Source organism: Streptomyces sp. NBC_01481, from assembly GCF_026339995.1.
In the GTDB taxonomy this organism is placed as follows: Bacteria; Actinomycetota; Actinomycetes; order Streptomycetales; family Streptomycetaceae; genus Streptomyces.
The window spans coordinates 860,547-916,629 of sequence record NZ_JAPEPT010000004.1; the positions used below are offsets into that span (position 1 = coordinate 860,547).

Consider the following 56,083-nt stretch of genomic DNA (forward strand, 5'->3'; position numbering starts at 1 on the left):
GAAGGGAGATCCTCCGTGAGCACGGAACAGCGAGAGAGCCTCGAAGCAATCCTGCGGCAGCCTTCCCCGCCGCCAGCGACGTCGATGAGTAGCGGCGCTCGCGTCACCGCCTAGCGCAAGGCAGAACCCGCTCTGTCCCCACAGCTCATCCTCCCAGCGCATAACCCGGACCGTTAACGACAGGAGTTCGACATGAGCGAAGCACTCGACCGGAACGCGAAGACCATCGCAGAGTTCCGAGCGAACGAGGGCAGGGTCGGCGGGGTCTTCGAGGGCGCTCCGCTGGTCCTCGTCCATCACCGCGGCCGCAAGAGCGGGCAGGAGCACGTCAGCCCGACGATGTACCTCCCGCACGACACCGAGCCGGACATCGTCTACGTTTTCGCAACCAAGGGCGGAGCACCCACCAACCCGGATTGGTACCGCAACCTGACCGCCGCCGGTGAGAGCACCATCGAACGCGGCACTGCGACGTACCAGGTGACCGTCCGCGAACTGATCGGCGCCGAACGCGACCGCATCTACGCCGAGCAAGCGCGGCGTTACCCCGGCTTTGCCGAGTACGCACGCCAGACTGCCGGAATCCGCATCATTCCCGTGCTCGAACTCCGGCGGGCGTAGCCCACATCCCTGTCAGTTTCAGCGAGTCGAAGGAGAGAGATCATGCCCAGGGCGGTCAGGTACGACGAGTTCGGCGGGATCGACGTGTTGCGGGTCGACGAGGTGGAACGCCCGGTGCCCGGGGACGGGCAGGCCCTCGTACGCGTGAAATCGGCCGGCATCAACCCCAGTGAGGCGGCCATCCGCACGGGGGCGGTGGCTGACCTGTTCCCGTCGACGTTCCCGTCCGGGCAGGGCAGCGACCTCGCCGGGGTCATCGAGGAGGTCGGCGCGGGGGTTGCTGGATTCTTGCCCGGCGACGAGGTGATCGGATTCACCCAGAAGCGGGCCTCCCAGGCCGAGTTGGTCCTGGTCGAGGCCGGTGACCTCACGCGCAAGCCGGAGAAGGTCTCATGGGAGGTGGCCGGCAGCTTGTACGTCATCGGCGTAACGGCGTGGGGGGCGGTACACGCCGTCCAGCCCAAGGACGGCGAGACCGTCGTCATCTCCGGAGCCGCCGGGGGAGTCGGCTCGCTCGCCGTCCAGCTCGCGCGCCGTACCGGGGCCACGGTCATCGGCCTGGCGAGCCAGAGCAACCACGAGTGGCTGAAGAGCCACGACGCGATCCCCGTCGCGTATGGCGAGGGCATCGCGGACCGCATCAGGGCCGCCGCGCCCAGCGGCGTGGACGCCTTCATCGACACCTTCGGCCACGGGTACGTCGAACTGGCCCTCGCCCTCGGCGTCGCGACCGATCGGATCGACACCATCGCCGACTTCGCGGCCGCCGAGAAGCACGGGGTGAAGACTGACGGAGGGGTCGCGGCCGGGCCGGGCGCCAAGGTGCTCGCCGAGCTTGCCGGCCTGATCGCCGACGGACACCTCGAGGTGCCGATCGCCAACGTCTACCCGCTGGATCAAGTCCGCGAGGCCTACACCGAGCTCGAACGCCGCCACACCCACGGCAAGATCGTCCTCAGGCCCTAGTACTCCATTGAGACTTCTCCATTTGTCCTGGTCAACGGCCTGGTGGCGGGGAGTGTAGTGAGGCTGTGGCATGGGTGGGATGCCACACGCTGCGCTTCATGCTCGTCCCGCAGCTCCGCGCCGAGCTCGAAGTCCGGCTGCTGGCGCATCCTCGCCGACAAGAAGCCCGGCAAGGACGACCTGCGGCCCGAGCTGAAGGCGTGCCACGCCTTCCTCCAGCCCGGCGACACCCTGGTGGGCGGTCGGCTCATCATCCACGTCTTCGCCGCCCTCGCCGAGTTCATCCGGGAGCTGATCGTCTCCGGCACCCGCGAGGGCTTGGCCGCAGCGTGGGTGCGCGGCAGGGTCGGCGGCCGGCCCACCGTCGTTGACCTAGACGTCATCCGGGCCGCCCGCGACATGCTGCCCAACCCGGAGCACTCGATCACCTCGATCGCCAAGCTCCTCGGGGTCAGCCCCGGCACCCTCTACAACCACATCCCCGACCTGCGCGAACTGCGCGCCAGCCGCATCCCCGCCCAGATCGGAGGCGTCACCCGACGATCCCAGGTGAGTTCCGGCTCAAGGGCGGCGCGCTCCAGCTCGGCGCCGAGGAGCCCGGCCAGCCCGGACCGTTCGGCACCTGGGCCGAGGAGGACAACCAGGAGCAGGTGGAGCCCGAGGCCGAGCTCTGGTGCTGAGCACCAGGCGGCCCGGGGCGGCCCCAAGCACCCCGGACGGTGCGCGACCCTGGAGACGTGGCCCGCATCCGCTACGCCCGGATCAGGCCCATGCCGTCGGCACACGCGGATGAGGTCCTAACGATCCATCAGCTGGATATTGGCGAGGCACGTATGCGAAGGCTGTGGTAATCCGTCCGTGACGAGAGATCGGAATGGGGGACTCCGAACAAATCAGCCAGCATCCCGGCGGTGCTCTCGGGCGCGATCACGCTCAGCTGAGGGCATCGGGGGCCAGGTACGGGGTGAGGTCGAAGGAACGCGCAGCAGCCCTGTTCGGCCGTGGCGAGCACCACGAGCTGCCTGGCGAGCTCGGCGTCCGGTGGGAGGACAGCCGCAGCCCGTCGTCGGTCTGCTCGCGCTACTCGGCCAGGGCGCCGAGCGTGCAGGCGACCGGGGCGTCCCGCCACGCGTCCACGTGTCGTCAGACCGCTGACGTTAAGTCGACTCGAAGGTCAAGCTTCGACCACCGCCGAACCGCCCGAACCTGTACAGGGACGGTTGGCCAGGTCGCATCCGCGTGCGAGTTCGCCTACCTGGGCCGCCACGATTCCGCGAACCCACGCACTTCCGCGTTCGACCTGCTCCAGCACGCCAGTACCGAGTTGCTGACCTGGTCCTACGCGGAGCGCCGCGCCGCACTGGAGTCAGTGTTCCAGGGCCACGGGCTTCAGGCTCCGTGGGCGCTCACGCCGTCGACGTCCGATCGCGCCCTGGCCGAGGAGTGGCTGACCGAGTGGACCGCGGTCGGGGTGGAGGGCCTGGTCATCAAAGGCCTCGACCAGACGTATCAGCCCGGCCGGCGAGGCTGGCTGAAGTACCGCACCCGCAACACCGCTGAGGCGGTCATCGGCGCGGTCACAGGCAGCGTCATACGGCCGGAGACCGTCCTGCTGGGCCGCTACACCACCGATGGGCGCTTCCTGCTGGTCGCCCGCAGCACACCCCTGGCGCCGCGGCTTCGTGCGGAGCTCGGCGGCGGGCTGCTCACCCCCGCAGGCGCCGACCACCCCTGGCACGACGTGCACTTCACGTCGCACTGGGGCAGCCGCGAACCGCTCGCCTTCACCCCGACGACGTCCCGCTGTATGGCGCGGAACCTCCTTCCGCCGACCCGGACCGGCCGGCGGCGGAATGACGCCCGGCTGAGGTCAACACCGCTGGCCCGGGCTTCGCCCGTCCGTGGGGTCTCACGTGCGCCACGGTCGCCGAACCCAGCATCACAGGTGGGGGTCAGTGTTCTCTGAGACGTCGCGCTCTGTCGTCCGCCTGCCTATTTCGAGGACAGAGGAATCCCCCAAGGGCGGTTGTTCCTCGCCCGGGGGCGGTGCGCCCTCTGCCCCGCAGGGCGCGGGGTGCTGCGCGAGTGTCAGGCGTGGCGGCGGCGCAGCACAACGAACGCCGCGGCGGTCAGTACCACGGTGAGGGTGAGGACGATACCGGTCTCGACGAGCTGGATCGGCCAGAAGTGCGAGGAGGGGTGGAAGACGGCGTACCACTCCGTGACCTCGCCCCCCGCCCGGCACTCGGCCCGTGCCCGGCCGGCAGGGTCCCAGCACATCAGAGCCTGGATGCGTTGGTCCGTGGAGGTCACCACGCCGTTCTCAAGCTGCCAGATGCTGCTCGCGACTTCGGGGCGGGGGCCGCTCGACGCGAGGTCCACGGACGGCCACAGCTGGTCCCGCCAGCGGTCGCAGAGCCACATCACGAGACCTGTGACGGCGAGGGCGATGCCTCCGGCGGGCAGGGCGCGTCGCAGCAGCACGCCTGCCAGCGCGCCGACGGCCAGGGCGAGCAGACAGTAGGCGAGGCCCGCCTGGCCGAGTGCCAGGAAGACGTCGTTCATGTACCACTCGTCGCCGAGTGCCGTCGCGCCGGCGTGCCGGGCCCAGCGGTAGAGCAGGGACAGCAGTGCCGTGCCGGCGGTGATGAGCAGGGCGGGGAGCAGGAGTTTCGCGGCGAGCCAGCGCGCCGGGGTGACGGACTGGGTCCAGGACAGGGCTGCGGTGCCGCGCTCCAGCTCGCGGCCGATGAGAACACCCTGCGTACACGGCGACGGCGAGCGGCAGCCAGGCGATCATCGTGGCGGCCAAGCTCATGTTGCCGACGTACTCAAAGACGGCGGTGCCGGCGAAGTCCTGGCAGGGCGGCATGTCCGTGTCGGATGATCCGCAGGGTCCGGTTGCCTGTGCAGCCTCCAGGCCGACCGCCCGCAGCAACAGGAGGCCGGCGGCACCGGCGGTGAGGAGGCCGGCGGCGACCAGCAGCGCGCTGCGGTGCAGGCGCAGGACCGCCCAGGTCAGGCCGCGGGGGGCAAGGGCAGTGAGAGCGTTCATGCTGCTGCCACCCCCGCGCTCGGGGTGAGCAGTGCCGGGGCTCCGGGGCTGCGGAGATGGGCCATGAGCAGTTCCTCCAGGGATGGCTCTGCCGTCTCCCACCTCTCGTGCAGGGTGCCCTCCGGCCGTACCAGCGCGGTGAGCTGACGTCCTGTCGTGCGGGATTCGACGACTATGTGGGGGCGAGGTCGGCTACCGGGCCGGTGAGCAGGGTGTGGGCGCAGAGCAGGTCATCCGTCTCACCGGCGAGTCGGATGCGGCCGCCGTCGACGAGGAGGACGTAGTCGCATGTCGTCTCCAGCTCGGTGAGGATGTGCGAGGAGATCACGACGGTGGTTCCGTGCTCGGCGGCCTCGGCCAGCAGTATGCCCATCAGCTGGTGGCGGGCGAGTGGGTCGAGATCCGCCATCGGCTCGTCCAGCAGCATCAGTTCGGGGCGCTTGCCAAGAGCGAGCGCGAGTTCTTCGGCATTGACCTGGCGGTCGCCCCGCTGGCCGAAGTCCGTGCGCAGCGCCGCCGCACCCCGGTGCGCGGCGGCGCCCACGTGCTGGAGCCGCCACTTCGTTTCGTGTTGCTCGCCGAGAGCAAACCTGGCTGGGCGCGGCTGTGCCGCCTGACTTCCGCAGCCCACCGGCAGCTGCACGGCGTGCCGCCCGTACTGTCCTGGGAGGCGCTGCGCGAGCACGCGGGCGAAGGGCTGATCGCCCTGCTCGGCCCGGCCTCCGAACCGGTCCGCGCTCTGTCCGCGGGCCGTCCGGACATTGCCGAACAACTGCTTGCCCCCTGGCGCGAGATCTTCGGGACCGGGCTTCGGCTGGAGGTCGTGTGGCACGGCCTGCCCGGCACAGGTCCCGGCTCGCTGCGCCTGGCCGCCCGCACCCTCAAGCTCGCCGACCACGCCCACGTCCCCGCCGTGCTGACCAATGCCACCCGCTACGCCGATCCCGCGGCCCCCTCACCCGCCGCGACCTGCTGCTCAACATCGCCGAACTCCACCGCCAGTACCGCGGCCGCCCCCTCGACGACGGGCAACTCCCCCTCCACACCGACAGCGAAGCGACCGGGCAGGCCGCCGGGCTGCCGGAAATGACCAGCCGCGAAACCCTCAGCTCGGAACTGCAGGTCCTCGGCATCGACGTGTCCCAGCACCTGATGGACCACCACCATCAACTGCTGCGCGAACTCGGCGCCACCGACGCCGCCCACCTCCGCGCCCTGCACCCGGGCCAGCACGTCCTGGTCGCCGGTGTCCGCGCCTCCACCCAGACCCCGCCCATCCGCTCGGGTAAGCGGATCATCTTCGTCACCCTCGAAGACGGCTCCGGCATGGTCGACCTCGCCTTCTTCGAAGACAGCCACGACGCCTGCGCCCACACCATCTTCCACAGCGGACTGCTCCTCGTGCGCGGCACCATCCAGCGCCGCGGCGGCCGCAACACCATCACCGGCACCATGGTCTGGGACCTCGACGCCCTCGCTGCCGCCCCCCGCGACCACGGCCCCGAAGCCGTCCACCGCCTCCTCGGACCCGACGCCACCCCCGCAACACCCACAGCCAGGGACCAAGCGCCACAGCGCACGATCCCGCAGGAGACCGGAGCCGAACTGCACCCGTGGGCAGACCTGCAGCCGGCCGGGCAGCGCTCCGCCGACCTCAAAGCCCTCGGCTACACCAGCCCGGGAAGCGCCGGGTGAGCGCTCCGACCGAACGCCGCATCCTCCACAACGCGCCAGTGGAGCTCTGCCACTGTCCCGTCTCGCAACGTTCTCGCTGTCTCACGTGACCTTGTTGGCATCGCGGCTGGTCTCAGAACCTGTTTCCGGACCCCAAAAGATGCAGGTCAGCGTCACGGATCGGAATCGGTGAAGAGATGGCGCCGTTCGCGGAATCATCACGGTGACGCGTGCGCGAACGGATCGGCCGGGCCCTCTGGTTCACGTGAGGCGGAAGTCAAAACCTCCACTGTCCCGTCTCGCGAGAATTTGCCTGCGTCTCACCCGGTCTTGTTCGGTTTGTGGACAGGAGACAAAGTCGTCTGAGACAGCTGTCCTGTCTCAGCAGGGGTAGCGACCCTGAATAATGCTGATCATGCCTTCCTTGGTCGCTCCAGCGATACCCGTCGGCGCCCTTGCCGCCTCCGGTCAGCCGACTCTGCCTATCGAGGGTGGCGCGCTGCTGCGTCCCTGGCGGATCGCCGATGCCGAAGCCGTGGCGGAGGCGTTTCAGGATCCGGAGATCCAGCGCTGGCACGTGCGTAGGGCCGACTCCGTGGAGGAGGCACGGGAGTGGATCGAGGGCTGGCGAAGCAGTTGGCACAGCGAGTCGGGCGGCCACTGGGCTGTGGCTGGAGTCGATGGCGACAGGCTTCTGGGGCGGGTGTCGCTGAAGTCGTTGGATCTGGCGGATGGCAAGGCCGAGGTGGCGTACTGGATGGTGCCGGCTGCCCGCGGTCGCGGCGTCTGCACCTGTGCGGTGATGACGCTGACGCGCTGGGCCCTGGAGCACGGCCGTTTCCATCGCCTCGAACTTGAGCACTCGACGGGCAATCAGGCTTCATGCCGCGTGGCGGTCAAGGCCGGCTTCGAGGAGGAAGGCGTCCGCCGCGGGGCGGCGCTGCATGCCGACGGCTGGCATGACATGCATCTTCATGCCTGCGTCTGGCAGGGGTGACCGTCAGCGGGTGTGTCTCAGCTCGTATTGTCGCTGACCTTTGCTTTTCTCACGTGGCTTTCCCTCTCTGGGGCGGTTTGAGGACGAATCGGTGGTGGGCGGCGGCCGCTCGTGGCCAAGCACAACGCGACCACCACCGTCTCGTCCGCCGACACGGCTGGCAGACCGTGATGATCGCCATGCGCGAGGCAACTGACTGGTGTTCACGCTGGTGGAACAGCCGCAGGTTCCACCGCGCCCGCGACCGGCGAATGGAAACCCTCACCACTCCCGGATGGGCGACCCACCGCGACGACCCGCGGCCTGTTGCCAGCAGCTACCCCGACATCGTCGCCCTCACCGGGCTCCTGGCCTCACCGACACTCCGGAGCCTGCCCTTCACAGGCACCGTCGGGAACTTTCGCCGGTTCATCAAGGAAGTACGTGAGCGCGCTGCCCCCGGCTATCGCTACGAAGGCGCCGGAGCAGCCGATCCGCTCGTCCGCTGGATCGAGGAAGAGCGGTACTACCGCACCCTGTTGAACCATCCGTGGCCAATGCCGAACGAGCCTCGGACGCATGAACCGAAGACGCTGGATGATCTCGCTCGTCGGGTCGACTCCCTCCTTGCCCGAGGCGACCGGCGACGTTTCGTCAACTGCGGCGACCGGTTCGAGGCCACCTACCCGACCGCGCGATTCTGCTCAATCTCATGCAGGTCGCGTAATTGGCGGCTCCAACAGATTGATCGGGCCAGCGGGCCTGCGGAGTCGATGAAGTGCCCAGTCTGCGGGGTTACTTGGACCGCCGGCAACGACCGGCGCCAAGGGGCTCGCTACTGCTCACACCGATGACGGCAAGTTGCATGGCGTCAAAGACAGCTCACCGGCAACACCAAGTGAGACGATCTCGCGGAAATGCAGCTGGGGGGCAACATCAACTGAGACTCCGGCTCGAACCCGTCTCGCATGTCCTTGCATCCGCCCAGCTCACAGAGCCAGCCACTGGCAAGATCGAATGAGAGGGGACATCCACGGAGGTCTTGGTCCAGGGCCGTCTGCTCCCAGTTCAGGGGAGTGCTGCCGGGTCCAGCGAGCGCCCGGGGTTCCGAAACAGGTTGTCACGGCGGAGTCACCCCGCGGGGGAACCCATGGCGCAGACGACTACGGGCCTGTTCCCAATGCCCAGGAGGCCGCCTTCTGTGCGGCCGCGATGGCGTTGTTTACGGTTCGTGACAGCGGTTGTTCACGGGTTTGGGAGTCACCCGGAATCCCTGTTGGGTGATGTTCACGAGTTTTGACAGCACCGCGGTAGTTGCCACGGCAGCATCAGGATGCTGGCTGATCGTCACGTCAGCTCGTCGGAGCGGCCGGCTTCGATGCGGGACCATTGGGCGATGGGGCGTCCGTTCGTACGCCAGACCTCGGGGTTCTTAGCGTCACCCCAGGGCTGGGGCCAGCCGTCGGGGGAGTCCTCCCACGTCTCCTGGCGTCCGTAGACGGTCATGTCCAGCAGCCCGTGGGTGGGGGCCATGATCTCGACGCCGCGGCCGCCGGTGTAGTACGTCTCGAACACCCGATCGCCATCGCGGACGTAGCACACGAGGTGGTGACGCTGCCAGTCACGACCCTCCAGCAGCTGCGCCGCCGTCTTCTCGACCGAGTACCACGGCATGTCCAAGCCCAGGAAGTTCCGGTAGCGGACGCTGGCCTCATACGGGCCCTTGCAGAGCGTGGCGTACGTGACGTCGCGGGAATGGATGTAGGACAGCTCGCGGACCTGGCAGTTGAAGAACGTGCAGCCCTCGCACTGCTCCGCGGCTGGCCGACTGGGCCACCAGGCGTGGAAGTACGCGATCAGCTGCCTGCGGCTCTCGAAGACGTCGAGGATCGTGACCGGCCCCTCAGGACCGATCACCTCGATGGTGGCGTCGACCTCCACCATCGGCAGCCGCCGCCGCGCCGCCGCGATCGCGTCCCCTTCGCGGGTGTGCGCCTTCTCCCGTGCCAACAGTGCGTCCCGCGCCTGGTGCCAGGTCTTTCTGTCCACCACAGGCGGGAGGGCCGGGCTAGATCCGTGGTCGTTCATGATCGCCTCCATGCGTTCATTGCAGTTTTGCCCACCGCGCTGACCACCGTGCGCGGTGGGATGAGCAGGGCTACCTGCGGTTCTACAACCAAGAACTGCCCCGCAAGATCACCGAGCTCACCTGGCGGCGGCTGATGGATCCCGTGGACCAGTCTCATGGGCTCGTGGCGGTAGTTGGCGAACGCGTGATTGGGTTTCGTGCACTACCACTTTCATCTGACCACGTTGTCAGCGAACGAGAAGTGCTGTCATGCGGCATCGTCCGGCAGCTCACTGGCCAACTTAACGGCGGCGCCGTCATTTCTCGTGAATATTCCCGAGTGAGTTGATCACCACCTGTCTCCGGAACCCATCAACAAACGCTGTTCCTAGAGGTGAACGAAGCCAGCCGCGAGCCCTCCCGCGGGCATTGATACAGGATTCTCTGAATTCAGGTCCGCAGATGCGTAGCTATGGCGACCGCTTGCGAGGCCGTCCTCATCGCGCGTGCGCGGCTCTCACAGCTCGTGTCGCATACGAACAGGACGTGACATAGATGGTGAAGATGTGGCATTGGCCGTGAAATGTGCAGGGGTACGGGTGGTCGGACGGCCCCATAGGAAGGTGTGGTGGCTGAGGTGGCGGAACCTACGACGGACAGTCAGGCCAGCGAGAGTGGCGACAGTTCCGTCGAGCTCGGCGGCTACCAGCAAGAGCTGAAACGGACGCTCGGCTCCTTTCAGGTGTTCGCGATCTCGTTCGCGTTCATCTCGGTGGCGGTCGGCATCTTCGCGACATACGACGAAGTGCTGCTGACCTCGGGGCCGGTCGGGATCTGGCTCTGGATTGTCGCGGCGCTGGGACAGACCCTGGTGGCGTTGGTGGTCGCGCAGTTCGCCGCCCGCATCCCGCTCAGCGGCTCCTCCTATCAATGGGCCTCGCGGCTGGCCAACCCGAAGGTCGGCTGGGGGTTTGGGTGGCTGACCTTCTGTTACCTGGCGATCGGCGTGGTTGCCGTCGACAATGCGCTTGCGAGCCAGGCGTTCATGCCGCTCGTCGGCATCGAGCCGGACGAGGGCACCGCGCGCGTGATCACCATCGTGGTGCTGCTCATCCAGGCCCTGCTCGCCATCGCCTCCACGCGCATCGTCAGCTTGATCAACTCGGTCGCGGTCGGGCTCGAACTGGCACTCGTCGTGGTGGTGGCGGTCGCGCTCGTCATTGCTGTGGCGGTCACGGGCGACGGCGCAGCCGGCAACCTCACCTCGCGCGGCGTCACAGCGAACGCTTCCGACTACTTCACGGTCGGCGGCGGGGTGATGCTCGCGATGATCATGGGCCTCGCCACTCTCGTCGGCTTCGACTCCGCGGCGAACCTGTCCGAGGAGGCCAAGGATCCCCAACGCAGCGTCCCACGCGCGATCGTGGGATCGGTTGTGGCGGCCGGACTGCTGGGCATGCTGTTCCTGATCACGCTCACCATCGCGATCGACGACATCCCCCGGATCACCGCCAGTGGATCACCGGTCGCGGCGATCATGCGCGATCAGCTCGGTCCGGTGGGGGAGAGGACGCTGCTGGTCGCGATCACGATCGCGTTCTTCGGCGCCGGGATCGTGGTGATGGTCGCGTGCTCGCGGATCATCTTCGCGATGTCGCGTGACTCACGTTTCCCTGCCCACCAGCTGATGCGGCGGGTCGATCCGCGCACGAAGACGCCGATCCCGGCGACGATCTTGATCTTCGCCCTGGGGGTCATCCTGATGGTCGTGCTGCCGGGTGCCGCGCTGCTGGAGCTGGTCACGGCGTCAACGATCCTCCCGGCGATCACCTATGGCTCGACGATCGTCCTCTACTTGGCGGTGCGCAAACGATTGGCTCGCAAGAAGGGCGCGTTCGACCTCGGGCGTTTCGAGCTGCCGGTCGCGATCTGCTCGCTGGTGTGGACGCTCGTCGCGCTGTTCGTGCTGGCGGCACCCCGGGAGGCGCTCGTTTCCGTCGTGATCGTGGTCTGCCTGCTCGGCGCGGGCGGGCTGTTCTTCCTTCTTATGCTGAAGTCCAACCGTGCGGCGCTGGAGACCGAGCCCGGAGAGGTGAGCGCCTTCAAGGATTGATCTGCAGGCGGCCGCCGAAGTTCGAGCGGACCGAACCGCGTCCCGTGTGCACCGTAGGCGCCACGGTTGCGTGATCAGGTGACGTTGGCCCAGTTGGCCGGGGCGGAGACTGATTCTCACGCGATGTTTCGGTCAGCGACGGCATCGCGCGTGGACGGAGGACCATGAGCGAGCCTTCCAGGGCCGCCACCATGGCAAAGGGGAACCGGTCGACCTCAAGACAGAGCGCAACGTCATCAGGATGGACTCCTTGGCGCACCCCCTCCGCCAGTTCGGCGGCGGCGCGCGACTCGGCAGCGCGGCGGAGGAACTCAGCTGCATCCGTCCCAGCTTCGGTGGCCCTCCGAGCGATGTATTGAGCGCACGCCAGATCTTCATCGGCCTGCCCGTCTTCGCCAGTGACCACGAACGTGACACTGTCACTCTCGTGCGTCCGCAAGAGCTGAGCCGTTGCCTCCGCCACCACGAAGCTGGCGCACAGCACCAGCGGCGCCTCCTTGACCGCGAGGGCGCCGACCGTCCCTGCCGTGGTTTTCTGCACAACGGTCCGTCCGCCAAGGTCAATGCACCGCAGCAGGCCCGGCGAGTTGACGGTGTCGAACCCGGGCGCGGGCGGACCGTCTTTGAGCGCCACCCAATCCGGGTGGCGGGCCTTGAGCGCCAGGGCTTCGTCCAGCGACTCAGCAAGAACGATCTTTTCCGCCCCCTGGGCAAAGGCCCAAGCAGCCACGGTGAAAGCACGCATGACGTCGACGACGACCGCCACGGACGGGGCTTCGACCAAATCAGCGATGCCAAGGAATCGAGTGTCCATTCCGGTCATGATCGCGCATGCGCGACCCGAGGCACCCGGAGAGTGATACGCCTCACCGGTGGTGGAGGCGGCCAGTGAGCTCCTGGTCGTTGTAGAGGCGGATACGGATCGGCGGCCCGCGGCGAGAAACGCGCGCCGTGCCTCTTCAAGGCGCGTGTACTCACCCGCCATGTGGTCGAGCATCGCCGTGCGCCTGGCATCCATGGAATCCCGCAGCAGCACCTCCGCGTCCTCAGCGGACATCCCCAAGCGCTCCCGCAGGCAACTGACCGCCGCGGCGTGTGATCGCGCCAGCCCCTCGAACGCGACCTGCGGATCGGCCAGTAGATCATCCGATCGCGGCAGGTAGCTGGCGAGTGCCTCAACCAGCCCTGGGCGGGCAGCACGACGGCGGTCTGAGCCCTGCGCACGCTGTTGAGCGTGTACTGCAAGTTCCCCAGTGCCACGAGGGCGTCGTGCACGGGAGTGGTCACGTCCGCGCCGTGGCGGCTACGTTCCTCCGCCGGTTATGCGGCCAGGGTGTGGACTGTCGTGATCAGGTTCCAACTTGCGTGTCATGGCTCAGGTGCCTGGCCCCCTGTGCAGGATGGCCGCGAGGCAGGCGATCTTGGTGCCAACTAGGCACTGTCCGATGGGTCCGCTGCGCGATGACCCCAGCTGCTCGTTCTTGACAAGTGGCCCGGGCCAGGAGCTGGCAACGCCGTTAGGCTCCGATCAAACAGAACGGGGGATGATGGTGGAGCAATGGCCCGAGGGCCCCGTCGCCGATCCGGAAGCGGCGCGGGAGCGGTACAACTCTGACGCGCGGGCGACGCACAAGGCGTTGCGGGAGGTGGTCCGCGCCGATTTGGCCGCCGCGCATTTCGGTCTGGGAATCGTGGTCGTCGCCAGTGTGGTCGTGGGCTGTTTCGCAGCTCCCGTCGCCGGTGCGTTCGTGGTTGGAGCCTTCGCCGCACTGTTTCTTGTGGCGCTGGCGATCATGTTCCTTCGAGGCATTCGGGGTGTGGACGCGCTGCGCCGGGCCTACCTATTCACCTTTGGGTGGGCGACCTGGATCTAGGGCACTCGTTCGCGTGATGGACGGAGCCACAGCCTGATCGCGGCAACGGTGACGGTGCCATGGAAGATGTATGCACGCTTGTCATAACGCGTCGCCACAGCCCGGAAGTTCTTGAGCCGGTTGATAGTGCGCTCAACTTCGTTGCGACGCTTATAGATCTCCTTGTTGAAGCCGGTTGGCCTGCCGCCCTGGCTGCCGCGGCGTTTTCGGTGGGCCCGCTGGTCCCTCGGCTCCGGGATCGTGTGCTTGATCTGGCGTCTGCGCAGGTACCGGCGGTTTCGGCGGGATGAGTACGCCTTGTCGCCGCCGAGGTGGTCTGGCCGAGTGCGGGGGTGTCCGCCTTCCGGACGCGGTACCCGGATGCGTTCAAGGACCGCGATCAGCTGTGGAGCGTCGCCCCACTGGCCGGGTGTGATCACAAACGCGAGCGGACGACATCCGCCCTCACCGGTCAGGTGGATCTTGCAGGTCAGTCCGCCCCGGGAGCGTCCCAGGGCTTCGTCGGAGCGGTGTTGCCTCGGCCGGCTCCGCCTGCCGGGGATCCGAGGCGTGTCTGTGCGGGGACCTGTCGCCGATTCACCGCCAGAAACGTCACCCCCTGAGTGACGTCCCCGGAAGACGATCCCGCCGACTGCACCGACGGCACACGCCACTCCCGGCCCGGATAGAGCGACTTGGGCGTCAACCATCCACGATCGTGCGGGGGTTCACGAGGCGAGCGGATCCTCCGTCGCGGTAATGCGGGCCAGCAGCGTGCGGGCTTCCTGGATGCGGGGGTGGGCCGGATGCAGGAACTGCTCACAGGCGGTCAGCGCCTGACGGGCTGCAGCTTCTGCCTCACTGCGGCGGCCTACGCCATGCAGGGCTGCGGCGGTAGCCATGCTCAGAGTTCCGCATTGCGCACGGACCCACAGCGGCGTGAGCCGACCGGCCTCGGCCAAAGCCTCCTCGTGTCGGCCCTGCCCGCTCAGGCTGCGCACCAGGACCCGGTGCAGGGTGGCAGCCGTATTCCCCTCCGCGCGGGGCAGATTCCCGCGGGCGATGGCCTCGGCCTCTTCGTAGCGATCCTGCCCGCACAAAGCGGCTGCCAGACTGGCCAATGCGGAGACCTCGACCCTCCACACCTCGGTGAGGAGCGCGAGACGGGCTGCGCCGCGCAGTATGTCCTGCGCCTCGGCCTCCGCCTCCGTATGCCTTCCCTGGTCCACGAGGACCGACACACGGTTCCCCCGGACCGCCAGCAGCAGTGTCCGCTCGGCGCCAACGGCCCGCTCCAACTCCGCGATCAGAGTCTCCATCTCGGCCAGCACCTCGGTCCCGCGCCCATGAGCGGCCGCCGCCGCCGTGGCCAAGGCCCTGGCCAGCCACACCACCATGGGGCTCCGGCCCCAGACGCGCCGTGGCGCGGCCGCAAGAGCTCTCGCCCGGGCCTCGGCCTCCTCGTACTCGCCTGCCTCAACCAGGTCCCGGAGGCAGTCGAGCTCCCTCCCCTGCCAACGGGACACCCCGCACACCCCGCCCTCGGCCCAGCTGAGCCCCGAGCCGCCCCGCACCATTCGTATGAAACTCACAAGCCGTGAGATTACGGGAACCCAGGCAGTCTCGTCCCCGCGGTTCCACGGTCCCGAAAGCTTCACCGCCACCACCGGTCTCCGGCAACCAAACGTCGATCTGTGGGCTGCACCTGGGCGATGTCACACAGTCGCCGCCTGGAGGCACTAGGCCGTGTCTCCCCGATCAAGCGCGGTCTCCGGAACCTGTTCAAACACGGTTGGTGTGGCCAGCATTAGGATGAGGGGCGGCCGATCGAATCGAGTAGCTGGAGTTCTTCTGCCGTGAGTCGGAGTGCGCCCGCTGCCACATTGTCGACAAGGTGGTCCGGGTTGCCTGTCCCTGGGATGGCCAGCACATGGGCGCCTTGCTGCAGGATCCATGCCAAGCGGACCTGCGCGGGTGAGACGCCGTGCGCGCGGGCCACGGCGTGGACCTGGTCGTGCTCGGCCCGGACGGCTCCGGCCTCACGTCCCCCGCCGGCGATGGAGAAGAAGGGCACGAACGCGATGCCGCGCGCCCCGCACGCCCGGAGCATCTCGTCCCCGCGGCGCGCGTCGATGCCGTAGCGGTTCTGGACGCCGACCACCGGTGCAATCTCCTGAGCCTGGGCCAGGTGTTCCGGACGGGCGCCGGAGATGCCCAGGTGACGGACGAGTCCGGCGTCGCGCAGCTCGGCGAGAGCCCCGAAGTGCTCGCTGACGGAGTCCTGGCCCATGAGGCGCAGGTTGACCAGGTCGAGGTGGTCGCGACCGAGTTGGCGCAGATTTTCCTCGACCTGGCCGCGCAGTTGGTCGGGCCGCATCGGGTGCCCCACTCGCCGTTGGCATCCCTGGCCGGGCCGACCTTGGTGGCGATGACAAGGTCGTCCGCATACGGTGCCAGGGCCGAGTTGATCAGTTCGTTGGCGGAGCGTAGCCGGGAGAAGTAGAAGGCGGCGGTGTCGATGTGGTTGACGCCGAGTTCGACTGCGCGGCGGAGGGTGCCGATCGCCTGGCTGCGGTCGCTGGGGGTGCCCTGGTGGAAGGCGGCGCTGCCGGTCAAGCGCATGGCGCCGAAACGATCCGGTTGACAAGTGAGGTTACCCAGCAGCCACGTGCCAGCAGCTGCTGCAGAAACCGTGTGCGACGTCATCTATTCCATCAGCTCCATCCGATCGACCATCGCCCGTCAACGGTTCAAGGCGCGGCGGTCCTGGAGTATGCGCAGGTGACTGGGGTGGCGGGAAGGCGCAGAGCGTTGGGGGAATGTCACAGCACGACCGGGAATCCTGAATACACACGCCGAGTTGTTACCGGTAGTGCTTCCGTTCCGTGAGCTGCACTTTCAGGAGCGGAGCCAGATGAGAAGCGCGGCAGCTGTGACGGTGCCCAAGAACACGTAGGCGCGCTTGTCATACCGGGTGGCGACAGCTCTGAACTGCTTCAACTTGTTGATCGCCCGCTCCACCGAGTTCCGTGCCCGGTAGCGAGTCTTGTTCGCCCGCAGGCCGGCCACCGCGTGAACCCCGTTTGCGGCGGGCAGCTTTGTGGTCGCTCTTCTCCGGGGATCACGTGCTGGATACCGCGATGCCGCAGATACATGCGGATCTTGCCGTTGCTGTACGCCTTGTCAGCCGCGACGCTGTCCGGCAGCCGCCTGGGCCGCCCCGACCCCAGCCGTGGGACACGGATCTTGTCCATCACCGGCTCGAACTGAGCGCAGTCCGCCCGTTGACCCGGCGTGATGAGGAACGACAGCGGGCGGCACTTTCTGTCCGCGCTCAAGTGCTGCTTGGTGGTCAGCCCGCCACGGGAGCGACCGAGTGCTTCACCTGCCGCACCACCTCCTCCAGAACAGGTTCAGGCGCATGTGCGCGCACACATGAACTGATCTTTGCGCGGCCCCCTTTGAGGCCGTGGACGGTGTCAGCGGCGGGGCCTTCGGGGCGCCGGCGTCGTGCTGATGAGCACGGATGGAGGTGGAGTCGATGTTGATGTTCCAATCGACGTCGCCCTCAGTGTCGGCGACGGCCTGGGCATGCTGGAGCAGCCTCTCCCATGTGCCGTCCGCCGACCACAACTGATGCCGTCTATGGACGGTCTGCCACGGACCGAAGCGTTCGGGTAGCTTGCGCCACTGGCAGCCGGTACTGCGTCGATGAACGATCCCGTTGACCACCTGGCGGTGATCCCGCCACCGGCCGCACCGGTTGCTCTTGGGCAGCATCGGCTCCAGCACCGCCCACTCGCTGTCCGTGAGTTCCCCCCTGCTGAGCATGCTCAGATCAAGGAGTTGCCTGATCGGGGAGACATGGCCCTCGCCCCTCCGCTGGCTCCCTGGCAGCGACCGGAGCCGCCGGATCCCAGGGGCAAATCGCTGGCTTCGGTCCGCTGCTACCACGTCGGTTGAATGTCTTTGCAAGTAAGGACACGGACTTCGCTCGCCAGCTGCGCCCGTGCTAACGGGTGACCGGCCAGTCGGCACCACAGCAGAACCAGGCGGCGCTGCGGTGCCGTCGTGCCGCTTCGCGATCTCAGATCCAAGATCTGAGGGCGAGAAATGACTCCGCCCTGAGTGCCCGGGTGTTGCAGTTGTCCGGTACTCGTTCATCTACGGGGTTAAGCAGATGCGATGAGCGTCCGACCCTGCCAGGCCGCGCGCCATGGACCGCGAAATGATCTCTCGGCTGTCACACGCTGGTCACCCATCAACAGCCCTCTTGACGATGCGTCGGTGCGCCGACTGCTTCATCGAACCGTGGTCCGGGGCGATGAACGACGCCTGCTACTCGTGCCGGTTCAACCGGCACGAGTAGCAGGGGCGGCGAGGTCGCGTCACGCGACGGCGGTCCCCTCAAGCTCGACCATCTGGCCGGGGATCGCCAGGCGCGTCACCCCGAGCATCGTGGAGGTCGGCGCCACCCCGGCGGCACCCAACCGCGCCGCCAGCACGCCGTAGTGCTGGAAAAGCTGATCGACGTCGGTCGTGTAGACGTTGAGCCGGACCAGGTTCGCGAGAGACATGCCGGCCTCGCCGAGCACGGCCTCCAGGTTGTCGATGCTCAGCGTCAACTGCGCCGCCATGTCACCGTCATGCTGGGGCTTGCCGTCGCCGCTCATCGCGGTCTGCCCCGAGATGTACAGGGTCCGGGTATGCCCGGAGACAACCTCACCCTGGTTGAATCCCATCTCCACCGACCACGTCACCGGGTTGACCGCCGTTCGTTCCACTGCCACATCAGCTCCATTCGATTCATCGGGAGTACGTACATCCATCGGCTCGGTAGCCGCCAGCTTTTGACGTCGCGTCAACGAACCTCCCAACAAATCACGACACCCTCAGTCATGTATTTCGTTAAAGTTCTCGTATGCGTGCCGACCGGTTGGTCTCACTGGTGCTACTGCTGCGCCAGCGCGGTCGGCTGACAGCGGACACGCTCGCCCGCGAGCTGGAGGTATCCACCCGCACCGTGCTGCGCGACATCGAGGCGCTGTCCGCGGCCGGCGTCCCGGTCTACGCCGAACGCGGCAGGCACGGCGGGTTCGCGCTGTTGCCCGGTTTCCGGACCGAGCTCACCGGACTGAACCACGACGAGGCCCTCGCCTTGCTGACCGCCGGATCGGGGCGCGGCGAGCAGGTATTCGGCCTCGGCTCGGCGCTCGCTTCGGCCACGCGGAAGGTGGTCGACGCGCTGCCCGAAAGCCACCGGGACACCGCGAGCGACGCGGCCCAGCGATTTCTCGTCGACCCGGAGACCGACCTGCTCTCACGCCGGCTGGTCACTGAGCAGGTACCCGACACCACAATGATCGAGGTCCGGCGCGCGGTGCTCGCCGGACACAAGCTGCGCATCCACTACGCGGCTGTGGACCAGACCCCGAAGTGGCGCACGGTGGACCCGATCGGCCTGGTCACCGTACGCGACCAGGGCTACTTGCTGGCCACGAGATCGGGCGCGGACCGCACCTACCGGCTGTCCCGGGTCTTGGCCGCCGAGGAACTCCCCGAAACGGCACAGCGACCAAACCAGGTCGATCTGGACCGGATCTGGCGGGAACGCTCCGCGCAGTTTCTCTCCGGCGGCGACCACATCACCGTGCTGGCACGGGTGAACCCGGCGCGGCGGGAGGACCTGCTGGACACCGCGCTGGCTGTCCGCGCAGAAGAACCCGAACCAGACGGCTGGCTGCGGCTCGAGGTGACTTTCCAAGATTCCCGCCACGCCGAATGGGCGCTGTGGCAGCTCAGCACGGATGCGGAAGCCCTGGGCCCGCAGTCGTTGCGCACCTCCCTACGCAACCGCGCCGCCGCGATTGCCACCCGCTACGGAGACTCATCCTGAAACGGACTTAACGACCTCTTAGAGGACAGGCTTGGGCGACCATGCTCCACCGTCGAGTACGCATCCGATGCTCCAGATCAGTCTGGCTCTGGCAGGATTTCCCGATTCTACTAACCGCAGTCCTTCCTCCATGAGGTTCACTGTCTCTTCTCCGATCGGCGGGATGTGCCCCGTTTCGGTTGTGGACGGGGGAGGGGTGTACTCAGCAGTGGTGTTTCCCGGGAGGAGAACTCCGTATTGGTCTCGGGGGAGGTGCTGCAAGGCTGATTGGGCATCAGCGTGACCGGCTTCGAGGGCCTGCATAAAGCACAGTTCGGCCCGGTGGTGGTATCCCTGCTGGGCGTATGAGCTGCCGACCATCATGAGGAGATTGGGAGACTCCCGGGAGTCTCGGACCCACTTCTCGAAAGAGTGCTCGGGAAGGGGCTCTGTCTTCGGCTCCTTCTTCTTCAGTCTCCGCATGATCTCTGAGACGTCGTGCCGGTCCAGTTCCATGTATCCCAGTTCATCGATCGCGAGGAGATCGACTCGGCCGTAGCGGGCGATGGTCTTGGTCAGCACCTTCTCGTCCGCGGCCTCGACCAGTTCGTTGACCAGCTTGGTGGCGAGTGTGTAGCGGACTCGGTAGCCGGCCATGGCGGCTTCGGCGGGGGTGGGTGCGGTGGTGGGTGGCGGGCACCCGGTCGGGATGCCACTGGTCGGCCCTGTCGGGTCGGCGGTGAGGCGGTCTCGTAGCGGTACAGCAGCGCGGCGCTCCGCCAGGAACTGGGTGTGCTGCCCGTCGCGGGCGACTCTTCAAAGCGTGGGTGAGGGGCGGATCAGCCCCTGGGCCGCAATCTGCCCCGGGCACTGAGAACGTGGCCACGCGCTGCGACTCGCTCGAACCGTCCGGTTCGAGGGTGAGCAGCGTGCGAACGCCCCCGGCGTGGCCGACCTTGACGCTGTCACGGAAGAGGTCGTCGGTGAAACACAGCAGGCCCAGGTCAAAGACCTTGGCCTGCTGCCGGTGCGCGATGCGCTGCTTCTAGAGGTGTGGCGTCTTCTCCCGATGTCTCCTGATGGTCTTCAGGAGACACCAGACCAGCACGAGCTGCACGATCCCGCTGATGGCGTACACGGACGGGGCGTACGAGTCCGGCCCGGGGCTGTAGTCGTCGAAGCCGAACACGACCGCGAGCAGCAGGAACACGATGGTCGTCAGCGTGCCCGCCGGGAAGGTGATGACCGTGACGGCGACGGTTGCGCCGTCGACCCCGCGCTCCACGCTCAGGTAGTCGAGGCCGAACACCACCATCAGGTACACCACGGCCAGGATGAGACCGGTCCTGCGGGACAGGAGGAGTTTCATGGTTGCTTCTTCCGGGCCGGGCATTAGCCCATGGTGTTGATGTAGTGGGTCAGATCCTTGAGGTTACTGATGAGCTTCGCCCATGTGCTCTTGGCCTTCTTCACGTAGTTGCTCTTGCCGATGAACCAGGCGTCGGCACCCGGCGGCACGTTGCCGTGGATGGTGATCCGCATCTGTCCGCTCTTCAGGTGGGTGAAGTAGAAGGAGATGAAGCCTGGGTAGTCGGGGTGGCCCCAACGGGTATTGAAGCGCCAGCCGTTGGACGTGATGCTCTTCACCACGATCGGGAAAGGGATCTTGATGCCGGCGATCTTCACCCAGAGATCCATCTTCTGGCCGACGTGGCTGAGCTTGCTTGCGTGCCCGCCGATCGGGAAGACCCAGGGGAAGTTGGCGCGGAACTTTTTGAAGTACGACTTCGCCGACATGTGCGGGTTACCGACGTTGTACTTCAGCCAGTAGTCGAATGTACCGGCCGTGTCGGAGCAGTTCACCGGGTCGCCGGAGCAGTAGCCGTAGGCGTTGTCACCGCCGCCGGCCACCGGGTCGTTCTGCAGGAAGGTGCCTGTCGCCGGGTCGTAGACGCGGGCGCCCATCAGCAGATGGCCTCCCGGGGTGTCCCCGGCGCGTGCTGCCGTGCCAAGCCAGCCGTAGTGGGCCGTGGTGGTGGAGGCGTCGAGGTTGCCGTACTCGTCGAAGCGCTGCACCACCGGCTGGGCACCTGCGGCGAGCGGCAGCTGAACGCTGATGTCGCCGTGCAGGTTGGATAGTTGCAGCACGACGTCACCGCTCGCCCCGGTGACCGCGCTCAGGCCGGAGGTCAGGTCGCCGACGTTGCGGCTGACCGTGGTGGTCGTACCGGCGGGGACGCTGCTCCAGGCGGGGGTGTCGGCGCCTGACCGGTAGTGCTGGGTCGTGGTGGACGTCGTGCTCCAGGTGCCGTCTGCGGCCTTGATCTCGGCCGTCACCGTCGCCTGGCGGTTCGCCACGTCGAGGCCGTACGTCTGACGGTTGTCGCCCTCGGCGATCTGCCGGACGAGGTCGCCGGTGTAGTAGCCGACGCTTCTGCCGTCGAGGCCGTTGGTGCGGCGCCCGAAGGCGTCGTAGCCGGCCGTGGCCGTGGTGGTGCCGTGGGTGGTGGTGACCAGCCGGTCGGCACTGTCGTAGGCGTACGACGTCGAGTCGGTCGTGGGCGTGCTGCCGCTGTCGCAGGCGGCCGCGGCGGCGGTTGTCGTCAGGGCAGTGCGGTTGCTGTGGGCGTCACCGAAGGGGTAGACCCGCGTCACGCAGGCCGAGCCGGTGTTGTCCTGGACGGATGTCAGGTGGCCCTCGCCGTCGTAGCCGTACTGGCTGACGATGGTGCCGCCGTCGGTCTGCGCGTGCCCGGCCATCCGGCCGGTGACGGTTTAGTCGCCGTGGTCGGCCAGGATTTGCCTGGCTACGCTGCCTCCCGTGACCAGCACGAAGAGGGCAGGAGCGTGCGCGGCCGAGAGTCTGTGGTGATCGCAGTGGCTGGCGCTGCCGTTGCACCTGTCGGCTACCCAGGCGTGGTACTCGGCCTGGGCAGGGACGTTCAGGTCTGACGGGCTTGCTCGGCGAGCTCCTCCGGGGCAGCGATCTCGAACCGATGGACCTGCTCGTCGCCTACCGAGACGCGATCGTGGCCGGAGCGATCCGGCACGACGGAGCGTGTGTCTCCGCAATGAGTGTCGTCCCGGCCTCGGGCGAGCCGTCGACGGGCCAGGGTGACGTGCGGCAACGCGATCGGGAAACGCTAAAGGACGCATCCGCCCACCTCTTGCAGGCTCTCGGCCTGACCAGGGACGAACTCTCGCGCGTCAGTGCCGAGATGGGCAGCACGACCGCCGATAGGGCATCGGCCGCCCACCGGGCCTTCAGGGAAAACCAGTTGTACGGGCGGCTGTACCAGCGGCGCCACCGGGTGCGGTCGGCGATCAAAGTCGTTCCGACGCCGATCACGGCAGCGATGGCAGCGCCCACGGGTGCGGCCCATTCCACAGCGGAATTGTATGAATAGGCACGTCCGAGGAATACTGGGCGATGGGCTGCCGGCCGAGCGCCATGGCGTCGGTTTCCTCAGACATACGGATGAGCGCCCAGCGCAGCGACAGGGTGTCCGCCGGATGAAGGTCGGTCCGAGTCAGCCGACCTTGGCCTCGTAGATGAGGATCTCGGTGCCGGACACCTCTTCGCCGTCGTCCGGAGCGGCCCATATCCGCAGCTTGCTTCCGTCGGCCTCCAGGTGGACCGGGTTGCGGGTGGCGACATGGCCTGCGGCTGACAACAGCTGAACCGGCACCTCGTGCCTGATGGTCTGCGACTTGAGGTCGAGCAGGGCGATGCCCCCCAGCTCGAAGTTGGTTGCGGTCGCGGTCTTGTAGTTGGTGATGCCGGTGCACAGCATCAGCTCGCGCTCGGTGTACGCGCAGTCCTGGTAGTCCACGAAGTGGCTGGAGTTGGACGTGTGAGCCAGTTGCCTGCCCTTGCTGTTCCAGGTGTAGAACTCCCGGGATCCCCAGGTCACTCCGTGCAGCTTGCCGGTCCTGGGATCGGGGACGATGCCGCCGACGTGGTCGGCGACCCGGAACTCTTCATGCACCTGGAGGGTGGCCAGGTCGATCCGGTAGACGATCGAGTGGCTGTACGGCCGGTACTCCGCGACCGGAACCCACAGCGACGTCCTATCGGCGTCGATGCCGCCGGGGTGGTAGGCGTTTCCTTCGCCGAGGACGATGTCCTTCAGCAGGTTGCCCTTCAGATCGAGCACGAAGACATGCCCGCGGCCCTTGCCCGGCGTCCGGTCATACCCGGCGACCGGCTGCGGGTACTTCACCGGCGCCTCAATGATCTCCACGCTGGACAGGAAGAGCCGGTCCCCCACACGTGCGAAGCCCTGCGGGTGATAGGTCGGGAAATTCAGCTTGATCCGTTCGGCCAGATTCCACTGCGTCGATCGGTTCAGTTGGGAGACCGCTTCGACCAGCGGCGCGTTCCGGGGATGCTGGGCCGTACCCACGGCTGGGGTGGTGGCCACTGCCACCGCTGCGGCAGCCAGCACGGCTCCGGCCAGGACTGCGCCGCGGACCTTGTTGGTGGATCTCATCGGAGGGCCTCCAGGTGCATCTGGGAACTTCGTCCTCCGCATGTCTACGGCCGGTCGGCAGACTAGCCGTGACGTGATCCCACCAGGTCGGTGACCTGAAATGGAATATCCGGTCGAAGGTGCCGGCCGAGCGGCGAGATCCAGCATGCGGATGCCGAACACTCGCGGCCTTCCGCGAACCCCGCCCGGACCGTGTCGGTTGGAAGCGGCGCTGGAATAAGCCGTCGCGGGTCTGGCAGCGTCATCGGTCATGGCGCCGGTGAAGGCGTGGACGGTCTCGGCCGGGATGTGGTCGGTGAACTGGGCAGTCCACCAGGTGCTGGAGTGTTGTGCGACGTGAGGTGCGCCCCCCCAACGGACCAGGTCACCTGAGACGGTGAGCGAATCGGACCCGATCAATCGAGACAAGAGCCAAGTCGACCGAGACGGGACAGGGCAGGTGTCGGCCCTCCGGTGGGGAGGCAGGTGTCCTGTGGCAGTGAATTTTGGGCGCTTCGCATCGGACCTTGAGCGGCTGACGGGGGCGCGGGGCGGCGCTGCGGGCCCCGCGTGAGCCGCAGGGCCCGCCGCGCGGGTCCTGCGGTGAGTGCCGGTGCCGGATCTTCCTGACCGGTCCGGCGCTTGAGGACGGCTTGTGCAAGCTGGCCCGTGCAGAGGTCACCGAGCTGGGTGGCCGCACCGGTGCGGCCACCCCCGCCGCGACGCAGCCGGTGCGGTCGGTGGTCATGCCGGACTGGTAGGAGCGCCCCGTGTACTAACAGGCGTCTGAGTACGGGACGGTCATGCGGGTTGGCGCTGTGTCAGCGAGACGATCGGCCAGCTGCCGGCGGTGATCAGGGACGCGCGCTCCCGTACCGGACCGTGCCCGATGGTGGCGGACAGGGGACTGTCAGTTGGCGCCGCTACGGTCGTCGTATGACCACGCCCACCTCTGACAGTTCGGACTCCGCCTGGCTTCTGCAGGTCACGATCGCCTCAGCGCCAGCTGGTCCGGCTCATTGGGAACAGCAGTTGCAGCTGCTGTGCGATGTCGCGGGTTAGGTCCTGTCCGGCGATCTTCCCGGGTCCGAGGCGGGTCTGGGCCGCCAGGACGGCTTCGGCGTAGCGTCCCGCCCACGCGCCCATCGCACGGATCGGGCCCAGCAGCGCGATGCCCGCCTGGGTGAGGGCGTAGTCGACGCGCGGTGGGGCCTCGGCGTACGCCTGGCGTACGACCAGGCCGTTGTACTCAAGGCGGCGCAGGGCTTCGTTGAGTACCTTGGGGCTGATCCCGCCGATGCGCGTGATCAGCGCGCGCGGCCTCATGGGTCCGCTCTCGCCGAGGATGTACACGATCACGCTGTCCCAGCGGTTCGCCAGTACCTCGAAGGCCACCCTCGCCTGGCAGTCCGCGGCGTACTTGCCGCCGCCCAAGTCCTCGCCCAGGTCGTGTTCCTCTACCGCTCCGTTGGCCATGCACTCATCCTGCCCGACCGATGGACACCATGTGGTGTGCATCGGCGCGCCTAGCGTCCTTTCCGTCGCATCCCGCGACACGGATGACAGGAGCGAGCACATGCGCATCGGTATTCTCGGAACAGGGGCGATGGCCACGGCCCTCGGCACAGCCTGGGTACGGGCCGGCCATGACGTTTGGGTGGGCGGTCGGGACACTGAGGCGGCCTCCCGCACCGCTCGGCGGACTGGCGCCTCCGGGCACGGCAGCCTCGCCGAGGCTGCGGCCCATGGGGAGGTGGTGCTGACCGCCGTCCCGGCGGATGCCGCGCCGCAGTTGGCCAAGGAGCTGGCCCACCTGCTGGCCGGGCGGACGTTGATCGACTGCACCGTTCCGATGGCGCCGGGCGCGGACGGCCCGGCCCTGACCACGGGCGGCGGCGCCACCTCCGTCGCCTGGCTCGTCGCGGACGCCGCCCCCGGCGCCCATGTGGTGAAGGCATTCGGGGTGTGCCACGACAGCATCTGGACCCTGGACCGGCCGGTCTTCGAAGGGGCGCCACTGGCGGTGCCTTTCTGCACCGACCAGCCGGGCGCCGCCACGCGGGTGGCGGAGCTCATCGCCTCCATGGGGGCACGCCGCTGCCCTGCGGCGGGCTCGGCCGTGCCGCCCTGCTGGAGGCCACTGCCGTCTTCGCCGTCGGTGTCTGGTGGTCGGGCGCCGAGGCCCGCTTCGCGTTTCCGGCCCCGGCTCTGGCCCCGGGGGCAGTGGACGAATAGGACCTGTCCGGTCGATCACGTGCGGAGCCAGATGACGAGGACTGTCGCGGCGGCGGTGCCGAGATGGACTCAGCCGCGTTTGCCGTAGCGGATGGTCACCGCTCGATGATCTTCACACCGTCACTGGGCGATGATTCGACCCTGTGATCGCTGTCCAGCAGAGCCTGCAGAAGATCATGTCGTTGTCCTCGTCAAAGGCGAGATCCGCAGGATGACCCTGTACAGACTTGGCCACCGCGAAGTCGATCGGCGTCTCCATGTAGCAATGCGGGTCGCCCTTGGTCAGCCAAAACGGATCCTCGCCGAGGCCAGGCGGACGTGGGCGGAAGCTGTTGCCGACCCGGACGAGCGCGTCGACCACCTCGTACATCTGTTGCTGCGAATGCTCCATGGCCCAAGTCTGCACCGGCTGTCCCTGGCGCCCAGGACTTCATGGCCCTCTGCCCTCGAGATTCACGGAACTCGCGCCTGCGACGCCGAGGTCGCCCTTACCGGTGTCGAGCTGCCCATGTGACTGCACTGTTCCCGAGTCGTTGACGTGAACATGGGGCGGGGTGACCTGACGGAAGCAGAGTGGGAACGGCTGCGTCCTTTCCTGCCGGTCAGCAACGGTCGTTGCGGCCGGTGGCGGGATCACCGGCAGGTGATCGACGGGATTCTGCACCGGGTGCGGACCGGGGTGCAGTGGCGTGACCTGCCCGAGAGGTTCGGACCGTGGAAGACCGTCTATGAACGCCACCGCCTGTGCTCGGCCGATGGCACCTGGGAGCGTCTGCTCCAGCAGGTCCAGGCCGCGGCCGACGCGGCGGGCGACATCGACTGGGACATCTCGGTGGACTCCACCAGTGTGCGGGCGCATCAGCATGCGGATGGCGGGACCGCCTGTCGACCGTGGCGGCCGCCCCTGCCGACCGCGGCGATCTCTCGGCCGCGCTCATCCGCCCCGACGGCATCGTCGCCTGGGCCGCCGCCCCGGGCCTGCCCGCAGACACCGCAGCTCTGGCGGCCGCGCTGCGCACCTGTCTCGGCGAACCGCACACACGTATGACGAACGGCCAACAAGGTGAACCTGGTCAACCTGCAGGCAGGAAAAGCACCGGACAACGCAGAGGGGAGGTCTGATTGTGTGCGATCCACTCTGACGGCCGGTTCCGCACAGGTCTGCCCTGATGGCACCGAAAGGCCGTGCCGCCTCCGCAGCGGCAAAACATCCGAGGAGCAGGAACGACGATGGCACCCGATCCGACAATCGCCCAGGTGACCATGACCCTGGCTGCCCTTGCAGCGACCGGGGCTACCCCGCGTCCGTCCGGGGAAACCCCGGAGCATCAGACCGAACGAATCATCACCGGCATCGACGCGCAACTGAGCGATCCCAGCCTTGCGACGCAGGGCGCGTGGAAGCTGGTGTGGCTCGCCCTGAGCGAGGCCAACGCCAATATGGCCTACATCGCACGGAGCACCAACGGCTCGAACGAGTTCGCCGTGGTCGCTCGCGGAACGGACGCCGATCTGACCGACATCCTCGAGGACCTCGACGTCGGCACAGTCGTCCCGTTCCCCGAAAGCGGATCGCCGAAGCCCATCGCCGTTTCCAAGGGGGCCATGGATGCGTTCAAACGGGTTGTCAACGCCCGCTCGATCGCCTCACCCTCCCCGAACGTCACGCTCGCTCAGGCGCTCACCGCCGCGCTCAATTCGGCGCCCTCCTCGCCGCAGCCGACCGTCTATCTGACCGGTCACAGCCTGGGCGGTTGCATCGCCACCATGCTCGCGCCGTACCTGCAGGCACAGACCTGGCCGAAACAGCCGCAGTTCGCGGTGATCACCTATGCCGCTCCCACCGCCGGCGTGCAGAGCTTCGTCGACTACTTCGACTCCGTGCCGTGGGTCATCGACGAGCGCCATAACAACGCCTACGACCTGGTACCGCACGCTTGGGCCGATCTCGACACCGCCGCCGGCTGGTACCCGAGCCCGGGACCGCAGGCGACCGAAGAAGTGAAGCTGCTCATCGGGGCGATCTCCAAGCGCACCAAGGGCAACGTCTACGTCCAGCCCGGCACGCTCTGCTCGATGAACACCGGATACACGAGCCTTGCCAAGAACCTGGTCAACAAGACCACCCAGGACTTCCTCGGCCAGGTCGCCTTCCAGCACGCCAACTCCACCTACCTGGACCTGGTGGGGGCGCCTGCCGTTCCTTCCGGGCCGGTGGTGACCGACGTGACCCCCACCTTCGGCGCACCAGGCGCCACGGTGACCATCAACGGCACCGGTTTCAGTCCGGACAGCATGGTCGACTTCGGCCACTTCGCCTGCACCACGCGCAACATCGACCCCTCCGGCATCAGGATCACCGCTAAGGTCCCCAGCGGAACCGGCGTCGTCCACGTCCGCGTCACCAACACCCTCGGCACCTCCCCGGCCGTCGCGATGGGGCAGTTCGCCTATGGCGGACCCGCACCTGTGGTGGTCAGTGCGGTCAGCCCGACCAGCGGAAAGGTCGGCACCCCGGTTACCATCAGCGGCTCGGGCTTCGCCGATGGCGCCACCGTGCACTTCAAGGACAAGGCATCCGATTCGGTCAAGTTCGTCTCCACCGGCCAGATCACCGCAACCGCGCCCGGTCAGCTCGACGACCACCAGACGGTGAACATCACCGTGACGGTCGGCAAGGCCACCTCTCCCACCAGCCCCGCCGACGAGTTCACCTACACCGGACAGTAGCGTCCGCACGCCCCGATTCCGGGGGGCCCTTCGAGCAGCCCCGGGCCCTTGCCGCCGACCGGTCGAACCGTGCCCGGGCGAGGGATCGCCGCAGGACCGTTCGCCCTGCGGCGAGCAGGCCACGGAGCTGTGCGGCACGGCGAGCAGCTGCCGGGCGACCAGGTGTCCGCAACCCCCGACAGACCGGGGCCGGGATGAGTCGAGGCACCGATGTGCCAGAGTCCGGGTACCGCGGTGCGGTGGCGGCTCGACGACAGCCCCGGCCGCCAGATCAGGTTGTGGTCGAGCTCGGCGGAGCCGCCGTAGGGGTCGCCGCGGACGGCGTTGCGGTTGGCCGCGGCGATCCCGCCGGACTGACCGCACTCCACCGGGTCACCAGGGCGCGCAGGCCCGGGGCATGCGCCTCGATCCGGCCGAGCACCCGCTCCACATAGCCCGCGACCAGCCGCTCGTCGTCCCACCCCGCCGAGACGTCCAGCTCGCCCGCGGCATCGGACGACGGCGCGAACGGAACCTCCTGGAGCTGCACCCAGAGCGCGGCGCGGCCCGGCGGGACCGTGAGGGTCCAGTACGTACTGCTGGCCCACCACGACCCGCCGTCGTCGGCAACAAGCTCCTGAACGGCGGTGGCATAGCCCAGCTATACGAGGCGTACGGCAGCTTGGTCTCCGGCCCATTCTGTTTTAAGCCACTCAAGTCACTAGTGCTCCGCCTCATAGATGAACGTTTCCCTGTCCGAACCGACCTCAGCGAACGGCCACAGGGCGCGCATCGCCTCGACCCTGTCCGTACGCGGAGGCATTGGTTCACCGCGAAGATAGGCGCCCAGGCAGGCGATGGCGTCAGCGCAGAGGCACATCCTGTCGACCCGCCGCTCTTCCCAGGTTCTTGAGTCGCCAGAAGGCAAGAGAGGCATGAAGAACGTGTCTTCCCGCACCCGGGTACGAAGGTCAGCGTCGGGAACGCGCTGCATCAAGACTTGCACGTTCAGCACGCGCTCATGAAGCAGATGTCTACGCGCCTCATCGTCAGGGCCAGCTCGACGAGCGTCGCGTTGAACTTCGAATAGCTCAGTCAGCACCTCCTCAATCGCCGTGGACGCACCCGCCTCCCGTTGCTCCTGACGCGCCTGAGCTGCCTGCTGCCGCTGAGCCATGATTGTGGACCAGATCGAAAGTGCCCCTCCGACCCCAGTACCTACAAGGCCGAACACCGCCCCTACCCATACCGATGCGTCCATGCAGGGATCCTGACCCAGTAACGACGTTGCGAGAAGAGCTGGACGTACGAACAACCAGCGGCCGGTTCACGCAGATCCTCACCGTTTACCACCCGGAAGCGGCCCGGAAAGTTCCGAATCCGGACCACAGAAGTTGAGTCAGAACCCCAGTTTCGGGTTCTGGCTCACTTTCCGTGGAGAGCTGACTGACCGTAATGTCATGTGCTCGCGACGCTGGCCGGTATAACCAGCAGGGAAGGGCTGCATTGAGCCAGTACTACGACATGGGTGACCAGACCCTGTGGAACCCGTCCAACGGGGCCTCCCGGCTGTTCATGAGCCAGGTGAGCGTCTACCAAGCCGAACTGGGTCTGCCGTCGGGCATCGGCCCCATGCAGGCTGACGAGTGCCAGATCGACCCCCTCATGTTCAAAGGTTTCGTCGACGCCCTGCTCGCGTGGCACCGGAGAACGAGTCACGCCGTCATGGCTGCCCTGTCCGAGGGGTTCGTCGCCACGGTGCTGGTCCTGGCGGAGCGAGCAGGCATCGAGGTGAAAGGGCAGCAAGCAGGCTTCACCGAGGTCGGGGGCCTCAAGGATGTTCAGATCCCGACGGCCCAGGATTCCTCTGAGGGGGCCTGGGTAGCCGCCCTTCAGCAGAAGGCACGCGAGCTGGGCCGCTTCATGGCGGCGTGAGGGTCTGCCAACACCCGCGCAGGCTCGGAAGCCATCAGAAGGCGATGGCCTATGAGTAGAGCAGGACACGCTTGCGGAGGAGATCGAAGCCGGCTCGGCCGAACATCTGGCGCTTGAGCATCTTGATCCGGTTGACGTGTTCTTCGACGACGCCGGAGTTCCAGGGCAGGGTGAGGCCGGCCGTGACAGCATCACGGTCGCGGTCGATGCCTGCGGCCAGGGTGTGGAGGGGTGGCAGATCGTCTTGCCGAACGGCGTCGAGCCATTCCGGTAGACGTTCGCCCTCGCGTTCGGTGAGCATCCGGGCGAAGGACCGGACGTGCCCGGTGAGGGCGTCCAGTTCCGGGCACTGGGCCAGCACAGCCTGGAGCCGGAGTTGTTTGCTCGCTGCGAGGCTATCGGGGTGCCGCAAAATCCACCCCGAGACCGTCCGCGGGGTCGGCGGCCGGGCGGAAACCCGTTCAGGTGAGAGGCGTTTCTCCCGCAGGTAGGCGCGAACTCGCTGGTAGCTGCCCTTGTAGCCGAACGGCACGATCTCTTCCCACAATGCCCAGGCATTGGTGCAGCCCTGGTTCCAGCGGTCGTCCAGGGAGGGCTTGTACTCGTCGAGGACCGTGGGGCGGTTTTGCCACTGCCCCTGGAAGAGGTCTTCGGGAGCAGCGGCGTCGGCCAAGCGCTTGACGGTGCGATGGGTCATGTGGAGCTGGCGGCCGATGGAGCGTCGGCTGTGGCCGGCCTCCAGCAGCGTGTGGACGACTGCGTGCCTGTCCCGAATGCGGTCGGCGAACCGGTGCCCTGTTGGCCATGGCTAGGCCGTGTCCGGCGGATCTTGTGACTGCCGCAGCCTTGGTTCGTTGGCATGCTCATGGGGCGCGGAGATCTCACAAATGAAGAATGGGCCCGGCTGAAGCCCATCTACCGAAGTCCGGTCAGCGCGGGGGCCGTTGGGAGAGCCACCGGGTGATCAACGGGATTCTGTTCCGGCAGCGCACCGGGGTACCGTGGCGGGATCTGCCTGCGCGTTTCGGTCGGTGGAAGACCGTGTACGAGCGGCATCGGCGCTGGTCAGCGGATGGCACATGGGACAAGCTCTTCGCGGCTGTCCTCGCCGATGCTGACGCGGAAGGCCGCATCGGCTGGTCCATGGTGAGCGTGGACTCCACCTCCTGCCGGGCCCACCAACACGCTGCGGGAGCACGTAAGAAACCCCCGCGGCTTCCGGGAAAAGACACACGCCCCTGCAGCACCGCCCCGATGAGGGCCTGGGACGCTCACGGGGCGGCCTGACCTGCAAGATCCACCTTGCCGGTGAGGGCAGACGCCGCCCACTCGCCTTGCTGATCACCCCGGGGCAGTGGGGCGACGCTCCGCAGCTCATCCCGATCATGGAGCGTGTCCGTGTCGCCCGCCGGGATGGCGGGCGACCGCGGACTCGGCCTGGCCACCTCGGCGGAGACAAGGCTTACTCATCCCGCCGCAACCGCCGCTACCTGCGGCGACGCCAGATCAAGCATACGATCCCCGAACCGAAGAACCAGCGGGCCAACCGACAGCGCAAAGGCAGCAAGGGCGGTCGGCCCGCTGGCTTCGACAGGACGATCTACAAACGCAGGAACGAGGTGGAGCGGACGATCAATGCCCTCAAGAGCTTCCGGGCTGTGGCGACGAGGTTCGACAAACGCGCCTACGTCTTCTACGGCACCGTCACCGTTGCCTCGATCCGACTTTGGCTCCGGTCGTGACCCACCGGAGAGAGCTAGTAGTACCCCTTCGCCCCGTCAAGCAGCTCCCTCACGATGTCCGCGTGCCCCGCGTGCCGTCCGGTCTCCTCGACGAGATGGATGAGCATCCAGCGGAGGCCGGCGTTTGCCGGAGCGGCAGTCGGGGTGGCGGCCGACGTCATCCCAAGAGGCCGCGGCCACGATCTCGTTGCTTCGGGCGCACTGGGCCTCGTACGACGCACGCGCGCGGCCGGGAGTGCGCCCCATCGCTTCGAGGGAACCGGATGCGCACCACCGGCCGTCGTTCAGGCCCGGGTGTAGCCGCCGTCGGCGAAGAGTTCGGCGCCGGTGACGAACGACGAGGCGTCCGAAGCCAGGAAGAGGGCGGCCTCGGCGATTTCCTCGGCGTCGGCCAGCCGCCCCAGTGGCACGACGGCCTCGGCGAACCGGTCGACGTTCGGCCCCGCGGCGCGCAGCAGGGCAGGGGTCCGCGTGGGTCCCGGGCTGAGGACGTTGACCCGGAATCGACGCTCTCGCGATTGCCGGGCCCAGTTGTGCACGAGGTTGCTCAACGCTGCCTTCGAGGCGCTGTAGACCTCGAGGTGCTCATTGGGGCGCACGCTGTTGCTTGAGCCGATGACCAGGATGGAGGCGTTCTCCGCCAGCAGCGGAAGCGCCTTCTGGACGGTGAATAGTGGGCCCTTGACGTTGACGGCGAGTGTCAGGTCGACGTTCGCCTCGGTGTGGGCGCCGAGCGCGGCGTCCGCGACGATTCCCGCGTTGGCCACCAGCACGTCGATGCGTCCGGCCTCCTCGCGGACTCGCGCGTAGAGCGCGTCCAGGTCGGCCAGGACCGAGACGTCGGATCGTACGCCGGTGGCCGCAGGACCAATCTCCTTGACCGCCGCTTCGAGGCGGTCGATGTCCCGGCCGGTCACGAAGACCCGTGCGCCCTCCCGCACGAAGCGGTGGGCGATGGCCAGCCCGATCCCGCTGGTCCCTCCGGTGATCACGGCCACCTTCTCCTGCAGCACGCCTGGCATGTCGAACCCCTTCAGTTGTGGAATGGATCGTCCATAACGTAGGCAGTAATGGACGATCGAGTCAAGAATGGATAGGCTGAGACCATGCCGAGACCACGCGCATTCGACGAACGCCAAGTCCTGGAGCGGGCCCGGGAACAGTTCTGGGCGACCGGCTATGCAGGAACCCGGATGGACGACATCGCCCAGGCGACCGGCCTGGGCAAGGGCAGCCTGTACGGCGCATTCGGCGACAAGGGCAAGCTCTTCCACCGTGTGTTTGGTGACTGGTGCACCGCAGTCGTTGAGGTGGCCGAAGGGCGGCTGGCAGGTGGTCCGGACGCAGAGGCCTTGGTCCGGCTGTCGGGATACGTGCACCTAATGGCGGAGAACACCGCCTCCGACACCGAGCGCCGCGGGTGCCTGTTGGCCAAGGGCGCGGCGGAACTGGCCCAGCACGATCCGACGGTCGCCGGACGGTCGGCCGAGACCATGACGGCACTGCTGACCCTGCTGCGGACGGAGATCAGCGCAGCCCAGCGCCACGGCGACATCGATAGCGCTGCGGATCCGGAGCGGTTGGCGGCACTGCTGCTGACGGTGGTCCGCGGTATCGAGGCGGTAGGCAAGGCCGGCCTGGCCCCGGAGACGCTGCGGAACATTGCAGATACCGCACTGGCAGTCCTCCCCATGCCCGAGGGGCAGAAACGCCTCGCAACCGGGCGCAGTCCGGCCCGCAAAAACTAACCTGGTGCCATCACGGCCACATGATCCGCCGGACAGGGCCTAGCCGGTCATCTGCTCGGGCAGTGGAGCCGCAACCGCGGACTCGGCTGGCTCACGCGCCAAAACCCCAAGGCAGCCGCGGTGCTGGGCGACGTATCGCTCGGCAGCCTCGCTCAGGTTGTGCCACAAGTGCCACGTGTCTGCGACTTGAATCGCCTGGGGTGCCCCGACGGTGGCTCCCTCCGCGACGAACGGCGCGCGATCGCGGCAGACGACGTCAATGCCGGGGCGTTCAGCCAGCCACGCGGCCAGGCTGGATGCCTCCCGGTCAGGAAGCATGTCCACTGGTCGCCGGGTCTCGACGTCGACCAGCACGGTCCCGTAGAAGCGGCCTTTGCGCGTGGCGTACTCGTCGACTCCGACCACCCGCGGCGCTTCCCCGCACTGGGCACGTCAGCGGGATACCGCACATAGGAGCTGTGAACCCGCCCCGACCAGACCCTTTTCCCAACGCAGTCGGCCCCGGCCATCGTGCACCGGGCCTCTATCAGTATCGCCTCATCGTTCAGATCGACCGACAGCACCGCGATATCCGCGATCGACGGGAGCAGCAGCTCCTCCAGCCGGAGCGCCATCTCTGCCACGGACCCGAACTGTCAGCCCATCCCGGATCGCCACAGATGGTTTGAGGCAACTATCTGACAGCAGAAGCGGCCTCCTACCGTCGCTCACGGTGCACGCTTCACGGAAAGTGAGTCAGAACCGCTTCTCGTGAACATCGAACACGGCGCAGCTGAACTGTCTCCAGCAGCGGTGAACGACTGCTGTCGAAACTGGGCTCTGGCACAGATCTTGGGGAGCTGCTGCGGAGGGTTACCGGGGCAAACGGCACGAGTTCCGGGCCATCCCACAGGGTCACAGGGCAATCTGCCGGGGTCCATATCACTCTCGCGAGCAGTGCTGGCATCGTATGAACCATGGCAGCGATAGAAGACATGCCCGAACCTGACAGCCCTGAACACGGCGTTCGTCTGCCCCTAGAAGAGGCAGCGTGGCTCTATCAGGCGGATCAGGTGTGTCCGGAAGACCTGCCGATGACCGCTGCCCAGGCACTCGCAGTGGGGGTGGACACTCCCACCCTTTGCGAGCTCGCCGGTCTGCCGCGCCATGCGGACCCCCGGGACATCCGCGACACATTCGAGCAGGCTCTCGCAGAATTGGGGATCGCGTTGCCCGATTACCGCCTGGCCCAACGGTACGCGCTGCGCTGGCTGGCCACGAGATTCACCGCCGGGGAGGCAACTCTCGCCGAGTTGGCCTCGGACGAGTGGTTGGAAATAGAGGTCGAGACCGTTGAAGAGCAAGCATTCGTGGCGCTACTTCCGCCATGCGCGTGCTGCATCGAGTACACGCTGGGGTTCGACGAGGCGGCGTGGGAAGCGCAGCTGCGGATAGCGGCCCGTGCCTTGGTCTCGCACCCCACCGTCGGGCCGGGCATCTGACGAGTGACATCAGAAAGCGGTTCTGGCACAACACCTCGGGGCGTGGTCGCGGAGGGTCACTGAAGCAGGATCATCTTGCGGAGGAGTTCGAATCCGGCGCGTCCGTAGAGCTGTCTTTTGATCTTCTTGATGCGGTTCACGGCGCCTTCTGTGCCACCGGAGCTCCAGTGCAGAGTGAGGCCGGCGGTCACCGCGTCGAGGTCTCGAAGCAGGTGGAGTGCGAAGTTGGTGAGGCCGGGCAGTTGGCTGGTATCGACGGCGTCGATCCATTCGGGAAGCGTCGAGCCGAGTCGGTGGGTGAGGATTTCGCCGAAGCCCCGGACGTGTCCGGCGGCTGCATCGAGTTCGGGACGGCGTGCCAGGACGTCCTTGAGCGCGGCGCGCTCGTCCTCGCTCAGGGTCGCGGGGTGCCGGGTGAGCCAGCCGGTGACCCGCCGCACCGTCGGCGGAGGAGGCGGCGCCTGCGGCGGCGCGGCACGCAGAGTGGCGATGTAGGCGCGGACCATCTGGTAGGTGACGGGGGCATTCTCGGCGATCAGTTCGCCATGCAGGCGAGTGACGTTCGTGCATCCCGCGGCGAACCGCCGCTCCAGATAGGGCTTGTAGGGATTCAGACGACTGGGCCGGGGACGGTTCTCCCGGAGGGTGTCCTGCCAGGCGGCCGCATGTGCGTATCGCAGCACGGTGTTGAGTCCCCAGCCCAGATGCCGGGCGATCGCCCGGCGCGAGTGCCCCTGAGCGAGCAGTTCGTGGATCAGGGCGTGCGCGGCCTTCTTGCGCTTGTCCCGCCGGCCATCAAGGTCCGGTCCGCCGCGCATCGAGTCGCTGGTTGACGCTCCAGCGTCCTCTCGTGTTGATGGTGTTGGCCCATTCAGGCATTCGCGGTGGGCGGCGACGCAGGTCTCCACCGCTCGGCCGATGCCCTGCCACAGGTGGAACCGGTCGGCGACCTGGATTGCGGTGGGAGCGCCGAGCCGTGCGCCCTCGGCATAGGCGCCCGCCCGGTCCCGGCAGATGATCTCCACGCTCGGGTGAGTGGCCAGCCACGCGGCCAACGGTCCCGAGTCGCGCGTCGGGAGCACGTCCACCACGCGATGGGTCTCTCCGCAGGTCAGGACAGTGGAGTAGGTCTGCCCACGGCGGGTGGCGAAGTCGTCCACACCCAGCACGCGCGGCGTGCTGGGCTACGGGTCGGGCAGCGCCATGACCCTGCGCAGCAGGGTCATACGTCCCACCCGGAAGCCCAGTTGGGCGGTCAGCCGAGCGCCTGCTCGTCCGGCGAGTGCGAGCCTGACACGCTCCAGGACGTGGCCGAGCCGCGTAGTGAAGCGCGCATACGGGGCAGTCAACTGCGCGAACGGCTCGGCGAACGTGTGGCGAGGGCAGTTGTCCGTGCTGCAGATGAAGCGCCGGACTGTCAGGTGTATCACGACACTCTGTTCAGCGAGCGGTAGATCCTTCAGTCTGCGCTGGTAGGAGTCATGCACTCGATTCCAGGAGCAGCCGCAGTCCGGACAGGCCGCACTGGACGCCTGGCCTCTGGCTGTGACATCGACCGTGCCGAAGGTGACAGTCACCGCTTCGACGTCCACGTCGTCGATTCCGTTGAACACGAGCGAGTCCCAGAACGATGCATAGGTCTGCATGACCAGCACCGTCACCGCTCGCCGCGGTCACTGGCGAGGCCCAGCACAGAGCTGACGGAGCGTCATGTCCTGTTACAAGGTCTGGATGGCGTACGCGGTCTCACGGGTCTGAGCCCTTGCAATCGAAAGCCGTGGTGATGCTCTGCGACCGCTCCCCAAGATCTGTGCCAGAGCCGACTCTTGATGTCACTCCCGCCCGGATAGAGCCGAGGCTGGCAAGGAGCCTTGAGCGTTGCGAGGCAAAGCGCCTGCAGCACTGCCCCGCTGCCCGAGGCTCGGCTGTCAGTGCTGGGTGGAAGACTGCCCGGCATGATCGAACCAAACCCGAAGGCGGACCTTCTTCGCTATCTGCAAGACGCTCGTGAGGCCCTGTTGTGGAAGCTGGATGGGCTCTCGGAATACGACGTCCGCCGTCCTCTGACGCCCACCGGCACCAACCTGTTGGGGCTGGTCAAGCACATCGCTGGCGTGGAACTGGGGTACTTCGGCGACACGTTCGGGCGGCCGTTCTTCGACGAGGAGCCACCGCCCTGGTGGTATACGAGCGACGCCGAACCCAACGCTGACATGTGGGCCACTGCGGACGAGTCACGCGAAGAGATCGTCGGGCTGTACCACCAGGCGTGGGAAAATTCGAACAACACATTCGCGATGCTGTCGCTTGACGCGATCGGTCACGTCCCCTGGTGGCCGGAGGACCGACGAGAGACGACACTGCACCACGTCCTGGTGCGCGTGATCGCCGATACCAATCGGCATGCTGGCCACGCCGATATCGTGCGAGAACTCATCGACGGGACGGTCGGAATGTTGAAGGGCAACGACAACGTGCCACCGGGTGATGGGGCATGGTGGGAGACCCACCGGCGCAGGCTGGAGCGCGTGGCGCGAGAAGCGGGTAACGACTGATCCCGCCCTGCTGCGGCCGGCCACTCCAGCTTTGGGGTGGGCTGGTTGCCGGGCGGCCCCATCCCGTGTGGCGCCTTCACCTGGCTTCGGTCCGTTCGGCTTGGGCTTTGGTGTGGGCGAGGCGATAGGACTCGGTGCCGGTCGGATGATGTACATGCTGCCGGAACGGTCCTTGCGGTCACCCGGACGAGTCACACGACGGGCAAGAGCCCCGCAGTTTGCGGCTGATGACACTGTCCTTACCGGCACCCCATGTCGGCGCCGTTGTCGATCCAGGCCAGGAGGAGCTCGGTGAACGGCACGGAGACCGGGGGGCAGGCTCGCAGAGCCGTAGCAGGACGTGGTCGTTGCCATGGAGGTCGTTGTCGATGGTCAGGCGGATGTTTGTTTCTGCTGCCCTTCGGCAGCCTTCTTCTGGGCGGATAGCTTGCCGAGTTGAAAGGTGAGCAGGGCTGCCAGGAGCGGTGCCACTGTTTGCAGCCAGCTGCGGGTGGTCTCGTACTTTTCTCAGCTGCGTCACGGCCACCTGAAGCGTTAACCGTCCTCCTGGAATGGCCATGGGAACACTAGTGGTTGGCTCAGGAGTGGGACTGGAGGTCGGCTCTTCGGTACTGGGCTCCGGGGGCTCGTTGGTGTGAGGGCTGGCCGCGGGGAAGGTTCTTGGGACCCTTCGTGGACGACAATAGGAACAACACTGGCGAGGCTCGCCACAAGAGTCGCTACAACGGCGGACCAGTTCATCTCGCCGTGGTGGTCGCGTGGACGTATGGGTGAAGCGGCCGGACGGCGCCGACTACGACGCTCCGCACATGGCTAGCGCGGTTCGCGCCAGCCCGCGCAGCCAGGCGTGGGCGTGGTCGGTGTCGTAGCGCTGATGCCACGACAGGTATATCGGTGCCGACGGCAGTTCGAGCGGGAGGGGGAGCACGACCAGGCCGAGGTCGGCGACCGCGGACCGCGTGGTGGTTTCGGGGACGCTGATCAGGAGATCGGAGCCGCGCGCGAACTCCAGCGCGGCCGCTTCCGTGGGCGCGGTCGCCACCACGCGGCGGGTGAGGCCGAGCCGCGCGAGGGCGTCGTCGAGGGCATTGCTGAGGTTTCCACGTCGCGAGACGGTCACGTGCTCAGCGGCGGCGTACCGCTTTGCGGTGACGGTCCTGACGCGGGTGAGGGGGTGCCCGTGCCTCACGACGATGACGAGGCGGGTCTCGCCCACGTTCTCGGCACGGATGTCCGGTGCGCTCGGGCGGTTGGCGTTCGCCTCCAGGTCGACCTCGCCGCGCCGCAACTCGGGGGTGTCGATGCTCGATTCCGCGACGAAGCGCAATCGCACGCCCGGCGCCTGTCCGCGCACGGCCGCGAGCAGTGCGGGGCCGCTCAAGGCGACCAGGGAATCGTGCCAGCGGAGTGTGAAAGTGCGCTCCAACGTTGCCAGATCGAGTTCACGGCTCGGTGCCAGCACCCCCTGGACCTGGTGCAGCAGCTCGTGCACCTGTTCCCGGACGGCGATCGCATACGGCGTCGGGGTCATCGTGCGGCCGGTGCGCACCAGGATCTGATCTCCGGTCGTGCGCCGGATTCGGCCCAGACTCCGGCTCATCGCGGGGGCGGTGACGTGCAGGCGCGCGGCCGCCCCGGCCACGCTTCCCTCCTCCAGCAGCGCGTCGAGCGCGGTGAGCAGGTTCAAATCCAATTGCATGTGAGTAATCCTATCCGTGCTTGACATGCATTTGAAGTTAATGAAGGGGCTCTATACCTTCGAGACGAGAGCGCAAGACGGAACGCACAGCTTCGCCCGACCGGCCTCATCACCCCTCCTCACACGGGAGTACCACCATGTCCGAAACGCTTCAGACCACTGACGTCGCCGCCTCCGACGCCGACCTGCTCGACCAGACCGCGATCGCCGTGCGCGCGGCCGGTTCGGCGCTGCGCGAACGCTTCGGCGAGGTGGTCCGCTACCAGACCCGCGAAGAGCTGATGCGCGCGCTCGCCGCCAACGACGACACGGCCCTCGACATCCTGCGCCCCCGCCTCACGCGCCTGCGCCCGGACGCCGGCTGGGTGGAGGACGAACTGGACGGCGGGGCGCTGCCGCCCGGCGAATGGTGGGTCGTGGATCCGGCCGAAGGCAACGTCAACCACCTGCACGCCCTGCCGGAGTGGGCGGTGACCGCCACCCTCGTGCGTGAGAACCAGCCGGTGCTCACCGCGGTCCACCTGCCGTTGACCGGCGAGACCTACACCGCGCTCACCGGCGCGGGCGCCCACCTCGACGGCCGGCCGCTGCACGTCTCCCAGACCGCGGACCTCGGCCTGAGCATCGTGGCCACCAGCCAGGCCCGGCCGGACGAGGACGAGAAAGTCGTGAGGCGCGTCGGCTCCTCGATCACCGCGATGCTTTTCGACGCGCTCGTCGTCCGCACCGCCGTGCCCGCGACCCTGCACCTGCTGAACGTGGCCGCCGGCCGGATCGACGCCTTCTGGCAGTTCGCCGGCGCCCGCGCAGACCTGCTGCCCGGGGCGCTGCTCGTCACCGAGGCCGGCGGACAGATCTCCGACGCCGAGGGCCGCCCCTGGACCCCGCAGAGCGAGAGCTTTCTGGCCGCCGCGCCCGGCGTCCACGCCGAGGCCGTCGCCACGCTCTCACGCTGACCGCGCACCACAACCTGCACGCACGGAAGGACCAGATCATCATGACCACGATCGCAGTTCTCGGAAACGGCCGCGTCGGCGGCAACCTGGCCACAGCCCTCATCCGGGCAGGGCATGAGGTGACCGTGGCGGACCGCGCGCCGGGCGCCGCCGCCGACGCTGCCCGGACAGCCCAGATCGTCATCAACGCCACCCCGGGCGCCGGCTCGCTGGACCGGCTCGTCGCCCTGCGCGAGGAACTGCGCGACAAGATCCTCGTCGACGTCTCCAACGCCACCGTCGACGGACCGGACGGACTGCCCGCCGACCTGATCTACCCCGGCTCAAGCCTCGCCGAGCAACTCCAGGAAGCGCTCCCCGAAACGCGCGTCGTCAAGACACTCAACACCATGCTCTTCCCGGTGATGACCGCGCCGGCCACGCTCACCCAGGCGCCCGATGCCTTCCTCTCCGGCGAGGACCCGCAGGCCAAGCAGACCGTCCGTGAACTGCTCATCAACCTCGGCTGGCGCAAGGAGTGGATCACTGATCTCGGCGGGATCCAGACCGCCCGCGCCACGGAGGCCGCGATCCTGTTCGTACCGCACGTGATTCGGTCCAGCGGATTCGCACCCTTCGCGATCTCGATCGCCCGCTGATCCGCACACAGTGCACCGCCCCCGGCGGGCCCAACATCCACAACGGATACGACAGCGCAGCCAGGGCCGGCAGCTGCCACGGGCGTGTCAGCGCTCGTGTTGATCTTCCCGTTGGCTTGGTGGGTGGCGGGGTCGTAGCAGGCTCCGTCACGCCAGCAGGCCCAGATCACGCGGAGCCAGGCGCGGGCCAGGATGCGGATGGCGTGGGGGTGTCGCTTCTTGCGGGCACGGGCGTCGGTGTAGATCGTCGCGGCCCAGTCGCTGCCGTGTCTGCTGTTGTCGGCGAACGTGGTGACGGCCAGGCGTGCGCGGCGGTTGGTCGCGTAACGGAAGGCGACGGTACGGGACTTGCCGGAGGCTTTCGTGACCGGGACGACGCCGGCTTCGGCGATGAACTGCTCGCAGGTCTGGGAGCGTTCGAGGATGGGGCCGAGTTCGCCGATGATCTGGGCGGAGGTTGACCTTGCCGATTCGCGGCATCGTCGCGAACAGAGGCGCGTAGGGGTGGGCCTTGACGGCCTCGGTGATGGCCTTGTCCAGCGCGCGGACGGTGGCACGGATGCCCTGGACGAGTTGGACGTGTACGCGGCCGAGGGCGCCGACCGCAGACGCTCGGCGAGGAAGCTGCCGGGCTTCTTGCCCGAGTAGCCGTGGCGTTTGCACCAGGCTTCCAGACGTCCGGCGGTGAGCTTGGAGGCGGCGGCCGGGGTGGGGTAACGCTCCAGGAAGGCCAGGGCGATGTCGCTGTCGAGTTCGTAGAAGACGGCCTTGCCGCCGGGCCAGTGGGCGTCCAGCAATGCGGCGAGCTGGTTGACGGCGGCGACTTTGGCCTCGATGTGGTCGGCGCGCTGCCGGGTGAGCGCCTGCAGGTTGAGGGTGGCCTGGTCGGTGGGCTCCAGGCGGGGCAGGAAGTGGCCGTCGGTGCGGAGGTAGTCGGCGAGTTTCATGCTGTCGCCCGAGTCCGTTTTGGCCTTGGCGGCACCCCAGCGCGGGCGCATCGCGTGGAAGAAGGGACGGTCCTCTAATGTGCCCCGCACCCGACGAACGCGACCGTATCCGCGCGGCCGTGGACCGCATCCTGCAGGGAACCGCACAGCACTCCAACGGCGCGCTGACGATCGTCGCCCTGGCCCAGGGAGCCGGCGTCCCGCGCAACGCGCTCACCCAGCGCCACCTCGACCTCAGGAACGACTTCTACGCGCAGGTCAGGGCGCGAGGACAGACACCGCATTCCGAGATCCGCATGCGCCAGCAGATCGTCAAACTGAAGGAACTCCGCGCCAAGGACTCCACCGAACTGACCCAGCTGCGGACCGACGTCGAGCACCTCGTCCGCGCTGTCAACCAACTGACCGCGCACAACGACAGCTGCTCCACGCCCTGTCCCAGCCCAGCTCCCCGGTCCAGGCGCTGCCGACCCAACCGCACCCGGACTCGAGCCACTGAGTCGCTGCGCGAGCGGTGATGGGGATCTGCTTCCACCGAGCCGCCGACTCGTAGCAGCACCCCTACACGGCCGAGATGGCAGCCTGCACTTCGCTGAGGATCTGCCGGGCGAGGTCGCTGTACTCATCGGTGTTGTCGGCATCGCTCCACCGCTCGTAGGCGCCGTTCAGTGCGAGGGTGCCCAGCTCTGCGGCCGCTGGGGCGGTGAGGGCTGGGGTCCCGCGATGAGATAGGGCCTGGGCTATGGAAGCGGTGAGGCTGATGCCCTTCAGTGCTTCGCGCTCCTGCAGGTCGGGGATGGGCCTCGATGACTGCTCGCCTTCGGGCGCTGAATGCACGGTGTGCGGGTGTAAAGACGCTCTGTCCGAGAGCGTCGATGCCGCGCGCCAGGGCGGTGACGGCAACGCGAGGCGATGGCTGTTCCGGTCGGCTCAGGTGTGGAGATGGCTGCGTTCGCCGTTGTGGTCGAGGATGCACAGGATCTCGGCGGGGCCGCGGTCGCTGCGGATGGCGTGGGGAGTCATGGTGGAGAACGAGGCAGCCTGACCGGCCTCGATGCGGATGACGCGTTCGCCGAGATACAGCACGACGGTGCCGGACAGCACGGTGAACCAGTCTCTGCCGGGATGGACACCCAAGTCGTCGGGGGTGACGCTGCCCGCCTGGTCGGTGATGCGCATCTTGGCGACGGTCAGCCCCTGGGGGCCGTTGTCCTTGGTGAGGAGCCAGGTGGTCAGGCCGCGGGTCTCGTCGCGGTCGGGCCGGATGACGACGTCGGAGTCATCGGGGGACGCGACGAGCTCGTCGAGAGACTTTCCCAGCGCCCCGGAGATAGAGGTGAGCTGGTCGAGGCTGATGCGGCGATGCCCGGTCTCGATGCGGCTGAGTTGCGACGGGCTGATGCCCGCACGTTCTGCCAAATTGTCCAGTGACCAGCCGCGCGCCTTGCGCAGGGACCGGATCCGCATCCTGACGGCGGTGTCCAATGTCGATTCTTGCTCCACCGGCAAGAGTCTATGACGAGGCGACAATGATCGCTTTACCGTTCGACGCATGAACACACACCACAACACTCGCGGCCATATCGGACACGAGCGGGCGAGCGGCTCCGACATCCCGATGGCGCAGCTGCTGGAACTGGACGCCGAAGTCCTGGCGCCCTATCTCGCAGAGCTGACCGGCTGGCTCGCCGATCTCACGCACCCCGCCCCGGCCCGGATCCTGGATCTTGGCAGCGGCCCCGGCACCGGCAGCCTCGCCCTCGCCCACCGGTTCGGCTCGGCACAGGTGACGGCGGTGGACATCTCTCCGCAGATGCTGCACCGCCTGCACAAGCAGGCAGCCGCACATGGCGTTACCGACCGGATCAGCACGCTGGAGGCGAACCTCGACGAGCCCTGGGCCGAGATCGGTGAGGGCGGGCCGTACGACCTGATCTGGGCCGCCGCGTTCCTGCACCACGTGGCTGACCCCGCCCGCACGCTGGCCCAGGCGTTCGAGCATGTGCGGCCGGGCGGGCTCCTCACGGTCACTGAGATGGACTTCTTCCCCCGTTTCCTGCCCGAGGACATTGGTATCGGCCGGCCCGGCCTGGAGGCCCGCATGCACGCCGCCACGAACACCCAGCCGCCCCACGAATGGACCGGCGAGCTGACGGACGCCGGATTCACCCTCGAAGAGCGGCGCCCCTTTGACATCCGTCTCGACCGCGCACAGGCGGGACCGGCCCTGAACGACTACGCCCAGACGTGTCTGGCCAAGCTGCGTTCGCACGCCACCGACGCCCTGGACGCGGACGACCTTGACGCCTTGGATGCCCTGCTGGACGAAACGCAGCCGCACAGCATCGCGCGCCGTGACGACTTGACCGTGCGCACCACCCGCACCACCTGGATCGCCCGCAGCCCCGGTGCGATCCGCGGCGTCCGCCTCACCGGCGAAGTCTGTGATCTTCCCTGAGGCGACGCTGGCCAGCCACACCCCGGTCTCGCCGAGCTCGTCCACCCACCCGAGGTGTTCGGCTTGGGCGCGGAAGTGCGACCACGTCGGGGCCTTCGCCGACTGCTTCAGCCTGTTACGTTTCCGCCACACGAGAATGATACGCCTGTTCGAGTTAGGGGAACGACGCCACGTCGCGCGGAGATGTCGATGGTGTTCCGGCGCCCATCTTCGGTTGTGGTGTCGTGGTCCAGGCGACCGATGGCGGCTTGCCCGCCTACTGGCGGTCGGTGGCGAGGTGGGTGCCCTGCTCGGTACGCCGGTACAGCACGTAGCGCCCGTCACGGATGGGGCTGACGAGACCGGACCGGCGTAGAACGCCGAGGTGGTACGAGACGGTTGCGGGGCTGAGGAAGTGGCGGGCGGCCAGCTCGGACGTGCTGGCAGGACGGGCCAGGGCCGTGAGCAGGTCGGCTCGTGTCGGGCCGACGAGGCGGGCGAGTTCGGCGGATGCGGTGTGCGCACGAGACGACGGAGCCGTCAGGGGATAGACGACCAGTGGCGGCCATTGGCCGGGGGGTTCCAGCGGGTCGATGGCCACCGCGGGAAACCGCGCGACCAGTGAGGGGGCCAGCACCACGAGTGGCACGTGCAGGATTCCTGTGAAGCGGCTTTCGATACGGAGCGTGCCGTTGTCCCAGGTGATACCGGGATGCATGGAATTGAACAGGTCACCGGCCCCGTACCGGGCGACGATGCCCGCGCGTCGGTCCACTTCCGCGTCAAGGAGGGACTTCGCTGCTTCCCAGTGAGGCGCGAAGGCCAGCTGCCAGTAGTGTCGCAGCTCGGTGGCGGCTTGCCGCGCGACGTGACGCCCGCCGCGGGCCATCGCCCGACGCAGGGTCTGCGACGGCTCGAGCCCCTGCAGACCAGCGCGTGGACGGCCGCTGCGGATGAAGTCCAGCTCGCTTATGACCCGCTCCGGCGCGGTGCCGGCGACAAGCTCCAGCTCCTCCTCGATGGCCGGGGCGGGAGTGGACGGATACGGGCTGAGGAAGTCCGGCAAGTAGCCAGCCCCCTCAAGTGCCAACGCGGACAACAGGGGCAACCCCGCCCGGCGCAACGACCGGCGAGCCCGGGCCAGCCAGGGACCGACGTCGTCCCGTGGGCTGAGCCCCCATGGCATCAGAGTTCCCGTGACTTGCTGCAGAGGTGAGACGACGAACCTGCATCGCGCCAAGCCAGCGACATCCAGGGTGAGTTGAATCATCTCCGCCCCCTGCGTCCACGGATTCGAACGTCCTCGAATCGTCGCACGGAACCTCGGCCTCCGGGCCCGGACCGATCCAGGATCTGTCTGCTCGCCCTTCGTGCGGCGGTGGCCGACTCCTGGTCCGCACCCTCCCAGGTGGTGACGAGCGGCTTCAGCTCGTCCTCCAGGTTGTTGAGGGTCGTGATGATCCCCTGGGTCTGTTCCATCAACTCCTCGATGGCCTGCTGAACCTTGGGGTATTGCACGTCGATGATGCCGTCGGCCATGACGTCTCCTCTCGAAGGCCGGGCGCCGGGCCCGGGAAGCTCACGAAGTCCGGCCCTGTCGAAGAGGGCCGGTACCGCGGGTGGTTCAGCGCAGTGCTTCGAAGACGCCCTGGCTGGTCTTGCTGTTGAGGACCTCGGTCAGGTCCTGGTTCTCCTTCGCCAGGCGGTTGGCGGAGGTCACGTTCTCCTGAAGCGCGTCGATCATCGTGCTGATCTGGACGACGACCTTCTGTGCCTCGGTGTTCCAGCTACGGAAGAGCTTCAGCAGGGCCTGGCCCTCGTCGCCACCGACGCCCGAACGCGCGGCTATCTGGGCAACGTTGTCCTGGATCTTCTCGACCTGGTTCCGGGCCGACTCCAGAGAGGAGACGCCCCCCAAGCCCTTGGCATAATCCGCTTTCCTCGCGGCACTGTCCGCCATGTCACGCTCCCTTCGTTCAGGCGCGTCTCGTCGCACCGTTGCCCGCTGAGGCTAAAGAGAAACCAGGGTTCCGCGCAACGCGTTCAGGGAAGATGTGAGCAACGGCCGGTTCGGAAGAATTCGCCTGTGTGGCAACGGAGTTGTGCGAACGTTGCAGCAGGATGAACAGGTACGCCCGAACGACGGGCACGCAGGACGTGACCGTCCGCAGGTCGACCCCCGGACGGGCGAGAAACGGGCACACAAAGAGACTGAACGGTCATCGGGAAGGACCGCACCGGGCAATGCGCGCGTACCCGCGGAGTTCCCCGGGTACCGCCGGGCCGAATTACTTGAGCTTCCCCTGAGGTTTCGCCTTCGTATGCGGCACCGCGACAACTCCTCCGACTCGGCGACTTCGCGCCATCTGCGCCGAGTTCGGCCTGATGTTTCCCTCCGCGCGTCCTTTTCTTTTCTTTTCCCTCGGCGCCGTATGTGTTCCCTTGCCGGAATCGGTGCGTGGTGTCAGCTCCGTGAAGCGGCGCCCGCTGCGTCCACCTCGTCCGCCTTGTCCGCTTCTTCGGTCTTCCCGGACTCCTCCGACCGATCGGCGGCGCCGCACTCCGGAGCCGTCACCTTGGGTTCGGTGGCGCCGGCAGCGGCGGTCGCGTCGAGGTCCGCGCCGGTGGGGAAGGCCGCCAGCAGCGGTGCCGGGACCGAGCCGATGTCCGCGGCCTCGTACCCGAGTGCTGCCAGCGATTCCTTCGCGGAGACGCGGTACTTCACACCGTTCTCCGCCACCAGATAGGTGGTTCCGGCGTGCGCGGCACCGCTCGCGTGCAGGGCCCGGACCAGAGCGCCGTGCCCCGGCCGTACCACCGTGGCGTCCGTCGGGACACAGGCCGGCTTCAGCGGCTGGGCCGTGCCCTCCGACACCGCGACCGGGGCGAGCTGGGTCAGCGGGACCAGCACCGACCTGATCCGCACGCCGCCGTTGTCGCCGTCCACCTGCGCGCAGAGCGCGGTGCCGCGCTCCGCGGACTGCGGGAGCGGCGGCGCTTCCGGCAGCTCCGCGGATCCGGCGGAGCCCGCATCCTTCGCCCGGTGCTCGCGCAGCGCGTCCGCGCCGACCGTGCGCACCTCGGGCGACTGCCCCTGGTAGGCGTCCTTCTGGGTGGCCGGGTCGCCCAGCACCAGGGCGGCGCCGAGCCGGGTCAGCGGCACCAGGCCGTCCTTGCGCAGCAGGTGGTAGGTACTGCCGCCGCCGGGCACGCTGACCTTGAACAGCTGGCCGATCCGGCTGGCCTCACCACCGAGTTCGGGGCCCTCCTCGCCGCGCCCCGCCACCGCGGGCGGCTTCAGGGCGGGGCCGGGTGCCAGCGCGTCGAGAAAGGCCGCCGAGACCCGCATCGGCTGCTGGGAGCCGTAACCGAGGGCGTTGCGGGCGTCGGAGGCACGGTCCAGCGGCAGCCTACTGCCCCGCCACACCAGGTACTCGGTGTCGTCCGGGCCGCGTACCAGCACACCGCGGTCGCGGCCGATGCCGCGGGAGTCCAGGGGCATCCCGGCCGCCACGGTGGTGGCGCCCGGCTTGTCCACCCCGCTGGTCGTCACGACGCCGGAGGTGTTGGGCAGCGCCCCGTCAGGACCAGTGACGCACATGTGCCAGGCGCCGTCGTCGAGTTGGCCGGCCCGGGGCACGACGTCCGGGGCGCCGGGGATACCGACCGGGGCGCCCACCGGGACGCCCTGCAGCGAGGGCGTACGGACGTCCGCGGTCGCCAGGTCGGAGCCGCCGATCAGCTTCGCCGAGGCGTAGTTGCGCACGGGGTGCAGTACGCCGTCGGTGCCGGTCCACAGATATCGGGCGCCGGTGTCACGGTTGACCACCAGGTGCTTGCCGTCGCGCCAGCCGTCGTTCCCGCCGGGGCGCAGCAGGCCGTAGACGGTGGCGCCCGCGCCGATCAGGACGGTGACCAGTACGCCGAAGACCACGCCCCGGGTGGTGCGCCCGAGCGGGCTCTCCGGGGCGTCCGGGTCGGCCATCAGCAGGCTCGAGCTGAGCCTGCCCATCATGAACGTGTGGGCGTGTACCTGGTCGCGTTTGGACTGCACGGCCTCTCCTCAACTCCTTCTCCATGCCGCGGCGTAGGGGTGTGCTCAGCCGAACAGGCCGCGCAGCCAGCCGAAGAGCCCCGCCGCCCAGAGGGCGAGCGGCAGCAGCGCCACCGCGAAGCCGGTGTGCGCCAGTTCCGCCGCGCGGCCCCAGTACGGCAGCACCCGGCGGCCGGGCACCGTCCAGGCGGCGATCACGAGTGCGGCCGCGGCGGCGAGCAGCACCGCGAAGACCAGTACGCGTCCGTCGCCGTGGTCGTCCACCGCCCAGGAGCGGGCGAGCAGCAGCAGCCCCCAGACGCCGGGTACGGCCAGGGTCAGCCGCTGCCCGATGTGCACCAGGCCGCGGCAGTGCAGGACCAGCAGCAGGCTCAGCCCGACGGAGGTCAGCACCTCGGGCAGGTTCGGGTGGTCGGTGAGGACGACCAGGGCGGCCGCGGCGATGATGCCGGTGGCGGCGAAGAGCGCGGTGACCCAGCGCCCGGCCAGTTCGGTGCGCTCGGCGACCTCGTCGCCCGCGTAGGGCTCGATGCCCTCCTGGAGCTGGCTTGCGGAGGACGGCAGCGCGGGCAGGCGCATCCCGGCCAGCTTGAAGGCGAAGGGTGCCACCGCTCCGGCGGCGAGGGCGACCACGGTCGCCACCAGCGCCACCGAGGCCGGTACGTCCAGGCCGGTGTAGCCCATCAGGGCCCCGGCGATCGCGGTCGCCACCGAGACCAGCGCGGTGGCGAAGAGGGCCGGGGCGCCGACCGCGGTGGCGGCGAGCGCGAGGACCGCGCCGCCCGCTCCGGCCGCGCCTGCCGCGAGGAGCCGTGCGCCCGCGACCTGTGCCGCGTCGGGGCCGGTCAGGTCTCCGCCCGGCAGCAGCCAGCCGGCCAGCGCCAGGCAGGGCGCGACGAGCAGGGCGAGCGCGGTCGCGGAGAGGCGGTCGCCGACCGCGCGGCTGGCCGAGCCCGCGCCCGCGAGCAGCAGCAGCCCGGTCACGGCCGCGAAGGCGACCTGAGTGGATTCGGAGCCGGTCGCCCCGGGCCAGAGCACCAGCGCGAGGGCGGCCGCCACGGTCGCCACCGCGGTGCCCACCAGGAGTCCGCGGGCCGCTTCGGGGTGCCAGGTGTGCAGCTTCCGGCCCGCGGTGTCGGCTATCCCGTCCACCAGGTCGTCGAGCCGGGCCTCGGGCAGCGCCTCGGTGTGCGGGCGCAGGTAGAGCACGGCGCCGTCGGCGAACCCGGCGTGGGCGAGGGTGGTCTCCTCGTCGAGCGGGGCGCCGCCGAGTTGCTGGAGCACCCAGCCGGCATGGTCGAGACCGGCCTCCTCGGCTTCCTCGCCCACATAACGGAGCAGCGTCGGCAGGAGATCGGCGACCGGCACGTCGGCGGGAACGGCCAGATCGACGGAGACGCTCGGCGCACGTACGGTCAGGCGGCACAGCTCGGCCACCGCACTGTCGGTCATCAGCTGAACTCTCGTCTTCCGTGGGGGCTTTGGCAGGAGGACTTCCCGGGGAGAGGGGACCTGCGAAGAGTACGGAAGGCCGGCGCGGCCAGGAACGGGGGTACCGGGCTGGGGAATTGTGTCCGCGCGGCCAGCGACCGCCTCTCCCACGTGGACAGGTCGCGTTCCGTGAATGCAGACTACTGCCTACGCCCGCCGGATCGTGCTGCGGACCGGACTCATTGTCCGGTATGGAGTTGTCCTTCACGGGAGTTGACCGTCCCCGCTATCCGCTCGAAACATTCACCCTGGCGTTCACCGCGTCATGCGGCACCCGGAGAATCAGCTCGGTGCGGTCTTTCCCGCTACCGGGCGTGCCGGTATTCGGTGGGCCCACAAAGGCAGTGAAACCGGAGGTTCTGTTCCTTGAGTGTGGTGCTGTTTCGCCGGCCGGCCCGCAGACGCGGACCGGAGATGCCCGAGGGTCAATTGACCCTTCAGGAGCCACCGGTCCTCGCCGAGACCGTGCCCGACACCTCCGCGATATGGACCTATTTGCCGATGGCGCTGATGTCGGTGTCCATGATGCTGATGTTCCTGCGCCCCGGCGGCGGGAACGGCGTCTTCATGTATCTGGCGATGGGCGTCATGGCGCTCTCCGCCGGTGCCATGCTGCTGGGGCAGCTGATGCGGCGCTCCAGCGAGCGCAAGCAGCGCCTGAAGGGCGAACGCCGCGACTACCTCCGCTATCTGGCGCAGACCCGCAAGCGGGTCCGTGCCACGATCGTGGAGCAGCAGCGTGCGCTCGCCTGGCGCCACCCGCACCCCGCCTCGCTGCGCTCGCTGGCCCGCACCTCGCGGCTGTGGGAGCGCCGTCCGACCGACGAGGACTTCGGCGAGGCCCGACTCGCGGTCGGCGAGCAGCAGCTCGCGCTCACCCTGCAACCGGTCTCCACCCGACCGGTGGAGGACCTCGAACCGCTCTGCGCCCACGCCCTGCGCCGCTTCATCCGCGCCTACTCCACCGTCCCGGAACAGCCCCTCGGCCTCTATCTGCGCTCCTCGGCCCGGATCCTGCTGCGCCCCGAGGAGACTCCGGGCCGGGCGACCGCCGAGCCGGTCGTCCCGCCGGCCGGGGAGACCGGCGGGGCCCGGGCCGAGGGCGGCGCCCCGGTGGAGGACCCGACCGACGCCGTACGCGCTCTCGTGCGCGCCGCGCTCGCCCAGCTCGCGGTGTTCCATGCGCCCGAGGAGCTGTGGATCGCGGTCTGTGTCAGTGACGAGCGGCGGCCCGACTGGGAGTGGGTCAAGTGGCTGCCGCACGCGCTGCACCCGCACGAGGAGGACGGCGCGGGTCAGGTCCGCCGGATCACCGCCGACCTCACCGAGCTGGACGACCTGCTCGGCGCCGAGTTCGCCGAGCGTCCCGGCTTCGACGCGGATGCCCGCCCCAGTCGTGACGAGCCCTACACCGTCGTCGTCCTGGACGGCGTCACCGTCCCCGAGGGCCATCGCTGGGAGGGGCACGGCTACCGCAACGCCGTGGTCCTCGACGTCTCCGGGGCGCTGCGCTGGCGGCCCGGCCGCAGCACACTGCGGCTGACCGTCGGTCCCGACCGGGTGAGCCTGGTGCGCACCGACCGCAGCCGCAAGGAGCGTTCCGTGCCGCTCGGCCGCCCGGACCGGCTCGGCCCGCTCGCCGCGGAGTCGCTGGCCCGGCTGCTCACCTCCCGCCGGATCAGTCTGGGCACCGACATCGCGCAGCCGCTGGACAGCGACGTCGAACTGACCACCCTGCTCGGCATCCCCGACCTGCACCGGCACGACCCGGCCACGCTCTTCGCCCGGCACACCGGCGCCGCGCGGCTGCGGGTTCCGGTCGCGGTCGGTGTGGACGGCCGCCCGGTGGAACTCGACATCAAGGAGTCCGCGCAGGGCGGCATGGGCCCCCACGGCATGCTCATCGGCGCCACCGGTTCCGGCAAGAGCGAGCTCCTGCGCACACTCGTCCTCGGCCTCGCGCTGACCAACTCCTCCGAGACCCTCAACTTCGTCCTGGTCGACTTCAAGGGCGGCGCCACCTTCCTGGGCCTGGAGGAACTCCCGCACACCTCCGCCGTCATCACCAACCTGGCCGACGAAGTGGCGCTGGTGGAGCGCATGCAGGATGCCCTGCACGGCGAGCTCATGCGCCGCCAGGAGCTGTTGCGCTCGGCCGGCAACTACACTTCCGCCCTGGAGTACGAGCGGGCCCGCGCCGCGGGGGCCGACCTCACCCCGCTGCCGAGTCTGTTCGTGGTGGTCGACGAGTTCAGCGAGCTCCTCTCCACGCACCGGGAGTTCATGGACCTGTTCGTGATGATCGGCCGCCTCGGCCGCTCCCTCGGGGTGCACCTGCTGCTCGCCTCGCAGCGCCTGGACGAGGGCCGCATGCACCAGTTGGAGAGCCACCTGTCGTACCGGGTCGGCCTGCGCACCTTCTCCGCCATGGAGAGCCGCGGCGTGCTCGGTGTGCCGGACGCCTATGAGCTCCCGGCCCAGCCCGGCAGCGGCTATCTGAAGTCCGGTGTGGAGTCACTGACCCGCTTCCGGGCGGCCTACTCCTCCGGCACCTACCGGCGTCGCACCGGCGCGGTGGTGCAGGCACGGGTTGCCAGCCAGGTGGTGCCGTGGACCAGCGGCTGGGTGGTGCCGCGCACGCTGGAGGCGGCGCCCGAACCGGAGCCGGAGACCGAGGAGAGCGAGGAGGACGAGGAGACGCTGCTCGCCGTGGCACTCGACCGGCTGCGCGACTCGGGCCCCGCCGCCCACCAGGTGTGGCTGCCTCCGCTCGACGAGCCGTCCCCGCTGGACGCCCTGCTGCCCGGCATCGCTCCGGACCCCGAGCGCGGCCTCACCGCTACCGGCTGGTCCGGCACCGGCAAGTTGCGGGTTCCGGTCGGCCTGGTGGACAAGCCCTTCGAGCAGCGCCGCGACCCGCTGATCGTGGACCTGTCCGGGGCAGGCGGCCACGTCGCCATCGCGGGCGGTTCGCAGAGCGGCAAGTCCACGCTCACCCGCACCCTGATCGGCGCCCTCGCCCTCACCCACACCCCCGCCGAGATCCAGTTCTACTGCCTGGACTTCGGCGGCGGCGGCCTCTCGCAGCTCGCCGCGCTGCCGCACGTGGGCGGCGTCGCGGCGCGGCTCAACCCGGAGCGGGTGCACCGGGCGGTCGCCGAGGTGATGACGCTGCTCGCCCGGCGCGAGCAGTTCTTCGTGGACCACACCATCGACTCCATGCAGTCGTACCGCCGCCGCAGGGCAGCCGGGGAGTTCCCCGACGAGCCGTTCGGTGATGTGTTCATGGTGGTCGACGGCTGGTCGACGGTCCGCCAGGACTACGACGACCTGATCCCGAAGTTCAACGAACTGGCCGCCCGCGGCCTCAACTACGGCATCCACCTGCTCATCACCACGACCCGCTGGGTGGAGCTGTCCGCGCAGGTGCGCGACCAGTCCGCCACCCGCCTGGAACTGCGGATGGGTGACCCGATGGACTCCGAGATCGACACCCGCAAGGCCCGCTCGGTGCCGCGCAGCGGCGGTCGCGGCATCACCGCCGACAGCAAGATGCACTTCCTCGCCGGCCTGCCCCGGCTGGACGGCAGCGGTTCCCTCGAGGACCTCGGCGAGGGCGTCGCCCACCTGGTCACCGAGGTCGCCCGGCACTGGTCCGGCGCACCGGCCCCGCAGGTGCGGATGCTGCCGCACCGGCTCCCGCTCGCCGAACTCCCCGCGCCCGATTCCACCGAGGGCGGCGGCATGCGCCTGCCTCTCGGTATCGACCAGGACGCCCTGGAACCGGTCTGGCACGACTTCAGCCGCACCCCGCACCTGATCGTGGTCGGCGACACCGAGAGCGGCAAGACCAACCTGCTGCGCGGCATCACCGCGGGCATCACCGCCCGCTACTCCCCCGCCGAGGCGAAGATCATCGTGGTGGACTACCGCCGCACCCTGGTGGACACCGTCCCCGAGGAGTACCGCATCGGGCACGTGATCTCCCTGGACAACCTCAAGGAGACCATCGAGGGCGCGGCCAGGGCGATGAAGACCCGCGTCCCCGGCGCCGACATCGCCCCCAGCCGCATGCGCAAGTGCGACTGGTGGACCGGCCCGCGTCTGTTCATCCTGATCGACGACTACGACATGGTCTCCGGCAGCTCGTTCCAGAGTCCCATGGAGCCGCTCTTCGAGTACCTGACGCTCGGCTTCGAGATGGGCCTGCACCTGGTGGTCGCCCGCAGTGCCATGGGCGCCGGCCGCGGCCTCAGCGACGGACTCATCCGCCGCCTCGACGAGGCCAACAACCCCGCCGTCCTCCTCTCCTGCCCGCCCACGGAGGGCCGTCTCTTCGGCAACGCGAAGCCCCGGAACCTCCCTCCGGGCCGAGCGCTGCACATCGCCCGTCGCCGGGCGAAGCTGATGCAGACGGCACTGGTGGAGGAGCCCCAGGGCCAGGCGGACTGAGGGACCACGAGCGCGAAGGGTACGTACGGAACCGGTAGCGGGGGCCACTTGAGGTGGCCCCCGCTGCAGGTTCCGGGCCGGTTGTACGGCGCTGGTGGACGGCCGCGACCGATGGGTGACCGGCGAGTCCTCGAGCCGGCGATTCGGCGTCGGCAACTGGTCGGGAACAACGTACGGCCGGCACCGGCGAGTTGCCGGGGCCGGCCGTACGGGCCTGCGGGTGGGGCGCCAAGGGGCACCCCACCCGCAGCTCCGTTCAGTCCTTGTCCGTGCCGCCCGCTCCCGCCGGACGCCAGCCCCGGGCGCGGGCCCTGGGGAGGGCGAAGGCCGCCCACAGGATGGCGAGGACGCCTGCGGTTCCGAGGAGGACGAAAAGCGTGGCTCGGTCGGTGGCGCGGTCGGCGGCCGAGGTGTCGCGGACGGCCACGGGGTCGGCGGCGCGCTCGGCGCCGGCAGCCGTACCCGAGTCGCCGAGGACCGTGGTGACGGCGGCGTACGGGTCCAGCTGGGGGATGTCGGCGGGGTAGGCGGTGGCGGTGAGACGGCGCGCGACGGCGTCGGGCGAGTCGTCGGGCCGGACGGCGCGGACTGCCGCGGCGGCCCCTGCGGCGTAGGCGGTGGCCACCGAGGCGCCGGCGCCGAGGTAGTGGCCGTCGCCGCGCGGGCCGCCGGAGACCACCCCGGCGCCGGGGGCGGCCAGGTCGATGCCTCTGGTGGCCAGGGAGTTGTCCGGGCGGACACCGCCGGGAAGCATGTCGGCGACCGAGAGGACCCCGGGTTCACCGGCCGGCCAGTAGGTGCGCGACGGGATTTCGTCGGTGCCGCCCCGGGGCGGGTCCGGGGTGGCCGCGGCGACCACCAGCGCGCCCTCACGGCGGGCGTCGGCGACCGCACGGGTCAGTTCCGCGTCACGACGCGGCAGGGCCGCCGCGACGGCGATGACGTCGGCTCCGGCCTCGGTCGCCTCGCGCAGCGCCTGCGTGACGAGGTCGGCGCTCGCCCGACCGCGCTGGTCGGTACCGCGCAGGGCCAGGATCTTCGCGCCCGGGGCGACACCGGTCAGACGCGAGCCGCCGTCGCCGGTCCCGGCGATCAGCCCGGCCATGAAGGTTCCGTGGCCGACGCAGTCGTCGCCGGCCGTGCCCTCGGCGGTGACCCTGCCGCTGAGCCCGGCGGCGCCCGGGACGACACCGGTGTCGATCAGGGCCACGGTCACGCCCGCGCCGGTGCTGTACTGGTGCAGCCGGTCCAGGTCGAGGCGCTGACGCGACCAGTCCTGCTTCTTCGCCTTCTCGCGGGACGCGGGGGTGCAGGTGACCGCATCCGCGTCC

The 56,083-nt window shown here is 68.4% G+C and carries 47 protein-coding genes and 14 pseudogenes (1 of these 61 running past the window's edge); 27 read left to right on the top strand and 34 right to left on the bottom strand.

Annotated features, from left to right (window positions below; all coding sequences use genetic code 11):
• The first annotated feature begins 192 nt into the window (after positions 1–192).
• From OOK40_RS25675 to OOK40_RS25690, 4 genes are all read left to right on the top strand, one after another.
• Positions 193–621 carry a nitroreductase family deazaflavin-dependent oxidoreductase gene (locus tag OOK40_RS25675; RefSeq protein WP_108154087.1) on the top strand — a complete coding sequence of 143 codons (429 nt, stop codon included), beginning with the start codon at positions 193–195 and terminating at the stop codon, positions 619–621.
• A gap of 42 nt (positions 622–663) precedes the next feature.
• On the top strand, positions 664–1,587 hold the full coding sequence (locus OOK40_RS25680) for an NADP-dependent oxidoreductase (protein ID WP_266486336.1): 924 nt from the start codon (positions 664–666) through the stop codon (positions 1,585–1,587).
• A 57-nt stretch (positions 1,588–1,644) separates the two neighbouring features.
• Positions 1,645–2,388, top strand: coding sequence for a hypothetical protein (locus tag OOK40_RS35345; RefSeq protein WP_323136109.1), 744 nt, complete (start codon positions 1,645–1,647; stop codon positions 2,386–2,388).
• Between the two features lie 73 nt (positions 2,389–2,461).
• Positions 2,462–3,553, top strand: a complete 1,092-nt coding sequence (locus OOK40_RS25690) for a hypothetical protein (protein WP_266486339.1) — start codon at positions 2,462–2,464, stop codon at positions 3,551–3,553.
• 122 nt (positions 3,554–3,675) lie between these two features.
• On the opposite strand, the gene OOK40_RS25695 is transcribed toward OOK40_RS25690, so the two are convergent.
• Entirely contained in the window at positions 3,676–4,152 is a 477-nt protein-coding gene (locus tag OOK40_RS25695) for a hypothetical protein (RefSeq protein WP_266486341.1), read from the bottom strand.
• A gap of 486 nt (positions 4,153–4,638) precedes the next feature.
• Positions 4,639–5,102, bottom strand: a pseudogene (locus tag OOK40_RS25700) (ABC transporter ATP-binding protein); the annotation flags it as partial.
• A gap of 108 nt (positions 5,103–5,210) precedes the next feature.
• On the opposite strand from OOK40_RS25700, the pseudogene OOK40_RS35350 reads away from it, so the two are divergent.
• The 4 genes and pseudogenes from OOK40_RS35350 to OOK40_RS25715 form a co-directional block, all read left to right on the top strand.
• Positions 5,211–5,405: pseudogene (locus tag OOK40_RS35350) on the top strand (hypothetical protein); the annotation flags it as partial.
• A gap of 185 nt (positions 5,406–5,590) precedes the next feature.
• A pseudogene (locus OOK40_RS25705) lies at positions 5,591–6,337 on the top strand (OB-fold nucleic acid binding domain-containing protein); the annotation flags it as partial.
• Positions 6,338–6,731: 394 nt separating this feature from the next.
• Positions 6,732–7,313, top strand: coding sequence for a GNAT family N-acetyltransferase (locus OOK40_RS25710; RefSeq protein ID WP_266486343.1), 582 nt, complete (start codon positions 6,732–6,734; stop codon positions 7,311–7,313).
• 170 nt (positions 7,314–7,483) lie between these two features.
• On the top strand, positions 7,484–8,146 hold the full coding sequence (locus tag OOK40_RS25715; RefSeq protein WP_266486345.1) for a hypothetical protein: 663 nt from the start codon (positions 7,484–7,486) through the stop codon (positions 8,144–8,146).
• Between the two features lie 493 nt (positions 8,147–8,639).
• On the opposite strand, the gene OOK40_RS25720 is transcribed toward OOK40_RS25715, so the two are convergent.
• Positions 8,640–9,380, bottom strand: coding sequence for a DUF899 family protein (locus tag OOK40_RS25720; RefSeq protein WP_266486348.1), 741 nt, complete (start codon positions 9,378–9,380; stop codon positions 8,640–8,642).
• Between the two features lie 608 nt (positions 9,381–9,988).
• On the opposite strand from OOK40_RS25720, the gene OOK40_RS25725 reads away from it, so the two are divergent.
• Positions 9,989–11,473, top strand: coding sequence for an APC family permease (locus OOK40_RS25725; RefSeq protein WP_266486351.1), 1,485 nt, complete (start codon positions 9,989–9,991; stop codon positions 11,471–11,473).
• 136 nt (positions 11,474–11,609) lie between these two features.
• Here OOK40_RS25725 and OOK40_RS25730 read toward each other — a convergent pair.
• Positions 11,610–12,287 (bottom strand): annotated as a pseudogene (locus OOK40_RS25730) (2-phosphosulfolactate phosphatase); the annotation flags it as partial.
• 733 nt (positions 12,288–13,020) lie between these two features.
• Between OOK40_RS25730 and OOK40_RS25735 the strand changes: the two are divergent.
• Entirely contained in the window at positions 13,021–13,347 is a 327-nt protein-coding gene (locus tag OOK40_RS25735) for a hypothetical protein (protein WP_266486353.1), read from the top strand.
• Here the strand turns inward: OOK40_RS25735 and OOK40_RS25740 are convergent.
• The 5 genes and pseudogenes from OOK40_RS25740 to OOK40_RS25760 all read right to left on the bottom strand — a co-directional run.
• Positions 13,344–13,895: pseudogene (locus tag OOK40_RS25740) on the bottom strand (IS5 family transposase); the annotation flags it as partial. The gene OOK40_RS25735 and the pseudogene OOK40_RS25740 overlap by 4 nt on opposite strands.
• A 159-nt stretch (positions 13,896–14,054) precedes the next feature.
• Positions 14,055–14,918 carry a tetratricopeptide repeat protein gene (locus OOK40_RS25745; protein ID WP_266486356.1) on the bottom strand — a complete coding sequence of 288 codons (864 nt, stop codon included), beginning with the start codon at positions 14,916–14,918 and terminating at the stop codon, positions 14,055–14,057.
• Between the two features lie 215 nt (positions 14,919–15,133).
• Positions 15,134–15,948, bottom strand: a pseudogene (locus tag OOK40_RS25750) (aldo/keto reductase).
• A 276-nt stretch (positions 15,949–16,224) separates the two neighbouring features.
• Positions 16,225–17,157: pseudogene (locus OOK40_RS25755) on the bottom strand (IS5 family transposase).
• A 557-nt stretch (positions 17,158–17,714) separates the two neighbouring features.
• Positions 17,715–18,110 carry a RidA family protein gene (locus OOK40_RS25760; protein WP_266486359.1) on the bottom strand — a complete coding sequence of 132 codons (396 nt, stop codon included), beginning with the start codon at positions 18,108–18,110 and terminating at the stop codon, positions 17,715–17,717.
• Between the two features lie 137 nt (positions 18,111–18,247).
• Between OOK40_RS25760 and OOK40_RS25765 the strand changes: the two genes are divergently transcribed.
• Positions 18,248–19,222 (top strand): YafY family protein, encoded by a 975-nt coding sequence (locus tag OOK40_RS25765; RefSeq protein WP_266486362.1) that lies wholly within the window; start codon positions 18,248–18,250, stop codon positions 19,220–19,222.
• A gap of 480 nt (positions 19,223–19,702) precedes the next feature.
• Here OOK40_RS25765 and OOK40_RS25770 read toward each other — a convergent pair.
• The 3 genes and pseudogenes from OOK40_RS25770 to OOK40_RS25780 form a co-directional block, all read right to left on the bottom strand.
• Positions 19,703–19,852, bottom strand: a pseudogene (locus OOK40_RS25770) (ATP-binding protein); the annotation flags it as partial.
• A gap of 394 nt (positions 19,853–20,246) precedes the next feature.
• Positions 20,247–20,570, bottom strand: a complete 324-nt coding sequence (locus OOK40_RS25775) for a hypothetical protein (protein WP_266486364.1) — start codon at positions 20,568–20,570, stop codon at positions 20,247–20,249.
• 23 nt (positions 20,571–20,593) lie between these two features.
• Positions 20,594–21,961, bottom strand: coding sequence for an RHS repeat-associated core domain-containing protein (locus tag OOK40_RS25780; RefSeq protein WP_266486366.1), 1,368 nt, complete (start codon positions 21,959–21,961; stop codon positions 20,594–20,596).
• Positions 21,962–22,158: 197 nt separating this feature from the next.
• On the opposite strand from OOK40_RS25780, the gene OOK40_RS25785 reads away from it, so the two are divergent.
• Positions 22,159–22,608 (top strand): hypothetical protein, encoded by a 450-nt coding sequence (locus tag OOK40_RS25785; protein ID WP_266486369.1) that lies wholly within the window; start codon positions 22,159–22,161, stop codon positions 22,606–22,608.
• A 123-nt stretch (positions 22,609–22,731) separates the two neighbouring features.
• Here OOK40_RS25785 and OOK40_RS25790 read toward each other — a convergent pair whose 3' ends face one another.
• Both OOK40_RS25790 and OOK40_RS25795 read right to left on the bottom strand, forming a co-directional pair.
• On the bottom strand, positions 22,732–23,694 hold the full coding sequence (locus OOK40_RS25790) for a DUF6454 family protein (RefSeq protein ID WP_266486372.1): 963 nt from the start codon (positions 23,692–23,694) through the stop codon (positions 22,732–22,734).
• Positions 23,695–24,669: 975 nt separating this feature from the next.
• Complete coding sequence (locus OOK40_RS25795; RefSeq protein ID WP_266486374.1) at positions 24,670–25,149, bottom strand: helix-turn-helix domain-containing protein; 480 nt, start codon at positions 25,147–25,149, stop codon at positions 24,670–24,672.
• A gap of 100 nt (positions 25,150–25,249) precedes the next feature.
• Between OOK40_RS25795 and OOK40_RS25800 the strand changes: the two genes are divergently transcribed.
• On the top strand, positions 25,250–25,996 hold the full coding sequence (locus OOK40_RS25800) for an NAD(P)-binding domain-containing protein (protein WP_323136110.1): 747 nt from the start codon (positions 25,250–25,252) through the stop codon (positions 25,994–25,996).
• A 24-nt stretch (positions 25,997–26,020) separates the two neighbouring features.
• Here the strand turns inward: OOK40_RS25800 and OOK40_RS25805 are convergent, their stop codons facing one another.
• Positions 26,021–26,299, bottom strand: coding sequence for a hypothetical protein (locus OOK40_RS25805; protein WP_266486376.1), 279 nt, complete (start codon positions 26,297–26,299; stop codon positions 26,021–26,023).
• A 153-nt stretch (positions 26,300–26,452) separates the two neighbouring features.
• On the opposite strand from OOK40_RS25805, the pseudogene OOK40_RS25810 reads away from it, so the two are divergent.
• From OOK40_RS25810 to OOK40_RS25815, 3 genes and pseudogenes are all read left to right on the top strand, one after another.
• Positions 26,453–26,782, top strand: a pseudogene (locus tag OOK40_RS25810) (IS5 family transposase); the annotation flags it as partial.
• Positions 26,783–26,799: 17 nt separating this feature from the next.
• Positions 26,800–27,030 (top strand): hypothetical protein, encoded by a 231-nt coding sequence (locus OOK40_RS35355; protein WP_323136111.1) that lies wholly within the window; start codon positions 26,800–26,802, stop codon positions 27,028–27,030.
• Positions 27,031–27,171: 141 nt separating this feature from the next.
• Positions 27,172–28,638, top strand: coding sequence for an IPT/TIG domain-containing protein (locus OOK40_RS25815; RefSeq protein WP_266486609.1), 1,467 nt, complete (start codon positions 27,172–27,174; stop codon positions 28,636–28,638).
• 271 nt (positions 28,639–28,909) lie between these two features.
• Here the strand turns inward: OOK40_RS25815 and OOK40_RS25820 are convergent, their stop codons facing one another.
• Both OOK40_RS25820 and OOK40_RS25825 read right to left on the bottom strand, forming a co-directional pair.
• Positions 28,910–29,167, bottom strand: coding sequence for a hypothetical protein (locus OOK40_RS25820; protein ID WP_266486378.1), 258 nt, complete (start codon positions 29,165–29,167; stop codon positions 28,910–28,912).
• A gap of 171 nt (positions 29,168–29,338) precedes the next feature.
• Positions 29,339–29,878 carry a hypothetical protein gene (locus tag OOK40_RS25825; RefSeq protein WP_266486379.1) on the bottom strand — a complete coding sequence of 180 codons (540 nt, stop codon included), beginning with the start codon at positions 29,876–29,878 and terminating at the stop codon, positions 29,339–29,341.
• Between the two features lie 245 nt (positions 29,879–30,123).
• Between OOK40_RS25825 and OOK40_RS25830 the strand changes: the two genes are divergently transcribed.
• The gene (locus tag OOK40_RS25830; RefSeq protein WP_266486381.1) at positions 30,124–30,552 is read left to right on the top strand and encodes a DUF6086 family protein; all 429 of its coding nucleotides are present in this window, start codon (positions 30,124–30,126) and stop codon (positions 30,550–30,552) included.
• A 49-nt stretch (positions 30,553–30,601) separates the two neighbouring features.
• Here the strand turns inward: OOK40_RS25830 and OOK40_RS25835 are convergent, their stop codons facing one another.
• Complete coding sequence (locus OOK40_RS25835) at positions 30,602–31,225, bottom strand: transposase (protein ID WP_266486383.1); 624 nt, start codon at positions 31,223–31,225, stop codon at positions 30,602–30,604.
• 192 nt (positions 31,226–31,417) lie between these two features.
• Here OOK40_RS25835 and OOK40_RS25840 point away from each other — a divergent pair.
• Positions 31,418–32,294: pseudogene (locus OOK40_RS25840) on the top strand (IS5 family transposase).
• Positions 32,295–32,308: 14 nt separating this feature from the next.
• On the opposite strand, the pseudogene OOK40_RS35360 reads toward OOK40_RS25840, so the two are convergent.
• Both OOK40_RS35360 and OOK40_RS25850 read right to left on the bottom strand, forming a co-directional pair.
• Positions 32,309–32,513: pseudogene (locus OOK40_RS35360) on the bottom strand (DUF664 domain-containing protein); the annotation flags it as partial.
• Positions 32,514–32,578: 65 nt separating this feature from the next.
• Positions 32,579–33,316 (bottom strand): SDR family NAD(P)-dependent oxidoreductase, encoded by a 738-nt coding sequence (locus tag OOK40_RS25850; RefSeq protein WP_266486385.1) that lies wholly within the window; start codon positions 33,314–33,316, stop codon positions 32,579–32,581.
• A gap of 84 nt (positions 33,317–33,400) precedes the next feature.
• On the opposite strand from OOK40_RS25850, the gene OOK40_RS25855 reads away from it, so the two are divergent.
• Positions 33,401–34,042, top strand: a complete 642-nt coding sequence (locus OOK40_RS25855; RefSeq protein ID WP_266486388.1) for a TetR/AcrR family transcriptional regulator — start codon at positions 33,401–33,403, stop codon at positions 34,040–34,042.
• A 144-nt stretch (positions 34,043–34,186) separates the two neighbouring features.
• Here OOK40_RS25855 and OOK40_RS25860 read toward each other — a convergent pair.
• Positions 34,187–34,447 (bottom strand): annotated as a pseudogene (locus tag OOK40_RS25860) (transposase); the annotation flags it as partial.
• Positions 34,448–34,998: 551 nt separating this feature from the next.
• On the opposite strand from OOK40_RS25860, the gene OOK40_RS25865 reads away from it, so the two are divergent.
• Positions 34,999–35,523: a hypothetical protein gene (locus OOK40_RS25865; RefSeq protein ID WP_266486390.1), complete on the top strand. Its 525-nt coding sequence runs from the start codon at positions 34,999–35,001 to the stop codon at positions 35,521–35,523.
• A gap of 56 nt (positions 35,524–35,579) precedes the next feature.
• Here the strand turns inward: OOK40_RS25865 and OOK40_RS25870 are convergent, their stop codons facing one another.
• Positions 35,580–36,692, bottom strand: a complete 1,113-nt coding sequence (locus OOK40_RS25870) for a transposase (protein ID WP_266486392.1) — start codon at positions 36,690–36,692, stop codon at positions 35,580–35,582.
• Between the two features lie 15 nt (positions 36,693–36,707).
• Positions 36,708–37,169 carry a transposase family protein gene (locus OOK40_RS25875; RefSeq protein WP_266486395.1) on the bottom strand — a complete coding sequence of 154 codons (462 nt, stop codon included), beginning with the start codon at positions 37,167–37,169 and terminating at the stop codon, positions 36,708–36,710.
• 309 nt (positions 37,170–37,478) lie between these two features.
• Here OOK40_RS25875 and OOK40_RS25880 point away from each other — a divergent pair, with 309 nt between their 5' ends.
• Positions 37,479–38,078, top strand: coding sequence for a DinB family protein (locus OOK40_RS25880; RefSeq protein WP_266486398.1), 600 nt, complete (start codon positions 37,479–37,481; stop codon positions 38,076–38,078).
• 793 nt (positions 38,079–38,871) lie between these two features.
• Here the strand turns inward: OOK40_RS25880 and OOK40_RS25885 are convergent.
• A complete protein-coding gene (locus tag OOK40_RS25885; RefSeq protein ID WP_266486400.1) occupies positions 38,872–39,777 on the bottom strand; it encodes a LysR family transcriptional regulator in 906 nt (301 codons plus the stop codon).
• Between the two features lie 137 nt (positions 39,778–39,914).
• Here OOK40_RS25885 and OOK40_RS25890 point away from each other — a divergent pair, with 137 nt between their 5' ends.
• A complete protein-coding gene (locus tag OOK40_RS25890) occupies positions 39,915–40,733 on the top strand; it encodes a 3'(2'),5'-bisphosphate nucleotidase CysQ (protein WP_266486403.1) in 819 nt (272 codons plus the stop codon).
• A gap of 41 nt (positions 40,734–40,774) precedes the next feature.
• Positions 40,775–41,371 carry an NADPH-dependent F420 reductase gene (locus OOK40_RS25895; RefSeq protein ID WP_266486405.1) on the top strand — a complete coding sequence of 199 codons (597 nt, stop codon included), beginning with the start codon at positions 40,775–40,777 and terminating at the stop codon, positions 41,369–41,371.
• A 332-nt stretch (positions 41,372–41,703) separates the two neighbouring features.
• Here OOK40_RS25895 and OOK40_RS35480 read toward each other — a convergent pair.
• Positions 41,704–41,928: pseudogene (locus OOK40_RS35480) on the bottom strand (transposase); the annotation flags it as partial.
• Here OOK40_RS35480 and OOK40_RS25905 point away from each other — a divergent pair.
• Positions 41,876–42,019, top strand: a complete 144-nt coding sequence (locus OOK40_RS25905) for a hypothetical protein (RefSeq protein WP_266486409.1) — start codon at positions 41,876–41,878, stop codon at positions 42,017–42,019. The pseudogene OOK40_RS35480 and the gene OOK40_RS25905 sit on opposite strands and share 53 nt — an antisense overlap.
• Before the next feature lie 188 nt (positions 42,020–42,207).
• Here OOK40_RS25905 and OOK40_RS35485 read toward each other — a convergent pair.
• Positions 42,208–42,369 (bottom strand): annotated as a pseudogene (locus tag OOK40_RS35485) (transposase); the annotation flags it as partial.
• A gap of 26 nt (positions 42,370–42,395) precedes the next feature.
• Here OOK40_RS35485 and OOK40_RS25915 point away from each other — a divergent pair.
• Positions 42,396–42,836 (top strand): hypothetical protein, encoded by a 441-nt coding sequence (locus OOK40_RS25915; protein ID WP_266486415.1) that lies wholly within the window; start codon positions 42,396–42,398, stop codon positions 42,834–42,836.
• Positions 42,837–42,879: 43 nt separating this feature from the next.
• Here the strand turns inward: OOK40_RS25915 and OOK40_RS25920 are convergent, their stop codons facing one another.
• Both OOK40_RS25920 and OOK40_RS25925 read right to left on the bottom strand, forming a co-directional pair.
• Positions 42,880–43,155: a hypothetical protein gene (locus tag OOK40_RS25920; protein ID WP_266486416.1), complete on the bottom strand. Its 276-nt coding sequence runs from the start codon at positions 43,153–43,155 to the stop codon at positions 42,880–42,882.
• A 93-nt stretch (positions 43,156–43,248) separates the two neighbouring features.
• Positions 43,249–43,785, bottom strand: coding sequence for a helix-turn-helix domain-containing protein (locus tag OOK40_RS25925; protein WP_266486610.1), 537 nt, complete (start codon positions 43,783–43,785; stop codon positions 43,249–43,251).
• An 85-nt stretch (positions 43,786–43,870) separates the two neighbouring features.
• Here OOK40_RS25925 and OOK40_RS25930 point away from each other — a divergent pair, with 85 nt between their 5' ends.
• Positions 43,871–44,776: a bifunctional 2-polyprenyl-6-hydroxyphenol methylase/3-demethylubiquinol 3-O-methyltransferase UbiG gene (locus OOK40_RS25930; protein WP_266486419.1), complete on the top strand. Its 906-nt coding sequence runs from the start codon at positions 43,871–43,873 to the stop codon at positions 44,774–44,776.
• 256 nt (positions 44,777–45,032) lie between these two features.
• Here the strand turns inward: OOK40_RS25930 and OOK40_RS25935 are convergent, their stop codons facing one another.
• The 5 genes from OOK40_RS25935 to eccD form a co-directional block, all read right to left on the bottom strand.
• Positions 45,033–45,821: a helix-turn-helix transcriptional regulator gene (locus OOK40_RS25935; protein WP_266486422.1), complete on the bottom strand. Its 789-nt coding sequence runs from the start codon at positions 45,819–45,821 to the stop codon at positions 45,033–45,035.
• 200 nt (positions 45,822–46,021) lie between these two features.
• A complete protein-coding gene (locus OOK40_RS25940) occupies positions 46,022–46,294 on the bottom strand; it encodes a hypothetical protein (protein ID WP_266486424.1) in 273 nt (90 codons plus the stop codon).
• 85 nt (positions 46,295–46,379) lie between these two features.
• Positions 46,380–46,715 (bottom strand): hypothetical protein, encoded by a 336-nt coding sequence (locus OOK40_RS25945; protein WP_215089266.1) that lies wholly within the window; start codon positions 46,713–46,715, stop codon positions 46,380–46,382.
• A 504-nt stretch (positions 46,716–47,219) separates the two neighbouring features.
• Complete coding sequence (eccB, locus tag OOK40_RS25950) at positions 47,220–48,809, bottom strand: type VII secretion protein EccB (protein WP_266486432.1); 1,590 nt, start codon at positions 48,807–48,809, stop codon at positions 47,220–47,222.
• 45 nt (positions 48,810–48,854) lie between these two features.
• The gene (gene eccD, locus OOK40_RS25955; protein ID WP_266486435.1) at positions 48,855–50,261 is read right to left on the bottom strand and encodes a type VII secretion integral membrane protein EccD; all 1,407 of its coding nucleotides are present in this window, start codon (positions 50,259–50,261) and stop codon (positions 48,855–48,857) included.
• 453 nt (positions 50,262–50,714) lie between these two features.
• Here eccD and eccCa point away from each other — a divergent pair, with 453 nt between their 5' ends.
• Positions 50,715–54,752, top strand: coding sequence for a type VII secretion protein EccCa (gene eccCa, locus OOK40_RS25960; protein WP_266486438.1), 4,038 nt, complete (start codon positions 50,715–50,717; stop codon positions 54,750–54,752).
• Positions 54,753–55,008: 256 nt separating this feature from the next.
• Here the strand turns inward: eccCa and OOK40_RS25965 are convergent, their stop codons facing one another.
• Positions 55,009–56,083: the 3' portion of a S8 family serine peptidase gene (locus OOK40_RS25965; protein WP_266486440.1), read on the bottom strand. The gene runs 170 nt beyond the window's last position; the window shows 1,075 of its 1,245 coding nt (coding positions 171–1,245); its start codon lies off the right edge, out of view; the stop codon is at positions 55,009–55,011.

Bases quoted from the DNA above. Each gene is read 5' to 3' on its own strand.
- OOK40_RS25675 (WP_108154087.1), top strand. From the start codon at position 193: ATGAGCGAAGCACTCGACCGGAACGCGAAGACCATCGCAGAGTTCCGA.
- OOK40_RS25680 (WP_266486336.1), top strand. From the start codon at position 664: ATGCCCAGGGCGGTCAGGTACGACGAGTTCGGCGGGATCGACGTGTTG.
- OOK40_RS25690 (WP_266486339.1), top strand. From the start codon at position 2,462: ATGGGGGACTCCGAACAAATCAGCCAGCATCCCGGCGGTGCTCTCGGG.
- OOK40_RS25695 (WP_266486341.1), bottom strand. From the start codon at position 4,152: ATGAACGACGTCTTCCTGGCACTCGGCCAGGCGGGCCTCGCCTACTGT.
- OOK40_RS25710 (WP_266486343.1), top strand. From the start codon at position 6,732: ATGCCTTCCTTGGTCGCTCCAGCGATACCCGTCGGCGCCCTTGCCGCC.
- OOK40_RS25715 (WP_266486345.1), top strand. From the start codon at position 7,484: ATGATCGCCATGCGCGAGGCAACTGACTGGTGTTCACGCTGGTGGAAC.
- OOK40_RS25720 (WP_266486348.1), bottom strand. From the start codon at position 9,380: ATGAACGACCACGGATCTAGCCCGGCCCTCCCGCCTGTGGTGGACAGA.
- OOK40_RS25735 (WP_266486353.1), top strand. From the start codon at position 13,021: ATGGTGGAGCAATGGCCCGAGGGCCCCGTCGCCGATCCGGAAGCGGCG.
- OOK40_RS25765 (WP_266486362.1), top strand. From the start codon at position 18,248: ATGCGTGCCGACCGGTTGGTCTCACTGGTGCTACTGCTGCGCCAGCGC.
- OOK40_RS25775 (WP_266486364.1), bottom strand. From the start codon at position 20,570: ATGAAACTCCTCCTGTCCCGCAGGACCGGTCTCATCCTGGCCGTGGTG.
- OOK40_RS25780 (WP_266486366.1), bottom strand. From the start codon at position 21,961: ATGGCCGGGCACGCGCAGACCGACGGCGGCACCATCGTCAGCCAGTAC.
- OOK40_RS25790 (WP_266486372.1), bottom strand. From the start codon at position 23,694: ATGAGATCCACCAACAAGGTCCGCGGCGCAGTCCTGGCCGGAGCCGTG.
- OOK40_RS25795 (WP_266486374.1), bottom strand. From the start codon at position 25,149: ATGGCCAACGGAGCGGTAGAGGAACACGACCTGGGCGAGGACTTGGGC.
- OOK40_RS25800 (WP_323136110.1), top strand. From the start codon at position 25,250: ATGCGCATCGGTATTCTCGGAACAGGGGCGATGGCCACGGCCCTCGGC.
- OOK40_RS25805 (WP_266486376.1), bottom strand. From the start codon at position 26,299: ATGGAGCATTCGCAGCAACAGATGTACGAGGTGGTCGACGCGCTCGTC.
- OOK40_RS25815 (WP_266486609.1), top strand. From the start codon at position 27,172: ATGACCCTGGCTGCCCTTGCAGCGACCGGGGCTACCCCGCGTCCGTCC.
- OOK40_RS25825 (WP_266486379.1), bottom strand. From the start codon at position 29,878: ATGGACGCATCGGTATGGGTAGGGGCGGTGTTCGGCCTTGTAGGTACT.
- OOK40_RS25850 (WP_266486385.1), bottom strand. From the start codon at position 33,316: ATGCCAGGCGTGCTGCAGGAGAAGGTGGCCGTGATCACCGGAGGGACC.
- OOK40_RS25855 (WP_266486388.1), top strand. From the start codon at position 33,401: ATGCCGAGACCACGCGCATTCGACGAACGCCAAGTCCTGGAGCGGGCC.
- OOK40_RS25865 (WP_266486390.1), top strand. From the start codon at position 34,999: ATGGCAGCGATAGAAGACATGCCCGAACCTGACAGCCCTGAACACGGC.
- OOK40_RS25875 (WP_266486395.1), bottom strand. From the start codon at position 37,169: ATGCAGACCTATGCATCGTTCTGGGACTCGCTCGTGTTCAACGGAATC.
- OOK40_RS25880 (WP_266486398.1), top strand. From the start codon at position 37,479: ATGATCGAACCAAACCCGAAGGCGGACCTTCTTCGCTATCTGCAAGAC.
- OOK40_RS25885 (WP_266486400.1), bottom strand. From the start codon at position 39,777: ATGCAATTGGATTTGAACCTGCTCACCGCGCTCGACGCGCTGCTGGAG.
- OOK40_RS25890 (WP_266486403.1), top strand. From the start codon at position 39,915: ATGTCCGAAACGCTTCAGACCACTGACGTCGCCGCCTCCGACGCCGAC.
- OOK40_RS25895 (WP_266486405.1), top strand. From the start codon at position 40,775: ATGACCACGATCGCAGTTCTCGGAAACGGCCGCGTCGGCGGCAACCTG.
- OOK40_RS25915 (WP_266486415.1), top strand. From the start codon at position 42,396: ATGTGCCCCGCACCCGACGAACGCGACCGTATCCGCGCGGCCGTGGAC.
- OOK40_RS25925 (WP_266486610.1), bottom strand. From the start codon at position 43,785: ATGCGGATCCGGTCCCTGCGCAAGGCGCGCGGCTGGTCACTGGACAAT.
- OOK40_RS25930 (WP_266486419.1), top strand. From the start codon at position 43,871: ATGAACACACACCACAACACTCGCGGCCATATCGGACACGAGCGGGCG.
- OOK40_RS25940 (WP_266486424.1), bottom strand. From the start codon at position 46,294: ATGGCCGACGGCATCATCGACGTGCAATACCCCAAGGTTCAGCAGGCC.
- OOK40_RS25945 (WP_215089266.1), bottom strand. From the start codon at position 46,715: ATGGCGGACAGTGCCGCGAGGAAAGCGGATTATGCCAAGGGCTTGGGG.
- eccD (WP_266486435.1), bottom strand. From the start codon at position 50,261: ATGACCGACAGTGCGGTGGCCGAGCTGTGCCGCCTGACCGTACGTGCG.
- eccCa (WP_266486438.1), top strand. From the start codon at position 50,715: ATGCCCGAGGGTCAATTGACCCTTCAGGAGCCACCGGTCCTCGCCGAG.